Raw genomic sequence first — 57,671 nt, 5'->3', positions numbered from 1 at the left:
ACAAAAAAGAAAATTGTAACTGTGAATATTGCAAAAAAAATAGTTGCAATTGTGATTATTGTAAAAAAAATCATTCGTCAAAAGACAAGAAAAAGCATTCTTCAAAAGAAGGATATATCGCATCCATTTCAATTAACGTAAACGGAGATGATTTAGATATTGATAATGGCTTCTTTGAGAAATCAAGACCTATTGGACTATCGGCTACTACAATCCTTCAGTTACAAGCAGGAGATCGGGTACAAGTAATATTTAGCGCAGGTGCAAACGGAGAAATTTTAGCAGAGGCACCTTTAACTAACTTTCAAGCTGCTAGATTCCCATCTCCCATGTAAAGATCTTTTTTTGCTTTTCTTTGCTTAAGTCTTAGATTGAGCGCCTAGACATCATATTTGTTATTTGAAGTTGCGTAAAACTTATGGGTAGGACCTAGGATTCTCCTCATAAAAGGTTAGTTGGATTCTATTCTGAGAAATTTTGGGGTCAGATCCTGCTGGTTTCTTTTTTCTTTGACTTTATTCAAAAAAACGGTTATCGAGAAAAAAGAGTAAACTCTCTTGAACAAGTTCTCAAAAACAATGACCTTACTCAGTGTCATCCTCTCAGTAGAATGACAAAAATAAAGACAACAACAGTATCTGACTATAAAGAAAAGATACGTCCTCAATTTGGCTCATGTTGTTTTTTTAAGAAGATGTATAGGGAACTCATGAAGATGTAATCGTTTAATTTACTGAACTGGTTCTTACAAGCCTGCAACTTTCAAGGATTAACTTCTCAGACCACTTTACGACAAAAACTTTTTTAGCAAAACTACTTGTTTTATTTTGAATACCACTATATAATAAATCTTGTTCAGAAAAGAATTCGGCAACTAAATAAGGTTTAAAAGCAAGCTCTAAAGGGCTTGGCTTACATACGACTTGTTAGCTCAGTGGGAGAGCACTTCCTTGACAGGGAAGGGGTCGTGGGTTCGAATCCCTCACAGGTCATCAACTAACAAAGGCTCAAATCCTTGATATAACAAGGATTTGGGTCTTTTTTGTTTTCGCTTCCATTTATTTTTTCCTGTGTTGTGTATGCATTGCACAAAGTTGTACGGAAACTGCACGTGACGGTGAATCGTTCATTGCATGACGTTAGCCACTTTGGTACACTATGCAGAAGTGCATTTCACTTTGATAGCTGGGATTTACTATCGAATGGCATAAATAAGATATGATCTTTACATAAATCATGGTCCTTTTAAGCGGTGGGGTGCTCCCAAACGAAACATGAAAATGGAACTCCTTTTACTGCATTCACTGTAGACTTGTGGAAGTAAAGGAATAAAGGGACAAAAACTCATTACACTATGATACAAAACCCATTAACACATCTTAACATTTTAAATATGTTTCTAAGGAAAGACCATCCGTTCCCTCATACAGCAGGAGTTGTATGGGGGGCTTGTATTTTACCCAAGAATTTTCTGTTTAGATGACTATACAGTAATAAAATAAGGAGGAAGCAATGAACAATTATAAATTGACCATTCAATATGATGGCGGGCGCTATAAAGGCTGGCAACGACTCGGTAATAGTGAGGATACGATTCAAGGAAAAATAGAAAATGTATTAACGGAAATGGTAGGGGAAAAAATCGAGATCATTGGATGCAGCAGAACGGATGCCGGTGTACATGCCTTTGCTCAAATCGCCAATTTTAAGATCGGTGGAAATCTGACTGAGGCTGAAATCATGAATTATTTGAATAGATATTTACCAAGAGATATCAGCATTGTCGAGGTTAGGCTAGTTCCTGAACGTTTTCATGCCCGTTATAATGCTAAGGATAAAACCTATTTGTATAAGATCTGGAACGAGCAATATACAAATCCTTTCATGCGAAAGTACAGTATGCATGTTGAGAAAAAGCTGGATATCACAAAAATGAAAAAAGCATGTCAACATTTTATAGGTGAACATGATTTCACTGCTTTTTCAAATGCAAAGTCCAAGAAAAAATCCATGGTGCGTGAAATATATTCCATTGAAATAGAAGAAAATGCCGGCTTCATCCAAATTACAGTGCGAGGCGATGGATTTCTTTATAATATGGTTAGAAAGATTGTCGGGACGTTAATAGAAGTTGGGTTGGATGAAATCGATGCTGAAAATATACCAAGTATTTTAGAGTCAAAAGAAAGAATCCAGACGGGTCGTATGGCGGAGGCAGCTGGGTTATACTTGGTAAAGGTTGATTTTTAGACCAAATAATGATGCATCGGTTAATGCATGTAAAGTGTACAGGCAGTAGAAAAAGGGAAGTAATAGGTAAGAATGGTACAGGGGAATAGGACAAAAGAAGGAGAGATTTTCATGAGATTAGCAGGAAAGAAAATAATCAGTCTTGTGCACCATGATTTTGAAGATTTAGAGCTCTGGTATCCGATTTTACGACTAAAAGAAGAAGGAGCGATTGTTCACCTCGCTGGAGAAAAGGCGAATGAAACATACATTGGAAAATATGGTGTACCAGCTTTATCTGATTATGAGTATGGCAGTATTAAAGCTGAAGAATATGATGCCATTCTTGTACCGGGCGGATGGGCACCTGACAAAATTCGCCGGTTTCCCGAAGTGATATCACTTATCCAAAGCATGGAAGAAAATAAAAAAACCATTGGACAAATTTGTCACGCTGGTTGGGTGTTGATCTCCGCTAAAATTTTACATGGGAAGAATGTAACGAGTACACCGGGCATTAAAGATGATATGGAAAATGCAGGGGCAACTTGGATAGATAAGCCCGTCGTCGTAGATGGAAACCTTGTATCAAGCAGGCGTCCGCCTGATCTGCCGGATTATTTAAGGGAATTGATAAACGTGATTGAAAAGAGTTAAATCATCATAGGCTGAAAAAGTGGTTTTTTCTTTCTGGAAAAACCACTTTTATTATTCCTGCTATCCAATTATGGAATATCTGAAGCTGTATATTGGTCAAACCATGATATAGGCCGGATCATTGTTAAGATATTTATTTTTAATTTTGACTATGATACTCACTAAATGCAAAAGATTATTCCCTCGAATGATCCTTAATCAAATCTATATACAAATTTCCTTTCGTCCCTACGACAGCATACGAGATATCAAAAACAACAAGGTTTCTTTTTTTGAGTTCAGCCATTAACCATTCGTCGTCGTAGGTATGTTTGTATAAGTTATCATATAAGATCTTCCCGTCATAGACCAGTTCAATCGGTACAGTTCCTGAGGAGGGCAGTAAAGGTAAATCCTGCTTGGTGGTATTTTGGTATTGTTCTTTTTTTAATACAGAGAGGGAGCCATTTATCTCTAAAATGGCACATTCGACTTCTTCTATGTTGAAGATATCTTTTCCACGCAAAGCCTGTTTAAGAGAATCCAGTGAATACCCCATTCGTTCCATTGACTCTTCGAGAATTTTTCCTTTTTGAATTAAAGTAGCAGGTTCTCCAGCAATCCATTTCCCGAAGCGCGGATTTCGAACCGCTAGAAGATTCAGCATAAAAACGACGGTACCCATAATAATAATTGCAATGATAAAATACAGGAATTTAATTTTAATATTGAATGCTAGATTTCCTGCAATTGTCCCCATCGTAATTGAAGCAATATAAAGGTGATAGGTCCTCTGGGCAATCGTCTGTTTACCGAGGAGATGGACAAATACCCATAATAAAATAAAAGATGTAAAGGTTCGAAAGATGATTTCAACAGCTTCTGACATGACTATTTCTCCCTTACAAAACTCCCAACAGTTCGTTTGTGATAGTATGTTCTTGCACCTTTGCGTTTATTATGTAAAATAAAAAAGGAAAAGAACCCATCTTACATAAATTTAGGTTTATTCAATGGGTGCGATAGATCAAGAAGAATTAATCATAATTATGTAACAACTTCCTTTTAAACCAGGCATTCAAGATAAGTGAAATCTCTGGAAGCAAGTAGCTCATTACTTGCTTCTTTTCATTTGGTTTAAATTAATCCATGGATATGTTTACTTGGTATCGATTAAGAAATTCATTCGAATAATAGTATCAAAATACTTTGCGCGGGGGTATGTTTTGAGAAATATTCAGGAAATTTTCATTGACGATTTAAAAAGCATTTATAAGAATTTCTTTGTTTGTATCGTAGTTGTTTTTCTCATGTTCATCCCTTCCATTTATGCGTGGTTTAATATTGTCGCATCTTGGGACCCGTATGCAAATACGGAAGGAATTCTTGTCGGTGTTGCCAATAATGATAAAGGTGCGGAGTTAAATGGCGAAGCCGTGAACATAGGCAAGGAAGTCATGGAGGGGGTGAAGGGGAATAAGGATTTAGGCTGGAGATTCACATCGGAAAAAGAGGCGATAGCAAAGGTGGAAAAGGGAGATTATTATGCTTCCATCATCATTCCGGAGAACTTTTCCGAACATATTGCGACAATCATGACCGATGACCCTAAGAAAGCGGAGATTGATTACTATGTTAATGAAAAAATCAATTCCATTGCTCCTAAAATTACGGCAGCGGGTGCCAACAGCATAGTAGATAATGTGAGCAAAACCTTTATCAAATCGGCCAGTGGGAGTATCCTTGCAATCTTTAATGAACTGGGGATCACCTTGCAAAACGAGTTGCCGACGATTCAAAAAATGAAGAATATGGTGTATTTATTAGAGGGTGAACTGCCTGAGCTTGAACAAAATATCAAAACCGTTCAAACACATGTTAAAAAAGCTGAAGATATCATTAAGAGGGTTAATGATGGTCTGGATTCAATAGAAGGAATAACGTCGCAGAAGGATAAACTGGTATCGGACGTTTCTAGTTATGTAGATTCAACAAGGCAGGCATTCGAAGGAATCAATCCCCTCTTGAAAAATGATCTTGCGAACATCAGGAGCGATAATGAATCGGTTCTAGTGCTGGCGAACCGGTTAACGGGTCAGGATTCGCCTGGCAATGAGTCGGATCAGCTAGTTGAACAAGGGGTAACGAGGATAAATAAAGAGTTATCCCTTTTGGACAGTATGTATAATTTATTGGTGAGAGTCAATCAATTTAATGAGAAAAACTTGCTTTACCCAGAAATACAGCTAGTTGATGAACTAAGGGATAATACTTCGAACCAACTTCAAGCGCTGAATAACCGGGCCATCGGAAATCTTATCGAACTTAGCGGGGATAATGATCTAGTCTTGGCAAGCTTCCAGGAGAGCTATTCAAAGGAAACAGTGCCAAAATTCAATGAAATCTGGAATGAAACGGAATCAATATTGAATAATGTCCAGCTTACGATGGAGGAGGGCACCAAGGTTCTTCCTGAGGTGAGGACACTCTTGAATGAGACCAATCGAACATTGGAAACACGTACAGGGGATATTGATAAGTTACAGAATAAGTTTCCGGAAATCGAAACGAAAATAAAGGCTCTAGCTACTAAAATGAGGGAAATCGATAAGGCTTATAATATGGAAGAAGTGATCGATTTCCTAAGGAATGATATCGAACAAGAAAGTGAATTTTTTTCAGAACCAGTGCTGCTCAATAAACACAGTCTTTTTCCGATTCCGAACTATGGGTCCGCCATGTCACCTTTCTTTACGGCACTTTCCCTTTGGGTCGGCGGTACAATATTGATTTCCATGCTTAGTGTGGGAGTTCCTCAAAAAGTCTACAGCCCGTATCAAATTTATATCGGGCGGTATCTTATATTTTTCATCATTGGGGTAATGCAGGCTCTTAGTGTTTCCATTGGGAATATCATCCTTATCGGTGTTTATGTAGCGGATAAATTTGAGTACATCCTGTTTTCTGTTCTGATAAGTACAGTATTTACACTCATTGTCTACACCTTCGTTTCCGTTCTTGGAAATGTTGGAAAAGGGATAAGCGTCGTCTTGATGGTCCTTCAAATATCAAGTTCAGGCGGCACCTTCCCCATTCAAGTCACACCGCCCTTTTTTCAACATATTAACCCTTTCTTGCCTTTCACCTATGCTGTGGGTTTACTTCGTGAATCCGTTGGGGGAATAACTTGGAGCGTAGCTGGCAAGGACATTTTTATCTTGATTCTCTTTTTAATAATCACGCTAATCTTAGGTATCATATTGAAAAAGCCTCTGCATGCAAGGACACAAAAGATGAAGGATAAATTGTATGGAAGCAGGATTTTTTAAGGAGAGTGCGGGTAACCTGGGTAACTAAATTTAAAAAAGATAATCAAAATTAGCCTGAACCCTAGAATGGGCTCAGGTTTTTTTGTTGAATGGAATTTGTTCATATGTATCTTTATGTAAAATTGGAATATTTATCAATGCATTGACAGTTATAGAAAGATACCGATATATTAGAATTTTTGCATTTTTATAGTTGACAAAAACCATTGGATTAATCATTATTAAGAAATAATGTTTAGTAAATCGATGCGATATAAAAGTGGGGTGACTTTATGTATTTAACAATAGATGGCATTGAAAAAAGTTTTAAGAATGAAAAGAAAGAAAGCATAAAGGTGCTCGATAAGATAAACATAGAGGTCGAGAAAGGAAGCTTCGTTTCGATCGTCGGCCCTTCAGGATGTGGTAAATCCACACTTCTTTATCTAATTGCCGGCCTTGATAAGGCAGATGTAGGTGAAATACGTGTAGCTGGGAAAAAAGTGATGAAGCCAGGTCCGGAACGGGTCGTAGTGTTTCAAGAGGCGGGGTTATTTCCATGGTTGACGGTACTTGAAAATGTTACATACGGATTGAAGTTAAAGAAAATTCCCAATGAAGAGGCTAAAGCCAAGGCATTGGACATTTTAAAGATGGTTCACCTCAGCCGATATGTTGACTCCTATCCACATCAACTCTCAGGGGGCATGAAACAGAGGGTGGCCATCGCAAGGGCGTTGGTGATGGAGCCGGATATCCTGTTGATGGATGAGCCATTCTCTGCACTTGATGAGCAAACGAGGATGGTCTTGCATAAAGAGCTGCTCGAAATCTGGAGAAAAACTAAAGTGACAATCTTTTTCGTGACCCATAATATTCGTGAGGCTGTTCAGCTTTCCGAAAAAATCATCGTCTTTGCAACCCGTCCAGGGAAAATTAAAGAGACGATTTCCGTCCCTTCCATGAAAGATGGAGTTATGCCGGATAGTGTAACTTTGCATACAGAACAAAGGGTTCTATCGATTTTACAGGAGGAAATTGAAAAAGTGCTGAAGGAGGAAATGGGGAATGATTACAGCTTTAAGACGAATCATATTCATCGCGATGATAGCGGGGATATGGGAAGTCACATCTAGACTTTCCAGTCTTCCGGAGTTCATGTTCCCAAGCCTGACTCAGGTTTTGGAAACTCTTTTTAATGGACTGATGAGCGGACAAATAACCGAAGCGATTGGAAAAAGCCTTGGCCGTATCCTGATCGGCTTTACGATTGCCATTATAGTAGGTCTAATATTAGGATATTTCATTTGGCGCTTTAAATTGGTTGAAGACACTTTAGGATTCGTCGTGACGGCATTACAGTCCATCCCGAGTATCGTCTGGTTCCCTTTAGCGATCATTTGGTTTGGATTGAATGATTTTTCGATTCTCTTTATCGTCACCATCGGCGCAACTTGGACGATGACGGTTAATGCAACCAGTGGATTCCGGAATGTACCCCAGTTGTATCAGCGGGTTGCCAAAACATATGGATCGACAGGATTTCATTTTCTTCGCACCGTGATTTTACCAGCATCCGTCCCGCAAATAATATCAGGTCTGCGAATTGCATGGGCCTTTTCCTGGCGCGCATTGATGGCCGGTGAATTACTTGGCGGGGGAGGCGGCCTAGGACAATTGCTGGAAATGGGCAGATCACTGGGACAAATGGATTTGGTCATCTCCGTGATGATCATAATCGCAATCATCGGAACAATCGTGGATAATGTCGTCTTCTCCCGCCTTGAACGAAATGTTCAATTGAAATGGGGAGTGAATCAACGGTAGTTTAATAAAATACTAGTTCAAAAGGAGAGAAAAATATGCTAAAAAAATCATTTTTTGCCCTTATTCTGTCTGTATTGTTAATTGGAATAGTAAGCGGATGCACTCAAACCAGCAGTAATGATGAAGAAGGAGAAGGTTCGGGGAAAAAATCCGTGAAAATCGGATATTTTCCTAACTTAACTCACAGTGCAACGATCATTGCACTTGAAAAAGGCTTTTTCGAAGAAGAGTTCGGCAAAGATGTTAAGATTGAAACCAAAACAGTGGCCAATGGCGGATTATTCATGGAAGCAATGGCCACAAACGCCATTGATGTCGGGACGGTCGGACCTGGTCCATTGCTAAACTTTTACGTGAAAAACCCTGAATACCACCTGATCTCCGGGGCTGTTAATGGAGGAGCCGTACTAGTGGCTAGCGAGGGCAGCAAGGTTACGGATTTAAAAGATTTGGACGGTAAAAAGGTAGCGATTCCCGTTATTGGGAGCACACAGGATGTCATGCTAAGGAAGGCCCTTCAAGATGTTGACTTAAAACCGACTACAAATGGGGGGACAGTTGAGCTTTATGCGGCAGCACCTGCTGACACAACCGCCCTTTTTGTCCAAAAATCCGTCGATGCAGCAGCTACCCAGGAACCATGGGGTTATGTATTGGAAAACCAGGCAAAAGGAAAGTTAGTGCTTGACTGGGATCAATTTGCATGGGGAAAAGATTCACCTAACACGGTAGTGGCTGCAAGCCAGAAGTTCTTGGATAAAAAGGGGCTCGCTGCTTCCTATTTGAAAGCGCATGAAAAAGCGGTGAAATTTATTCAGGACAACCCTGAAGAAAGCCAAGAACTGGTTATTAAGCATCTAAAGGAACTGACTGGTAAAGAATTAAGTAAAGAAGAAGTGGCTTCAGCATTTTCCCGTCTTGAAGTGACAACTGAAGTTAATGAGCAAGTCATTCAGGAAATGGCCGACATAAGCAAAGAAGCTGGTTATATCCCTAACAGTGATATAAAAGGCATGATCGATTTATCAATCCTTGAAGGAGTGTCCAAATAAATTGAAATAAGCAAGCGCCACAGCCATCCTGGCTTTGGCGCTTTTTTTGTAATCCGTTAAACGCTGAATTAATCTAGTAAAGGCCGGAATAATTCCGGAAAAGATCGAATTAATCCAGTAAAGGTCGATTATTTCGTTGTATTGGACCTGGGAATATAATCATACATATAACCTCTGCAGGGTAATGATTGCTGTCATGATAAAGAAATCATGCACATCCTGTTATGGACAGACTTGATCCAGTGCTTGGATAACATGATCAACCTCTTCCCAGGAATGGATGGTGGCGCCTGAGGCCAGTGAATGTCCTCCTCCGTTGAATTGACGTGCGACTGAAGCGATGGGAATATTCCGTGAACGTATCCTGACACGGATTTCAGAAGGATATTCGATGAAGAAAGCCCAGATTTTATTGCCCCTGACACTTGATAGCGTATTAACTAAATTCGAAGCTTCGAGTCGATCCACGCCATACATATTTAACAGATCCTCCGTAATAATGAAGTAAGCCACCCCTTTATCGGTTACCTTGAAGCTCATGAGAATGTCTTTTTGAAGTCGGGAAGCGTTTTTCGCCTTTACATTAAGGCTGTTGTGGATTCTTTCTGGCTGAATATTATAAGTTTTTAAGTGCGAAACCATTTTTAATGTCCTGGGAGTGGTATTCCCATTCATGAAATTGCCTGTATCACTAAGTATTCCTGCATAAAAGGATTTAGCCGCTTCTTTATTCATGATAAAGCCTTCTGGAAATTCCAAGAATAAATCAACAAGCATTTCACTTGCAGAGCTATAAGAGGGGGCTACCCAAGAAAGATCACCAAATTGCTCATAATCGGGGTGGTGGTCAATTTTGATCAGCATGTCCCCGTGATCATATCGGGAATCACTGATCCGTGAAATGTTGGCAGTATCACAAACAATCACTAAGGCACCATTGTATTTGTTATCGGAAATGACATCCATATCACCAATGAATAAAAGCTTATCCACTTCTTCGCCTACCGCATAGACTTCTTTAGAAGGATAGGAATGCTTCAATAGCTTCTTTAAACCGATTTGTGATCCCAATGCATCCGGGTCCGGATTAACATGGCGATGAATGATGATTGTGTGGTATTTCTTAATCGCTTCGATTATTTCCGCTTTTTTATTGTCCATATCGCCATCTCCTTTTAATCTCTCCTTGTCTGTCGAGCGATAATTGATAGTATGAAAAATTCATATATTGACAATTATGCATATTCAATCATCACATGCCTCACGAATAAAGGCAATTTCCGATTACTCTGGATTGAGGGGTGTATTTTTTATACGGGAAGTATGCTAAAGAGTATTTTAGTGGATGTAATGATAACACCTGAACAAAATTATTGCAAAATTCAAAAAAAGGGACTATACTTAATTTACCAAACCGATGACAGCAAGTTACCTTGCTGCATGGCCGGCTTGCCATAAAACTGGAATCCATAAAAAATTGACTTGTTTCACTTGATCTTCCTTTGCAGGAAGGCAGTTCGTGGATAAGGGTCAGTGAAACATCAATGTATGACATTGTTGATTTTACTGGCTCTTTTTTGTGTATCCCGAAAGTATGAAAGGGGTGATGATATGAATGGAGCTTTGGATGGAGTCAGGATTATCGATGTATCCCGTGTTTTGGCGGGTCCGTTTTGTTCAATGATCCTCGGTGATTTGGGTGCGGAAGTAATTAAAATCGAGCATCATGAATCAGGGGATGAAACGAGAGGATGGGGTCCGCCATTCGCCCAAGGAGAAAGCGCTTACTATTTATGTGCCAATCGAAATAAGCAAAGCATGACCTTGAATTTAAAGTCGGAACAAGGGAAAGAGATCTTCCGGAAGTTGGTGTCTTCAGGGGATATAGTGATTCAAAATTTCAAGACGGGTACATTGGAAAAAATGGGGTTAGGTTATGAAAATTTAAAGGAATGCAACCCAAAACTGATCATGGCCTCGATTACGGGATTTGGTTTAACCGGACCTTATAAAGATTTGCCTGGTTATGATTATATCATTCAAGCGATGAGTGGGTTGATGAGCATAACAGGAGAAAAAGATGGAAGCCCCGTGAAAGTCGGGGTGGCCATAGCTGACATATTGACTGGCTTGTATACATGCATTGGCATTTTATCCGCTTTGCATCATAGGGATAAAGCGGGGGAAGGACAGGAAATTGATATTTCGTTAATGGATTGCCAGGTTTCTTCATTGGTGAATGTCGCCAGCAACTATTTATTCAGTGGCCTGACCCCTGAACGGATGGGAAACCAACATCCCAATATCGTTCCATATCAAACGTTCCGGACAAGTGATGGGGAGCTTGTTGTGGCTGTAGGAAATGATGATCAGTTCAGGAGATTTTCAGCCGTTATAGGCAGACCTGATTTAGCCGAGCAGGAACAGTTTAAGCATAATGAAAAACGTTTGCAAAACAAGGAAGGATTAATACCGATAATAGAGGATTCGTTGTGCGGAAAGACAAAGAAAGAATGGAAAAGGCTGTTTGATGATGCAGGGATACCCAATGGTCCGATTAATGATATCGCAGAGATGTTCGAGGACCCGCAAATCATCGCAAGAGGCATGTTGGTGAACATGGAACATCCCACAATCGAAGATCTTAGAGTGACGGGATCGCCACTGAACCTTTCAAAAACGCCGGTTACGATAAGAAAGCATCCGCCACTGTATGGTGAGCATACCGGTTCCATTTTGGCTGAAATTGGATATAGTCCAGACCAAATAAGCAAATTCAAGGAAAATAAAATTATTTAGGAGGAATTTTAATGATGAATTTCGAATTAACAGAAGAGCAGCAAAGTGTGAAGAAAGTGGTAAGGAAATTTGTGGATAAGGAAATTATCCCATACATTCAAGAGTGGGATAGGAAAGGTCAATTCCAGCCGCATATTTTAAAAAGGTTAGCGGAATTGCAGTTGATGGGCGTTTGTATACCCGAAGAGTATGGTGGAGTCGGAATGGATTATAATACCCTTGCCATCGTTTGTGAAGAGCTGGAGCGAGGCGATACGGCTTACCGAACTGCAGTTTCTGTACATACAGGGTTGAATAGCATGACCCTGCTGCAATGGGGGACGGAAGAACAAAAACAGAAATATTTAGTACCGCAGGCAAAAGGGATCAAGATTGGCGCTTTTGGGCTGACTGAACCGAATGCAGGGTCTGATGTTGCCGCAATGAAATCAACGGCAAAACGTGTTGGGGACCATTATATCTTGAACGGGTCAAAAACATGGATTTCGCTCTGTGATTATGCAGATCATTTCCTCATTTTCGCCAAGACGGATCATGATGCCGGTTCAAGGGGAATCACTGCTTTTATTGTGGAACGGACTTTCGAGGGAGTGGAGTCGAAAGCCATTAAAGGGAAATTAGGAATTCGTGCCGGGAATACAGGCGAAATCTTTTTAACGGATGTAAAAGTTCCGGTCGAGAATAGGCTTGGTGAAGAAGGTGAGGGCTTTAAAATTTCCATGTCGGCATTGGACAGCGGCCGGTTTACAGTGGCTGCAGGTGCTGTAGGGTTAATAGAAGCAAGCCTGGAAGCAAGCTTGAAATATTGCCATGAACGAAGTACTTTCGGAAAAGAGATTGGCAGGCATCAGCTCGTTCAACAGATGATTGCCAAGATGACCGCAAATTTAGAGATTTCCAGATTGCTGGTCTTTAAAGCGGGTACCTTAAAAAATCAAGGAAAAAGGAATACGAAGGAAACATCACTTGCCAAGTGGATATCATGTAATGCTGCTAACGAAGCGGCCAATGATGCTGTTCAAATTCATGGTGCCTACGGCTACTCGGATGAATATCCAGTGGAACGTTTTCTCCGGAATTCAAAAGCCCCGGTCATTTACGAAGGAACCCGTGAGATTCATACTGTAATGCAGGGCGAATACGCACTTGGCTACAGACAAGATAAAGAGCTTCGTAAGCAATTGCCTGCATGGCCCTTCGAGCAAGTTTCCGTCCATTAACTATAGATAGAGGAGATCAGATGATGAACACATACTTTATTGCAGGGCATGCAAAACTTCCACAAGGGATGGCAGCGAGAAATATATATGATTCCATCACGATCACGGTAGAGCTTGACTTTAAATATGGTGTAATAGTCGAGGCTTCCTGTACACTTGCTACAGAACATGGCAGGGAATTCATTCGTCAACTGCTGCGCGGTTATTGCCTGAAAGATGGTATCGAAGAATTGATTGATCGTGTACAAATGCATTATCGTGGGAAGGCTGGTCAAGCCATTCAAGCAGGGCTGAAGGATGTGTATGCACAGTTCGAATTGGTCTCCGTTAAATAAGCGAAACTGGAAGGATCCTACCGTATGTAAAAAGGGTAGGATCCTTTATTATAGGTTCAGGTACATGGCAAATAAGTCCACTGTCATTATAAATGGCAGTGTTTTTTATTGTTTAAGGAACGGGACATTTGAATGGATATAACGATCGTGATAATTTTAAAAACACAAAACTCGCCCCTTTACGACGAGTTTGTGTTTTTTTATAGAAATTGGACTTTAAAGTAAAGCTTAAGATCCAGTAAAAAAATATTAGTTGTACATTAAAACGGAACCATGAAACTAGAAGCACCATTTCCGTTTATTGCGAAAGTTATTGCAGCAAAGCCAACTGCAGTGGTTGGAGGAACAACGGTTTCTGTTGGAGCGCCTTTGTCTGCTGCATATGGAACACCGGTTTCTGCTGGTGCGTCTTTGTGTGCTGCAAGTGGACCTCCTCCTGCTAGTACGCCTTTGCGTGCTGCAAGTGGACCTCCTCCTGCTAGTGTTCCTTTGTGTGTTGCATGTAGATCTCCGTTTCCAGCAGGAGCGCCTTTGCGTGCCGGAAGTGGACCGATTCCTGCTCGTGCAACGTTTAGTGCTTCTGCGGGAAGTTCGCCTGTTATTGTTGTTTTTACGTGAAGAACGGCTTTTTGAACATGGGTCATTATACATGAAATCGCTTAACCCGAAGGAATTGGCTCTATCCACCGCATTTTGTATATTTCGATTGATGTCAGACATATTTATATATCCCCCTTTCTATACGTTAAACTATGCGCTTGTACGTAATATGCCAGAGATAATAGCACATTTTTATTGAAAATTTGTTTTTGGTGACACCCTTCGCTTTTTTTCCATAATTTAATAGGAAAGTGAAAGGGAAGGGTTAGGTTATATGAATGCTGACAAGAGGCTGCCCGTGTACCAGCTTTTTATTCCACCAGTTAATTTAATGGAACTTCGCAGAGATATATGGTGCAATGATCCTTTACCTGCAAAGTTAACGATCAACAAAAAAAAACTTGATATTGATATTGTTTACCGTGGCTCACATATCCGCGGTTTTCGCAAAAAATCCTATAATGTAGTCTTTTATAAACCTAATACTTTTAAGAATGCCAAGGAAGTTCATTTAAATGCCGAATTTAAAGATAAATCTTTACTAAGAAATAAATTATCTTTAGACTTTTTTGCGGATATAGGCACCTTATCACCGAATTCCCGGTTCGTTTTCCTGAATCTGAACGGGAAGGATGAAGGGCTATACCTGGAATTGGAATCGGTGGATGAATATTATTTGAAGACTAGGGGGCTGCCCAAGGGTGCCATTTTCTATGCAGTGGATGGTGATGCCAATTTCTCATTGATGAGCGATTTGGATAAAGGAATCAAAAAATCATTGGAGATGGGCTATCAGAAAAAATGCGGGACAGCAAAGGATGATTTATATTTACAAGAGTTGATCCTCCAAATCAATACAATTTCAAGAGTGGACTTTGAAAAGGAAATCGTAAAATATGTCGATGTGGAAAAGTACCTGCGCTGGCTGGCCGGTGTCATATTTACGCAAAACTATGATGGGTTCGTTCATAACTATGCCTTGTATCGAAATGGAGATACTGGACTCTTTGAAATGATTCCATGGGATTATGATGCGACATGGGGCAGGGATGTTAACGGGAAAGTGATGGAGGAGGATTATGTGGGAATCGAGGGATTCAATACATTGACTGCTAGAATCCTTGATGTAAGGGGATTTCGTGTACGATACCAAGAACTTCTTAAGGAGATTTTGAACAATCGTTTTAACGTGGGCTATATGAAACCTATCATTCAGGAAATGCATGATCAAATAAGACCTTATGTTTCAAAAGATCCATATATCAAGGGGGATATTGTAAAATTTGATAATGAGCCCGAATTCATCCTGAAATTCATTGAGGCCCGTGCAAAGTATATAAATAGCCGGCTGCATAAATTGGATTAATAATTCCTTTCCTATAGTAATGGAACAATGAAAAATTTAACAGCATGAGTGTTGAAAGAAAAGCATTCCTGCTTTTTTCATGCGATTCCATTTGCTTTTCTATACTATTACAGCTATGTTTGATAGAAAGATATAATCTAAAGTAATGAAGGATGGGAATGGATTGACTAATCATAGCCGCATACCGGCATATATATATACGTTTACATGCAGCCCTGACGAACGCTCATTATCTAAAATGGAGATGCGCTCGTTCTTTGGCTTTGAGACTTCAGGGAATATTTTGAAAAGTGATATAGCAATTGAACCGAGCAGGAGCCCTTTTATAAAAGGGCGGGTCGACGTCATGTTTGAAGGGGAAAGCATATCCGAAATCGTTGAGCAAGTGAAGGGCATTCATTTGCCTGATTCGACGTTCAAAGTATTATTCGTGAAAATTAACGATCTGAATAAAGACGCAAAAATAGATTATGATGGACAGCGTGAAATTGAACGGGAGATTGGCTGGCACATTCAGGGGAATGCCGATGTACGTAATCCTGATCAGGTCTTTGGAATCGTGACCCTTGGCGGACGTTGGTATTTTGGGAAGTATGTCAAACCTGAAGCGGTTTGGTTAAAACATATGAAGAAGCCCCGTGAATATTCAACAGCGCTTAGCACAAGAGTGGCGAGGGCCATTGCCAACATAGCCGTTCCGCATCCGGATGGAGTGAAGGCAATTGATCCATGCTGCGGAATTGGGACGGTATTGGTAGAAGCCCTGTCGATGGGGATCAATATTGTCGGCCGGGATATCAACCCGCTTGTTACCGACGGTTCCAGGGAGAACATTGCCTATTTCGGACTCGAAGGTGATGTAACTACAGGTCCGATTTCGGAGGTCACCTGTAAATATGATGTAGCGATTATCGATATGCCTTACAATTTATATACACATGCGACGCCGGAAGATCAGCTATCGATCCTTAAACATGCCAGGGGCTTTGCTGACAAGGTCGTCGTCGTAACGATCGACACGATGGATCATATGATTGAAGAAGCAGGATTTGAAATTGCTGATCGCTGTGTGGCCAGGAAAGGCATTTTTTCCAGAGAAGTTGTAGTGTGTGTGTGAGTTTCGTCAGCAAGGAAAGGCTGAAATCTTTAATGATTTCAGCCCTTTTTGATTTCATTTAGCTTGATAATGAACTGCATTTTCAACGAGTTGTTTCGTGACCTTCCCCTGATATTCTAAATAATCCAAATGGCCGATGATTTCTGACATGACGAGCGGGAATTCTGCTATATACTTTTGTTTGTAAAATTCCTTTGCCAGTTCATTGCCTGTAGAAATTCCAGATTGTATCAAGGCCAGGATTTTTTGAGATTTTCTCTCTATGCTTTTGAGTCTTTTTTCAATCAGATGACCAGGTTGTTCAATGATGTTACCATGACCAGGAAAGAGGAGGTTCACCTGTAATGCTAAACATCGTTTTAAGGAATCGATATGATCTACAAGAGTCAGCATCCTATTACCGTTTTCATCAGGTTCGATCAAGGCATTGCTTGATATATGTTCAATCAATAAATCACCGGCAAGAAGCCGTTTCCCTTCTTGGTCAAGGAAAGCAATTTGATCGGGTGCGTGCCCGGGAAATTCGATCACTTCAAAATTCAGCCATTGTTTTTCCGTGATTGCGATGATGTCACCATTCAATTTTTGATCTTTATTATTATCGACCGCGTTGAATAGGTAAGCCACTTGTTTATCTCCAAGTTCACCACAGCCCATCTCAAGGTAAACCTGCTTATAAAATTCAATTCTCATACTTAAGAAGTCAGGGTCCCTTTTTAAACGGGGAATGGATTTAGAATGGGCATAAACGGGAATCGGATGGAGTTTGGTAATCCGGTTGACCAAACCAACATGGTCTCCATGGTGATGGGTTAACAAAATTTCCGTTATATCTCCAACCGTAAATCCATTTTCCTTTAATGTTTGCTGCAGTGCATTCCAGCAGACGTCATCATTCATGCCTGCATCGACTAATGTTAAAGATTCATCCTGTTTAACTAAATAAAAGTTTATACTTTTTAAAGATAAAGCGCTTGGAGCTATAATTGGATAAATTTTAAATGTTGTATTCGTTTTCATGAACGTCCCATATCCTCCTAAATCGAGATAAACTTCATCTGGAAAATTGCGATATTACTAATGACCGAATAGATTTAAAGGGTTATTATTCTATGATTAGTTGAATGAACTGAAACTGTCAAGCGGAAGCTTCCAGTCAATCGAGAAATTTAATAGTAAGATTGATTGGAAATGGATGGTCTATGTATCTAGTTTATTTTAAAATTAAATGAACAAGCCATTAATTTAGCCAATATTCTTATAATTTAATTATTGTGTAATGAAATATGAAGGCCACGAATTGTGCAAGAATGCGTTCCAGGGAACGAAACGGTATAGGAGGTTATTGTTTGAAGCCAAAAATTTATATTACAAGGAAATTGCCAGAACAAATCATCGAAGGTCTTAGCCGGAAATATGAAGTCAGGATGTGGGATCAAGAGGATATACCGGTCCCTAGAGAAGTCCTTGAAGAAGAAATGAAACAAGTCGAGGGGCTGCTTTGCTTATTGACGGAACAAATCGATGGGTCACTGATTGAACAGGCTCCTAATCTGAAAATCATCGCGAATATGGCAGTGGGCCATAATAATATTGATGTTCGAAGTGCAGCAAAACGGGGCATCATGGTAACGAACACACCGGGGGTTTTAACGGAAACGACAGCTGATTTAACCTTCGGCTTACTGCTTGCAACGGCAAGAAGGATGATGGAGGCAGAAGATTATTTAAGGAGTGGAAGGTGGGAAACATGGTCGCCGATGCAGCTGACCGGACAAGATGTACACGGTGCAACGCTGGGTATCATCGGATTAGGCAGGATTGGGGAAGCCCTTGCAAAAAGAGCTAAGGGATTTGATATGAACTTAGTTTATTTTAATCGAAGCCGTAAATATGAACAGGAAAAAGAATTGGGAATCGAATATCAGCCTCTTGAAAAATTGCTCCAAATCTCGGATTTCGTTTGTGTCATGCTGCCGCTCACACCGGAAACCGCTTATATGATTGGCAAGGAGCAACTGGAATTAATGAAAGGGACGGCTGTGCTCATAAATACCGCAAGAGGCGGGATTATCGATGAAAAGGCGTTGTACCAGGCGCTGGAAAACCGAGAGATTTGGGCGGCTGGATTGGATGTATTCGAAGAAGAGCCCGTCCCTGTGGATCACCCGCTGCTAAAATTGCCCAATGTCGTTACACTGCCGCATATCGGGAGTGCCAGCATTGCCACAAGATTGAAGATGGCAGCTCTTGCGGCACAAAACTTGATGGATGGATTATCTGGTGATACTCCGCGTAATTTAGTATTGTTGAATAAATCAAAATGACCCCGAAATGGGGTCATTTCAGTTTGTAGACAAAAGGGGTTCAGAATTAAAAAATTCTGAACCCCTTTTGAAATTCCCTTTGAATTTTCGCCTGAAGTTAAGAGATTGGGGCTCTACGAGCCCACTATGTTAGGCCATTTTTGGACCTCGCCATGTCCAATTGGCCATCTTCTTTAAATTAATGGCAGCGAAAGTAAGCATCGCCTGCATCGACAATTTTTTAAGTCCCCTTAAAGTAGTCCAACGCATACCATGCTTTTCTTTTGCATCTGCGAATACACGCTCAATCGTTTCTTTACGTTTTGCATATATAGGTTTTACATCTTGATGATGACGCAGATGATCTGCTTCTTCCACATGTGTTTGCCAGATATGCCGTGTCACCACTTTTTGACAGTCTTTGCTTTCTGTACACCGAGATAAAAATGAGCATGTTGTACAAATTTGTTTTGGCGATTTGTACTCGCGATAGCCCTCTTTATTTGTTGTTGAGTACTTTAAAGTTTCGCCCGAAGGGCAAAGGTAACAATCAAAATGTTCATCGTATACATAGTCCTGTTTGCGGAAAAATCCTTCTTTGGTGCGAGGACGTGTATAAGGTAAAGCCGGTATGATTTCTTTGTTAAATAGGTAGCTTGTAATCGCTGGTGTTTTATAAGCTGCATCTGCGGCAACGGCTTCCGGTTTTCCAACTTTCTCAATCACTTGTTCAACTAGTGGCTCTAAGATCTGACTGTCATGTGTATTTCCAGGTGTTACAATCGTTCCCAATACAAAACCGTTGCGGTCTGCGGCCGCGTGGAATGAATAGGCAAACTGTTTTGTTCGTTCATCTTTCACATAGTAGCCACTCTCAGAATCCGTTGTACTTTCTTTAATCTCTTTGGTCTCTTCTTTATCAAATTTATCTGGTGGAAAAGGCTTTTTTCCATGGTTTTCACGATCTTGATTGATTTCTTCTTGAAGACGTCCTTGATACGCTCGTGTTTCTTTACGAACGATTTTCTTTTCAAATTTCCGTTTATTCGCACTGGCTTTCACATGTGTGGAATCCACGAAAACGTGTTCAGCACTTATTAACTTTTTATTAGCAGCTGTCATTAAAATGCGATAGAAAATCTGTTCAAACAGGTCTGTATCTTTAAAGCGTCGCTCATAATTTTTCCCGAACGTAGAGAAATGAGGTACTTTATCATGGAAACCATAGCCTAAGAACCAACGGTAAGCCATATTGGTTTCAACTTCTTCAATCGTTTTACGCATGGAACGAATACCGAAGGTATATTGAATGAAAGTCAGTTTAACTAAAATAACTGGATCAATACTTGGGCGTCCTACCTCTGAATACATATCTTTCACCAAGTCATAAATGAAAGTGAAGTCAATGGCAGCCTCCATTTTACGAACCAAATGGTTCGGTGGCACCAGTTATCTAAAGTAATCATTTCAAGTTGATCTCGCTGAATAGAATCATGTTTAGAAAGCATCCTCATCACCTCAAGTTTTAATACTTCTATTTTAAAACAAAAATGACTCCAGGCAAAAGTGTTCTATCTAAAAGGTAAGACAAAGTTGATTGGAACGGAAGGTACGAGACTCCTGCGGGAAAAGCGCGTCTAGGGGAGACCCCGCAGGCGAAAGCCGAGGAGGCTTCCCGACCGCCCGCGGAAAGCGAGTGCCTGGAGTGGAAATCAACGTCCAAATTGTACAAGCCATAAAAATAGACAAACTCGATTTTCATCGAGTTTGTCTACAGTCTGAAATGACCCCGAAATGGGGTCATTTTTTATGGGGAATTGATTGGAACTTTAATAGTTTTTCCCTTTGGTTCGCAGTATCCTCAAATATATTTCCTGATTTAAGATTTTCCCTTTTTAGAAGATTTCCGAGGTTTGAAACATTACTTAATGAGTGCTGGAGGGAAGAATCCAATTCAAGGGAAGCATACTTATCGTAAATTGTTCGGATCTTTTGTAAAATAAAGAAAGTCGAGTTTTATTCAGGAAAAACAATTAGTTGAAAGGGATAGGGGTAATAATGATTGAAATGAAGGAAACGATACCATCAGGCAAAGAAATGACTAAATCCCAAAGGCTGTTGATGGCCCTTATGCTGGGATCTTTTGCAGCTATTGGACCACTGTCACTTGATATGTATTTACCGGGTCTCCCTATACTGGCGGAGGATCTGAAAAGCAGTACGTCTTTAGCGCAGCTGAGCTTGACTGCCTGCTTGTTAGGATTGGCTTTAGGCCAAATTTATTTAGGGCCGCTAAGTGATGCAAAAGGAAGGCGGACACCGTTAATCATATCTTTATCCATTTATTGCATTTCATCTTTGTTATGCGCTTTTGCTCCAACCATTGATTTGCTTTTATTATTACGTTTTATCCAAGGTATTGCGGGAGCGGGAGGCATTGTCATTTCAAGGGCCATAGTTCGTGACCTTTTTTCAGGATCGGATTTGACCAAGTTCTTCTCCATGTTAATGCTGGTGAATGGGGCGGCACCGATATTGGCTCCGGTTTTTGGCGGTCAACTTTTGCAGTTCACGTCTTGGCGGGGAGTCTTCATTGTCATTTCATTATTAAGTATCATTATGGTTGCGTCTGCATTTTTTGGGATAAAGGAAACTTTAACGTCTAATCTCAGAAGTGCAGGTGGGGTAAATGATACTATCAGGACATTTGGGAACTTATTGAGGGATCGTGTATTTATGGGCTATGCTTTTTCACAAGGATTCATAAGTGCCGCCATGTTCGCTTATATTTCCGGATCGCCTTTTGTTCTCCAGAACATTTACGGGGTTTCCCCACAGACCTTCAGCCTGATTTTTGCAATAAACGGAATTGGGATCATCATCGCTTCACAAGTTGCCGGGAAGCTGGCAGGGAAAGTTAAAGAAGAAAAACTGCTTCAAATGGGATTAATTCTAGCTTTGTTTGGGGGAATATTACTTCTTGCCTCAGTCCTTCTCGATATTGGGTTGGCAGGAATCTTGGTCGCTTTATTCCTCTCTGTCTCCAGCGTCGGTATTGTCGGTACAACGAGTTTTGCTTTAGCGATGCAAAATCAGAAAAAAACAGCAGGCAGTGCTTCGGCTTTAATTGGCCTGCTTCCCTTCATATTGGGATCACTAATGGCTCCCTTGGTGGGTTTAGGTTCTGGTAAGTCACCCTTGCCGATGGGAATTGTGATGGTAAGTTGTCATGTCATCGCCATGTTCGCTTATTTACTCCTTGCCCGTCGTGGGTTAAGGCGAGTTGCTTAATAAAGAAAAGCTGAAATCCTGATGTGGATTTCAGCTTTTTCCTTTTAGGGGGTAAGTATGAATCATAATAGTGATTCTGCCCCATCAATATAAACTTCCGTGCCCGTAACATGGGAAGACATGTCTGATGCTAGAAACAATACGAGATCACCAGCTTGTTCGGTAGTCCCAGCTTTCTTCGCGAGGGGCTGGGAGCCTTGCGGATATTCAATAGGTATCCTGATTTTTTTTAAGTTTTCATCTTCCGGGAATGTGTTATCGTGAATGTTCGTATCGATGGAGCCTGGACAAATGGTATTTACCCTTATTTTATATCTTGCCAATTCGAGTGCAGCCATTTTCCCGAAAGCGACTTGACCAGCTTTGGATGAACTATAAGCGGAAAAACCAAAATTCTTGAAATATCGATTTCCATTGATGGAGCTGTTGATTACGATGCTGCCACCCGTTTCCTTCATGTAGGGAATGGCGTATTTGATGGTGAGAAAGGTGCCTTTGAGGTTGATGGTATGTGTCTGATCCCAATCTTCTGGTTTTATATCTTCTATAGGGGCAATCACTCCGTTGATGCCTGCGTTTGCAAATACAAAATCAAATTTCCCAAAATGTTCATAGGCCAACTTGTAGGCATGTTCAACTTGTTCAGCCTTGGAAACATCCGTTTTAATGATTAAAGCCTCTCGACCAATGTTTTCAACTTCTTCCTTCACTTTTTCGGCATTTTCGACTGTTCGGTCAAAAAAGATGATGTTCGCGCCGTTTTCAGCTAATTTCAGTGCCGCGCCCCTGCCAATTCCCGATCCTCCACCGGTAATGATGGCAACTTTGTTTTTCATTAATTCCGTCATAAACTTCACACGCTCCTTTTAAGTTTTCTTTTCCCATTTAGGGAGTATGTAGAAACATCATGGCAGTGGTAATATAAAAAAATTATATACGAAGATTGCCTAAAAAATCCAATTTAAACAGTTGCGAGTGTTCATTATACTTTGTTTTTCAGTGAAATGGCTGTATATTGGGACATAATTAAGTTCGCTTGAAAGGGGATAGGATGTTGATAAGACTAGGAGTAATAGGTACAAATTGGATCACGGAACGATTTTTGGAGGCTGCAAAGCATGTAGAGGATTTATCATTAACCGCTGTGTATTCACGTACAGAAGAGAAAGCAAAAGAATTTGCCAATAAATACGAAGTACATACGACTTTTACGAATATAGAAGCTATGGCCGCCAGTGATGAAATCGACGCTGTGTATATAGCAAGCCCTAACTCTCATCATTGCAGGCAAGCCGTGTTGTTTTTACAAAATAAAAAACATGTATTATGTGAAAAACCAATGGCCTCAAATGCGGCAGAAGTAATGGAAATGATTGAGGCAGCAAAACAAAATGATGTGCTATTGATGGAAGCGATGAAATCGACCATCATGCCGAATTTCGAAAGTATAAAGGGGAATCTGGATAAGATCGGGAAGATACGACGTTTCTCAGGAAGCTTTTGTCAATATTCATCACGATATGATTCGTATAAACAAGGCACTGTGCTGAATGCATTCAATCCTGAATTCTCCAGTGGCTCTTTAATGGATCTAGGTATTTACGTCCTCTATCCACTTGTGGTTCTGTTCGGTAAACCAAATAAGGTGCAGGCATCAGGAACGATGCTTGAATCAGGAGTTGATGGGCAGGGTACGATTCTGCTTTCCTATGCTGAAATGGAGGCAGTCGTCATGTTTTCCAAGATTACTGAATCCAATTTGCCATCGGAAATTCAAGGTGAACTTGGAAGCATCATCATTCAGAAAATTTCAGGACCGCAAGCGGTGGATATTCAGTATCGGGATGGAACCACTGAAAATATTTCAGTTAATCAGGATATGCCTACCATGTATTATGAAGCGAAAGAATTTGTTGAATTGATACAGCAGGGGAAAATGGAATCCGATATAAATTCATATTCGAATTCACTGTTGACTATGGAAATCATGGATGAGGCAAGAAAGCAAATCGGCATCATCTTTCCTTCAGACCGAGGTCATGGCCAATCATGAAGGGTGAAAATGGTGTTACTGATACCCCTTAATTGGGTAGAATTCAGTACAGGGATAATTTTATTGTTGGGGGAATGGACATGAATTGCAAAATAAATCGTAATGCAGCAAAGGTCTTACAAAAAATGCTGAGCACTGAAGAAGCCGAAGGGAAAATGATTCGTGTATATATCACCCATATGCATGGCGATCATGCCCATTATGACATGAAACTAGATACACCGGCAGAGCATGATGAAATCGTCAAAACAGATAAAGATATCGATATTTTGCTTGATTCACGTGAAGAATTTCTGGATGGTGTTTGGATTAAATATTTTTATGTACCTGAAGAAGGCTTTGAAATCACGAACCCTTCTAAAGAACCGCACGGACATCATCACCACTAAGAGTAGAGGGGGAGGATTGGCATGAATCAAAAATACGAAAAGATCTTTCAACCATATATATTTCCATCAGGGGTAGAAGTGAAAAATCGTATCATGATGGCTCCTATGACCACTTATTCTTCGAATGATCAAGGCGTTGTAACCGATGATGAACTGGCCTATTACGCTGAACGCTCGGCTGGTGTAGGTGCGGTGGTCACGGCATGTGCCTATGTATTTGCTGGAGGCAAGGGATTCCCAGGCCAACTTAGTGCAGATGACGATTTCTATATCCCATCCTTGAGAAAACTAGCTGAAACGATTCAGTCCAACGGGTCAAAAGCGATTCTGCAAATATATCATGGAGGCCGGCAAAGTCCGCCGGAATTATTGCCTGATGACCAACCTGTATCTGCAAGTGCCATTGCGTCCAGCAAGGAAGCACCTGTACCGCGGGAAATGAGTGAAAATGAAATACAAGACGTTATTAAGGCATTTGGCGAAGCAACAAGAAGGGCCGTCGAAGCAGGATTCGATGGTGTGGAAATCCATGGTGCCAATACTTACTTGCTTCAACAATTCTTCTCGCCACACTCGAACCGCCGTACGGATAACTGGGGTGGAACACTGGGAAAACGATTGATTTTCCCGCTTACCATTGTGAATGAAGTCGAGAAAACGGTTGCTGAGCATGCGAAAAAGCCGTTTATCATCGGCTACCGCCTTTCTCCTGAAGAAGGCAGCAATCCTGGAATCACTTTAGATGATACGATCCAATTCGTTGATAGATTAGCGAATCAAAATCTGGATTATCTACATATATCGGTAGGTCACTTCTAGAATGGCTCATTCCGTGAGAGTGATAGGACAAAGTCGCGCATCGTTAAAATTTACGATAAAGTAGGTAATCGTATCCCGGTAGTCGGGGTAGGATCACTGCATACACCCGATGAAGTTGCAGAAGCTATGGAAACGGGTGTCCCTTTTATCGCCCTTGGCCGTGAACTTCTTATGGAACCGCATTGGATTGAAAAAATCAGGTCTGGAAAAGAAGCGGAAATACGGACTACCCTCTCAAAAAAAGATCAGGATGAATTGGTCATTCCAGATCCGCTTTGGGAAAAGTTGATTCAGATAAAAGGTTGGCTCCCGGTTGTGGAGTGATTAGCAACATCTTGAATATGTGTAACCCGTCCTCCAAAGGTGGACGGGTTTTGTATGTGTTCATATGAAACTATACGAAATGTAAGTTATTCTTCTTTTGCTAAAAAGAGAGATTGATTCAGCAGAATTAACGTCTTTTATTTTAGTATAGTATTGATTCTGGATTTAATCATTCCATGATAGTAAATACTATCTTTAATGCTTATGTTTTAAAAATAGTAAAATATGAACTTAAGTAATATAATCAAAAATATTTGTACCAATGAATAAAATATATTATTATCAATTTAATAAGCGGGTATGAAAGGGGAGGGTTATAATGAAGTTTCCACACGATTTTTTATTCGGAGCTGCTTCTGCTTCTTTTCAAATAGAAGGAGCATGGGATGAAGATGGAAAAGGTATAACGAATTGGGATGTCTTTTCAAAGATTCCAGGGAAAACATATGAAGGTACAAACGGGGATATAGCGATAGACCATTATCATCGTTACAAAGAAGATATTAAATTAATGGCAGAGATGGGACTTGAATCATACCGGTTTTCGATTTCATGGGCACGTATTTTGCCAACAGGTGACGGGGAAGTAAATGAAAAAGGCTTGGAATTTTATAATAATGTTATTAATGAATGCTTAAAATATGGGATTGTTCCATTTGTTACGCTGTATCATTGGGATTTGCCTTTGACGCTTGAACAGGATGGGGGATGGACGAATAAGCGAACAGCTGAAGCATTCGTCAAGTATGCCGAAATTTGTTTTCGCGCATTCGGAGACCGCATCAAACATTGGATCACGTTTAATGAAACGGTTATGTTTTGCGGTTTGGGCTATTTAAAAGGAGCGCACCCCCCTGGAATCCAAAACGATGAAAATAAATACTTTCAAGCGACACATTATGTTTTTTATGCACATGCAAAAGCGATAGAGGTATACAAGGCACTGAATCATTACGGAGAAATTGGAATTACCCATGTTTTCCTGCCAGCTTACAGTATAGATGACAAACATGAGAATGTATTAGCTGCTCGGCATGCCAATGAATATGAAACTTTTTGGTATTATGACCCAATTTTAAAAGGTGAATATCCATCTTACGTGGTTGAGCAATTAATGGAGAGAGGCTGGACACCAAGTTGGACCGAAGAAGAACTGGATACGCTAAAAAGAAATGCGGAGAAAAATGATTTTATTGGACTCAATTATTACCAGCCCATTCGCGTGGGAAAAAATTGGGAAGCCGTTTCAAACATGGAGCATTCAAGAGAAACATCTACTCTAGCTCCAGGAAACCCGTCTTTTGATGGCTTTTATCGGACCGTAAAAATGGAAGATAAAACATATACAAAATGGGGCTGGGAAATCTCACCTCAAGGGTTTTTAGATGGGCTGCATATGTTAAAAGAACGTTATGGTGATATTAAAATGTATGTTACAGAAAACGGACTTGGTGATGAGGATCCGATTATCGATGGTGAAATAGTGGATGTTCCCCGTATTAAATATATTGAGGAACACTTAAAAGTGATTAAGCGTGCAATAAAAGAAGGCATCCATTTAAAAGGGTATTACGCATGGTCTGTCATTGATCTATTAAGTTGGTTAAACGGGTATAAAAAGCAATACGGATTTATTTACGTGGATCATCATGATCAGTTAAACCGAAAAAAGAAGCTCTCGTTTCATTGGTATAAGCATACTATCGAGACGAGAGGAGAAGAGCTGTAAACTGAAAGAAATTTTAATCAAGTGGTTTTGTGTATATAGAGCCTTGAGTTTTTGTCAGAGCATGTTTTGAGCAATCTTTCTCAAAACATGCTTTTTTTATTGGTCATTAATCAAGGTTTCCGGAATGGGGAATTAGTCCAAAGTTCAAACCTCCTGATTCGTAGTCTGAAACTCCGACTTCAATTTAACTAGACTGGAAGTATGGTCCCGGATTGTAATGTAAATGTAAAAAGATTCAAAAAGTTGTAAACAAATGTTAACGTTACTAACAATGTACAGTTTTACGTTTTACTGTATAATGTTGAAGCGTGGTCGAGACCATGTCAAATAACTTAACATAAGGAGATTGCATATGACGATTATTTCTTAGTTTTGAAAGGTCCCCCGTAAGGTTTGTCCCGTTGGAAAAATATCCTCAACAATAGTTAGATTAATTTCGATCAAGCAACTCCCTCTAAAATGAAAGAATGTCATTTTTCCTGATGATGGTAGATCCCAATTTAAAAAACGACTAAGGATGTGAGTTTGAAAAAAATGATAAAAGATTCTAGATTTCAAGGATATAACATGAAGGGTTTTCAAAAAGACGTAACGGCAGGATTGGTTGTAGGTATTGTAGCGATTCCTTTAGGGTTGGCATTTGCAATTGCTTCGGGCGTCGAACCGATTTACGGATTATATACGACCATCATCGCTGGAATCCTCATATCGATTTTAGGTGGCTCCAAGTATCAAATTGGAGGACCGACCGGAGCGTTTGTTCCTTTATTATTTGGAATCGTTATGCAATATGGGTATGAAAGTCTGCTTATTGCGGGGTTTTTAGCAGGCATGATGTTAGTCTTGATGGGTCTTCTTAAGTTAGGTAATTTGATGAAGTTCATTCCCCGTCCAGTCATCATCGGATTTACAACAGGAATTGCGATAATAATCTTTTCAGGGCAAATTGCCAACTTCTTTGGTATGAAAGTGGAAAAACATGAAGCGTTCATGGATAACATGAAGGAACTGGTGATTAAAGCAGACACGATCAATATATATAGTGTGATTGTTGCGATTATATGTTTTGTCGTCATACTGCTGGCACCTAGACTTCTGCCACGAGTTCCAGGACCGCTTCTGGGCCTGCTAATATCAACAATGGCAGCTTACTTTTTATTTCCCGATAAGGTGGCTACGATTGGTTCCACGTATGGAGCGATTCCGAAGGGTTTTCCGGAATTCCTTGTGCCGGAGCTTTCAGTGGAAGTCGTTATCACACTTCTTCCCGTTGCTTTTACAATTGCCTTGTTAGGCGGTGTCGAGTCATTGTTATCCGCTACCGTGGCCGATAACATGGGGGGAACCAAGCATGATAGTAATAAGGAATTGGTTGGGCAGGGAATCGCGAACATCGCGACCCCATTTTTCGGCGGTATACCTGCAACAGGTGCTATTGCCAGGACAGCTACCAATATAAAAAGCGAGGCAGTCTCCCCGATGTCCGGAGTCATTCACGGAATTGTCGTTTTACTGGTTTTGCTAGTACTTTCTCCATATGCAGAGCATATACCTTTGGCTAGCATGGCCCCCATATTGATGTTTGTTGCCTGGAATATGAGTGAAAGAAAGGAATTCGCTCATGTATTGAAAACGAAGACGGCGGATTCTGCGGTTTTGCTAGTCACCTTCCTCGTCACTGTCTTCACTGATTTAATCATGGGAGTGGGAATCGGCTTATTGATTGCATTCATCACCTTCATTGCAAAAATGAGCCACACGTTAAAGGTTAGGGAAAGAAGTCATGAGATTACTGAGATTGTTCCAATTGATAATTCGGATTCAAAGATCAATGTGTATAACTTGGAAGGTCCCCTCTTCTTTGGTTCGATAGACGTCCTGGAGTCATCGATATTGGCAAACTTGGATAATAAGACGAAAGTGTTGGTATTAAGCATGCGCCGGGTAACATATATGGACACTTCAGCAGAGGCCGCACTATTGGCGATTGTTAATCGCATCGGAAACTATAAGGGGAAATTAATCATTTCCGGAATCCAGCAGCAACCAAAGGAATTGTTACTCAGCACTGGTTTGTATCATAAGATAGAAAAACAGCACTTTTTTAAATCAAAGGAAGATGCCCTGTATTTTGCCAAGAAGCAGTTGAAGGGCAATTCGGATAAAGTAGTCTAGTAGATTCATCCTCGAGGTCACCTTATAGGATAGTTATGTTATAGTATCGTTAACAGTAGATTTTAAAAGAAGGTGACTATCTGGGTGAATATATATCGGATTGGCCAGCTTGCTGAACTTGCGAATGTTTCGAAAAGAACCATTGACTATTACACACAATTAGGAATGCTGAGCTATGAAAAAACTGGGTCAAGATATCGATATTACACAGAAGATGCTTTAAATCGTCTTCAAATGATTAATCGGTATAAAGAACAGAATATGCCGCTGACTGAAATCAAGGAACGGTTACAAGTCTTCTCTGAAACCACTGTTGATTCTGAGCAAGTGCTCTTGATGGTGGACAAGATATCTACAGACCTTAAAGGACTGGAGAATGAATTGCTTGAATTAAAGCCTTTACTGGAACAGCTCAATGAACAGCAATTAACATATGCTGCACAACAGCTTTCCGTTCGGGGCAGCTCTTTATTGAGCATCATTGCCATGCTCACCTAAGCTTTTTGCCGAGTTCAACAAAAGAGACCTGATCGGGTCTTTTTTTGTTGAACTGGTCATTTGAAAACCATTATTTAAAATAACAATTCAAACTCATGAGGATAACCTGAGCTTATTTTCGATAGCGGTACTTTATTTTGGATGAACTGACTCTATAGATCTTTTTTCGATAAAGGTGAAGGATATAAAGGAATGGAAAAAGAAGAACTTAAGTATCTACTACTATATGAAGAGGTGAAAAGGAATGATTGGATCAATAGTAACGACGGTAAAAGGACATCTTCAAGGTACCATGGAAAACGATATATGCGTTTGGCGTGGAGTCAGGTATGCGAAAGCGCCGATTGATGGTCTACGTTTCCGCTCACCGGAGCCAGTTGATAAGTGGAGCGGTGTCATGGATGCGGTGGATTTTGGTCCCATTCCTCCGCAGCCGATGGATCGGGCGGTAAGAATAGGAATGGCCGGAAATGAAAAAATGGATGAGGATTGCTTGTTCCTGAATATTTGGTCGCCTAGAACTGATGATAAAAAACGCCCGGTCATGGTCATGATTCCTGGAGGAGCATATATAACGGGAGCTGGATCCCTTGATATGTACAATGGACATTTACTGGCTAAGAATGGAGATGTAGTCGTAGTAAGCATCAACTATAGGCTGGGGGCACTGGGATATCTGGATTTTACCGAGTTGGCAGGTGATGGGGAAATATTTGAAACCAATTTAGGTTTGCGTGATCAAGTTGCGTCTCTGAAATGGGTTAAAGAGAATATTGAAGCGTTTGGCGGCGACCCTGAAAATGTTACGATATTTGGTGAATCAGCTGGAGGCAATGCGGTGACGACTTTACTTACTGTTCCTTCAGCGAGAGGTCTTTTTAAACAGGCCATTGCTGAAAGTCCTGCTCCGACATCTGTTTACGGAAAAGGATTTGCGCGCCAATTCAGTGAAAGGTTCCTTGAGATATTGGGCATTGGAAAGAATGAAATCCAACGGTTAAAAACACTTCCAGTTCAAGAGATTGTCGCGGCCTCCTACCGACTCTTACGGGAAAACTCACAAAACATGCCGGGCTCACTATCATTTGGACCTGTCGTAGATGGTGACTTCCTGCCAGATTATCCACTAGATTCGATTCGATCCGGAAAAGCAAAGGGAATATCCTTGCTTATAGGAACAAATAGGGACGAAGCGACATTATTCGACCAGATGGATCCCCCGTTAATCCCAACTAATGCGGCGATGATTCATAAAATGTTCGAAAATACTGATCCAGAGGTGAAAGAGAGAATTACGAAAGCTTATACAAACTACCCAGAAAAGGAAGCTGTGCTTGGCATTGGCCGTGATGCGACTTTCCATATTCCCTCTGTTTGGTATGCGGAGGCATACAGCCGCTTTGAAAAAACATGGATGTACCATTTTGATTATAAAACGGCAGCAATGCGCATAAGTAAATTAGGGGCGACGCATGGTATGGAAATCCCTTTTGCCTTCCAGACTTTCGACTCGGCTTTTGGGAAACGGATTACTTCATATGGTTCAAGGTCAGCTGCCTTAAAGGTATCCCATAGAATGCAGGGTCATTGGGTCAACTTTGCGAAACGTGGAAACCCCAATCCCCCGGAAGGTGAAATTTGGCCGAAATATGATGAAACCAACCACTACACAATGATTTTTGATAAAAAGGATTATATTGAAAAAGATCCTGACAGAATGATAAGGTTGGCATGGGAAGGGGTAGGGATTTACAAGTGAAAAATAGTGGATTGGAAGAGAGCGGGGAGAGCATGGATATCAATAATTTCATGTTAACGAAAGAGTATGCGAAAACTTTGGATCAGGAAGATCCATTAGTTTCTTACAGAGAGGAGTTCTACTTAAACCCCGGGATGATTTATATGGATGGAAACTCATGGGACTTTTATCGAAGCGGGCTGAGAAAAGTTTAATGAACTCATTGGAAGATTGGAAAAAGTATGGAATAGACGGCTGGACGGAGGGTGCCGAGCCCTGGTTTTACTTTTCTGAGAGATTGGGTGAATTGAGCGCCGCATTGGTAGGCGCTGTTGGGGATGAAGTGATAATGGGAGGGTCAACTACAGCTAATCTGCATCAGCTTGCGTCCACTTTTTTTGAACCGAGAGCTGGTAGGAATAAGATTTTGGCGGATGAACTAACCTTCCCGAGTGATATCTATGCACTTCAAAGCCAGCTCCGATTGCATGGGCTTGATCCTTCGGCAAACTTGGTTCAGGTGAAAAGCCGAGATGGTAAATTCCTTGAAGAAGATGACATCATTGCAGAGATGAACGAGGAAATAGCGTTGATTGTACTTCCGACGGTTTTATATCGAAGCGGTCAGATCCTTGATATGGAGCGGTTAACAAAGGAAGCGCATGCGCGTGGAATCATGATAGGATTCGATGCCTGTCATTCCGTGGGTGCCGTTCCGCATTGGTTTGACAACTGGGAAGTGGATTTCGCGTTTTGGTGTAATTATAAGCATTTGAATGGCGGACCGGGTTGTGTAGCGGGGTTATATGTGAACCGTAAGCATTTTGCAAGGCTGCCCGGGTTGGCTGGGTGGTTTGGCTCAAGGAAAGATAAGCAGTTCGATATGGAACATTCCTTTACCCAGGCAAATTCGGCAGGAGCCTTCCAGATTGGAACTCCCCATATATTAAGCATGGCTCCCCTTTTAGGCTCGCTTGAAATGTTTGCGGAAGTGGGGATAGAACAAGTTCGGAAGAAATCCTTGAGGCTGACTCAATATCTTATGGACTTATTAGAATCGGAATTAACGGGATATGGATTTGAAATTGGGAGCCCAAGGCACGAATCAAAAAGGGGCGGTCATATCATCCTTGAACATCCAGAAGCTGCGAGAATATGTAAAGCATTGAAACAAGAGGCCATCATACCCGATTATCGTGAACCGAATATGATTCGTTTAGCACCTGTTGCTCTTTATACCTCTTTTCAGGAAGTCTATGAAACTGTACAGGTACTCAAAAAGATCATGGACGGCAGATTATATGAAAACTATGAAAATAAAAGGGGAATCATTGCCTAGAATGGGAGCAACATATGGAGAAAAATAAGCTGCATCGTGAATTATCATCGAATCAAATCACTATGATAGCCATGGGATGTGCAATTGGCACCGGATTATTTTTGGGCAGCGGCCTTGCGATTTCAACGGCAGGTCCAAGTGTACTTATCAGCTATGCAATAGGTGCATTCATTGTCCTTCTACTGATGGGCTGTTTGGCGGAAATGACTGTAGCCTATCCCACATCGGGATCCTTTGGAACCATTGCTGAAAAATATATAAGTCCATTTGCGGGTTTTGTTGTGAGGTATTCATATTGGATAGCGAATGTCCTTGCCATTGGTGTCGAAGTGAGTGCCATCGCTGTTTATATGAAATATTGGTTCCCTGCTGTACCTGGAAGCGTTTGGATTTTCCTTTTTGCTGCACTGCTAATCTATGTAAATGCGACGAGTGTCAATACATTCGGGAATTTTGAGTATGTATTTTCAATGATTAAAATCAGCGCCATTGTCATATTCATTCTGCTGGGCGCCTACGTGGTGATTGGCGCCGAACCTTCAAGCGGGATCGGTGTGGAAAACTATGCCCATGATGGAGGTTTTATGCCTTTCGGGTTTTGGGGGCTGTGGGTCGCCATATTCATTTCGCTCTTCAGCTTTTTAGGAACTGAGTTGATTGCGGTGACGGCGGGAGAAGCAAAGGATCCGGATATTGCCGTTCCGAAAGCTTTGAAGGCAACTGTCTTCAGGCTTGCCACTTTTTATGTACTGACAATCGGGATCATGTTAATGATTGTTCCCTGGCAATCGGCTGGTATTGATAAAAGCCCATTTGTTAGGGTAATGGAAATCCTGAATATTCCTGGGGCATCGGGGATAATGAATTTCATTATTTTAACCGCTGCTTTATCTGCAATGAATAGTCAATTATATGCCTCCACCAGAATGATATTTTCATTATCCGAGCAAAAGCAGGCTCCAGCCCTATTTCAAAAAGTGAGCAGGAAAGGAGTTCCGGTAAGAGCCCTTCTCATATCCACTTTGGGCATATTTCTTGCTGCGGGAGTAAAGGTCCTGCTTCCAGATACTTCATATGCATTCATGATGGGGATATCGATGTTCGGTGCCATTTTAACCTGGTTCATGGTGTTCATTTCCCATTTATATTTCAGGAAGAGGTGGGAGAGATCAGGGGGCCGCAAATTACCGGTTAAAATGTATGGATTTCCATATCTAACGATCCTTGGTGCATTTCTTTTGTTAGCTTTGACGGTATCTACCTGGTTCACTGGCCCGTTTAAAATCGTGCTCCAGTTCGGTGTTCCTTGGCTGATCTTTCTTTGCTTCGTTTATTTATTGATGTCGAAAATCAAAAGAATGTAAAGGGAAAGAGGGATCGTATGGATAAGGGACCAAGTGATGAACATCGTTTGGAAGAAAGTATGGTAACTGATTTTGAAAAAGATATGTCCTATGGGGAATACCTGCATTTAAATCAAATATTATCAAGTCAGCATCGGCTTTCCGGCCATCACGATGAAATGCTGTTCATCATCATTCACCAAACTAGTGAATTGTGGATGAAATTGATCCTCCATGAATTGACTGCGGCAACAGACCACATTCAGGCAGGACGTTTGGAGCCTTCCTTTAAGATGCTATCCAGAGTGGTAAGGATCCAACAGCAACTTGTTCAATCCTGGAATGTGCTTTCGACCTTGACGCCATCCGATTATATGGAATTCCGGGAGAAACTAGGAAACTCTTCAGGGTTTCAATCATTTCAGAACAGGTTGATAGAATTTGCAATGGGTCAAAAGAATTCGCAAATATTGGCCGTTTTCCGTCATCAGCCCGAGCTTTATGAGTCGATGATGGCAGCCTTGAATAAACCTAGTATTTATGATGCGGCTATAGGGGCTTTGGCTGAAAGAGGGCTTCCCATTGATCAATCGGTCTTGAACAGGGAGTGGTCTGTAATTTATCAGGAAAATGCAAGTGTTGAAAACGCGTGGCTGACAGTTTACCGTGATGTGCATAAATACTGGGATTTGTATGAGTTGGCCGAAAAACTCGTTGATATTGGAAGTCAACAACAATTCTGGAGATTCAATCATATGAGCACCGTAGAACGGATCATCGGTAATAAAAAGGGAACTGGCGGATCGTCCGGTGTTAGTTATCTGAAGAAAGTGGTCGAACAGCCTTTTTTTCCTGAGCTTTGGACATTAAGGACCAAACTTTAAGCTTTGACTGGATGGGTGAATACCATGAATCAATGGTTAGATATTTCTTAGCGCCTGAATGAAAATACGCCATATTGGCCAGGAGATGCGCAATCGTCGAATTCATCAATGGCTGAAGGGTCATAAGTCAATGTAGGGAAATCCGGATGAGTACCCATTTAGGGACTCATTTCGATGCTCCCTATCATTTTGATGGAAATGGAAAAAAATCATCGAACTTGATCTTGATATATATATCGGCACTGCTACTGTAGTAAAGGTGGACGAAGCTGAAAGCAAGGGCATTAAGGCTTTTGAAGGGATCGAATTGACAGGGGACCGGTGGTTGTTGCTGGCAACAGATCAATGGAAGGACTTCAGCCGTTTTCCTGAATGGATTCCACCGGTTGAACCAATTTAGCTCCCTTCCTTGCAAATAAAGGGGTGGTTGGGCTCGATTTACCTTCCGTTGATTATCTCGGCAGCAAAGAATTGCCTGCCCGCCATGCACTGTCAGGCTGTGTGATTCATCTCGAAGGGCTTGGTCCTTGATGGATTGGGGTCTCGGCTGTACGTTTGGCTGGATTGCCGCTTGCATTAGAAGCTGGGGACGGAAGTCCGGTAAGGGCCGTGTTGAAAAAGAAAGGCTGATGAGGGGGACAAAAGGTGGGCAAAATTGGAGTTTATGGATCTTCCTTCGACCCGGTCACGAATGTGCATTTATGGACAGCATCCACCATTGCGCATCGTGCTAAGCTAGACAAGGTGATTTTTTTGCCTTGCGCAAATGGCCGTATCGATAAACAGATGAAAACGAGCAATGAACACCGTTGGGAAATGCTCAAGCTGGCAATAGGGGGCAACCCATTATTCGAAGTTAGTGATTATGAAATTAATGAACGTGCCGGAACGAGTAAACAATATACTTGGTATACGATGGAATATTTTAAATCACGATTTCCAAAGGACGAAGTTTATTTCATAATGGGTGCAGACTTACTTGAAGATATTGATAATCAGGAGTTACCGGTACACTTACGATGGAAATTCAGGGAAAAATTGATTGCGAATCACAAATTCATCGTCATGGCACGTGATGGGATCGATATGCTGAAAATCATATCCAAAAGTCCATTGCTAAGGAATTATGATGATGGCAATACATTTCACCTTATTGATAAAGGCCTTTCCATGGAAATCAGTTCTACATATATAAGGGATGAATTCGCGATGGGCGGGGAACCAAGATATTTACTGCCTGATCAGTGTTATCAGTATATCGTGGACAATAAGCTGTATCAAAAAGCATCCAATTCATAAGTGTTGGCTAGGTATTAAAAAGGGTTCGATCTCCCCGTTGGATCGAGCCCTTTTCGTTTGGAAATTGTTAAAGATGTAAAACGTGAATGAATTTAAATAAAAGGACATATTCATTAATAAAACATAGTTGACAACTTGGTATACTTTGCTTTATGTTAATGATACATAAATTCATAATATTTGCTGATCAGAGAACTGAAGGCATACTATCTCCTTTAATAAAATAAAAAGGGAAGTAGTGTGCTTTTTTTTGTCGCAAAAAAACAGGGGGGATTCCATGAAAAAGTTGATGATATTGACAAGTTTGATATTAGCATTCGGTGTACTTGCAGGATGCAACTCGGAAAAAACGGAAGGGGATGTTTCATCAAAGTCAGTCGAGCTATTGAATGTGTCATATGATCCGACACGAGAATTGTACCAGGAATTCAATGAAGCGTTCGTGAAGCACTGGAAAGAAGAATCGGGTCAGGATATAACGATTCAACAATCCCATGGCGGATCTGGTAAACAGGGCAGGGCAGTCATTGATGGATTGGAGGCGGATGTCGTTACATTGGCATTGGCTTATGATATTGATGCCATATATGAAGCTAGTAACCTGTTAGCGGAGGATTGGCAGAAACGGTTACCGGAAAACTCGACACCATACACATCAACCATTGTGTTTTTGGTGAAAAAAGATAACCCTAAAGGCATTAAAGATTGGGATGATCTTATTAAAAAGGATGTATCCGTCATTACACCGAATCCAAAGACAAGCGGAGGGGCAAGGTGGAATTACCTGGCTGCCTGGGCTTATGCGGAGAAGAATTTCGATAATGATGAAACAAAGGTGAAGGATTTCATGAAAAAACTTTATCAGAATGTTGAAGTCCTGGATTCAGGGGCACGCGGTGCAACCACCACTTTTGTAGAAAGGGGAATTGGTGACGTACTTATCGCATGGGAGAATGAAGCCTATTTAACTCTGGAAGAATTCGGTGCTGACAAATATGAAATCGTCAATCCTTCAATCAGTATATTAGCAGAGCCACCGGTAGCTGTTGTCGATGAAGTGGTCGAGAAAAAAGGAACAAAGGAAGTGGCTGAAGCCTACCTGGAATACCTATATACGGATGCCGGTCAGGAAATTGCCGCGAAAAACTTCTATCGTCCAAGGGATGAAAAGGTACTCGCTGAATATAAGGACCAATTTGCCAATATAGATATGGTGACGGTTGATGATACGTTTGGCGGGTGGAAAAAAGCCCAAGAAACGCATTTTAATGATGGTGGTACGTTTGACGAAATTTATCAACCGCAATAAGCATGAAGGAGAAGATGGCTTACCATCTTCTCCTTCATAAATCAGAAAAAGGGCTGAGGCGAAGCGATGAATATAGTGACAGAAGGTAAACAGACGAAAAAGAGGACCATTCCCGGTTTTGGATTGACGATGGGTTTTACGCTGCTGTATCTCTCCATCATCGTTTTGATCCCGTTATCCATGGTTTTTCTAAACACATTTTCAATGGGGTTCCAGGATTTTTGGGCGACCATAACTGAACCAAGGGTTCTCGCTTCTTATAAATTGAGTTTTATGACAGCGTTAACTGCGGCCTTCGTGAACGCAGTTTTTGGTGTGTTAATTGCCTGGGTGCTTACTCGTTATGAGTTTCCCGGCAAACGGATCATCGATGGATTGGTTGATTTGCCTTTTGCCCTCCCGACTGCTGTGGCAGGGATTACTTTGACCACTTTGTACTCACCGAACGGATGGATCGGGCAATTTTTCAGCTTTAAAGTCGCTTTCACTCCTGCGGGGATCATCATCGCCCTAATATTTATCGGTCTTCCATTCGTGGTGCGTATGGTTCAACCGGTGCTTGAAAATATCGAAAAAGGGATGGAAGAAGCATCTGCCTCTTTAGGGGCGAATCGAATGCAGACATTCATTAAAATTATTTTCCCGGAATTGATTCCAGCGATATTGACTGGTTTTGCACTTTCTTTTGCGAGGGCACTTGGAGAGTATGGATCCGTTGTCTTCATTGCCGGAAATATGCCGTTTAAAACGGAGATTTCCCCGCTGATCATCATGACAAAGCTCGAACAGTATGATTATGAGGGTGCAACAGCTGTTGCAGCCGTCATGCTCATTATTACATTTATAATTTTGTTCACCATCAATATCTTACAATGGTGGACCGGCAAAAGATATTCAGGGAAGTAGGAGGGATATGATGGAACATGATAATTCAGTGGTTGCAAAAGCGAATCACCCAGTCATTATTACGAAAAACGCAACTAAAGAGCCTAAATCCATACAGTGGGCCCTTATTTCCATTGTATTGCTATTTCTTACATTGTTTTTAGTCGTCCCATTAATCGCGATCTTTGTAAAGGCATTTGAAAAAGGTGCCGAAGCTTATTTTGCGGCCATTGCCCATCCTGATGCCTTGGCTGCGATTAAGTTAACATTGATCGTTGTCCTCATCACCTTGCCACTCAATGCCATATTTGGAGTAGTTGCTGCGTGGACCATAACAAAATATGATTTTAAAGGAAAAAACTTCTTAATAACATTGATAGATTTGCCTTTTTCCGTTTCACCCGTCATTGCTGGGTTGATTTTTGTCCTTCTGTTTGGCTTACATGGAACACTTGGTCCACTGCTGCAATCCTTTGACATTAAAGTGATTTTTTCAATACCGGGGATTGTCATCGCCTCCATTTTCATTACCTTCCCATTCATTGCACGCGAATTGATCCCGCTCATGCAAAGCCAGGGGACGTCTGAAGAAGAGGCTTCACTCACGCTGGGTGCGGGAGGGTTTAAGACATTTTGGTATGTGACGCTTCCCAATATAAAATGGGGACTTCTATATGGAGTCATCCTTTGCAATGCAAGGACAATTGGGGAGTTTGGAGCTGTATCGGTCGTATCGGGCCATATACGGGGCATGACCAATACGATGCCGCTTCATATTGAAATCTTATACAATGAATATCAATTTTCAGCTGCTTTTGCCGTTGCATCCCTGATGTCCATTTTTGCAATCATAACGCTGATCATTAAAAGTTTCATAGAATGGAAAACGGACTTTAAATCAACCAAAGCGAGTTAGGAGGAATGAAATGAGTATCATCATTGAAAATGTTACAAAATACTACGGGTCCTATCAAGCACTCCAAAACATCAATTTGGAAATAAAGAGCGGTGAACTCGTAGCCCTTCTTGGCCCTTCAGGATCGGGCAAAACGTCATTACTGCGCATCATCGCGGGCCTTGAACAAGCAGAGAACGGAAAGATCCTCTTCAATGAAGAGAATTACACGCATAAGCATGTAAAAGATCGAAATGTGGGTTTCGTCTTTCAGCATTATGCCCTTTTTCGTAATATGACCATTTTTGATAATATTGCCTATGGATTAAAGGTCCGCCCTAGAAAAATAAGGCCCAGTAAAGAAGTTATTGAACAAAAGGTTACCGAATTGCTTCAACTCGTCAAGTTGGAAGGCTATAAAGAGCGTTATCCATCCCAATTATCTGGCGGCCAGCGCCAGCGTGTCGCATTGGCAAGGGCACTTGCGGTTGAACCGAATATCCTTTTGCTTGATGAACCATTCGGGGCATTGGATGCCAAGGTTCGCAAAGAACTTCGGCGTTGGCTAAGAAGGCTTCATGATGAATTCAATGTTACAAGTGTGTTCGTGACGCATGATCAGGAAGAGGCGATGGATGTTGCTGATCGGGTCGTAATCATGAATGAAGGGAAAATTGAACAGATTGGAACTCCTGAAGAAGTATATGATCACCCGGAAAATCCCTTTGTTTATGATTTTCTCGGCAGTGTCAATCTTTTCAAAGGAAATGTTCATCAAGGTAAATTGGTAACTGGGAATGTGGAAATGAATGCCCCGGGCAGCGAAGATGGTATGGGCACTGGTTATGTAAGGGCTCATAACTTTATCATAGAAAGAGAACCATCCGAAAAGGATTCGATTGCATCCATGATTGACCACATCCATACAATTGGCCCCATCGTCCGGATAGAAGTCATTCGTCAGGATACAAACGAGCCGCTGGAAATCGAACTGACGAAAGAACAATATTTGAATCTGGAAATAAGCAAAGGCGAAAGTGTATTCGTCCGACCAAAAGAAATGAAGGTTTTTGTCGACTATATGGCTGGAATTTAAGAATGGGTCGAATATTGACGGAAAAACCGCTGATGAGCGGTTTTTTTTGTTTTTTAATGGGGATGCCAGCGGACCTTCCTGTATGTAAGGGAAATAAGCTGCAATATGGTTCAAAAGGGCATCCATGTATTCGTAAATGGTAAGTTTTAATCTGCCAATAGTCTATGGTCCCTTGGTGCTAAACGCTAGATAGAAAGTCTTGCATCAAAATACGAAGGTCGTTATGTAAAATATTGGTTGTTATATCACGCGAAAAAGTCGAATTTTTATGTTTTATGTTAAAATTGAAATATAATTGTAATATTGTTATTACGCATTTGACAAAATCTGATGATATACTACGACTTAGGTGAAAACATAGTAGAGTATCAGAAATGTATTTAATATAATTACAGCCTTAGAAGATTACATAAAGAGTAAAAAAATAGAGAAGAGTTCCCAGCAATTTATTTTGACTAATCATTTTTCATAGAGAAAAAGAAGTGGGTCGATGGAAATGCACGGGGAGGAAAGCAGGGGAAATGAGTTTGAAGAAAAAACTTATCGTATTGAACACGACAATTATGCTAGGATTGGGAAGCGCTTTTGCCATACCATCAGTGAAAGCTGAAGAAAATATCTCGGATATTCAATCGCAACGCACTGGAATACAAGCAGATATTTCAGAGGCAGAACAAGTTATTCAGGAATTGAAAAAAGAACAAACGAAAATGAATTCCCAAATTGCCCAGATTGAAACGGCAATGAAAGAAAATGACGAAAAAATCAAAGATACTAAACAAGAAATTAAAGACACGGAAGAAGATATAGTTTCTTTAAAGAAAGAAATTAAAGCCTTGGAAGAAAGAATCGCAAAACGCGAGGAAGTCTTGAAAGAGCGCGCCCTTTCATTCCAAGAGAGCGGCGGGGACGTTGAGTACCTAGAAGTTGTTTTGGGTTCTAAAAGCTTTGGTGAATTCGTTAATCGTGTTGGAGCGGTAGCCACTATCGTGGAAGCTGACCAACAGATTCTTAGCGAGCAGGAAGCGGATAAAGCTGACTTAGAAAAAAAACAAGCGACCGTTGAGAAAAAATTGCAACGCCTTAAGGATATGGAAGTAGAGCTTAAAGGCATGCAATCTCAAATTGAAGATCAAAAAGCTGAAACGGTCAATATGAAGTCTAAGATTGAAAAGAAAGAATCGGAAACAGAGGCCCTAAAACAATCTTTAGAGAATAAAGATGCCGGTTTAGAAGCACAAATAGCATCCATTCGTGAAAATATCAAAAAAGAGGAAGAACGTAAAGCATCAGAGAAAGCAGATCTTGACCGTGCTGCTGAAGAAGTGAATTCTTCCAGTGAAGGATCAACAAGTTCTTCTAGCGAAGAATCGTCAAGTTCTTCTAAAGGCGAAGCGTCGGCATCAGGTTCGTCTAAAGTTGAATCATCTTCAAATTCATCTAAAAACAGTTCTGCTGCTAAACCTGCAGCCAGTAAAACTGAAACATCAAGTAAGCCAAGCAGTGCAAATACAGGCTCTGCCATTACAGCAGGTTTATAAATATATCGGTAACTCCTCTTATAAATTTGGTGGCGGAAGAACGGCATCCGATATCGCTAACGGTCTATTCGATTGTTCAGCGTTCGTTGCATGGGCTTATAAACAAGCTGGTGTGAACCTTCCACCGAGTACGGATGCATTGAAAAATGCAGGACGTCAAGTATCTGATAGTCAAAAACAACCTGGAGATTTAGTATTTTTCAATACCTATAAAACGGATGGGCATGTCGGAATCTATGTCGGCGGCGGCAAATTTATCGGTTCCCAAAGTTCAACAGGTGTTGCAATTGCCAATATGGAAAGTGGATATTGGGCAGGTGTATACAACGGGCGTGTCGTTCGTGTAAATTAATCGATCTTTAATAAGCAGGGGAGAAAAAGCCCCTGCTTATTTTTTTTGAAAAAATATCGAAAAAAGTGAAACTTATTTTGATATTCACCGTAAATACTATAAGATAAAACAAGGATAGGTGATGTGGACTTTCAGTTAATCTGGGAAAAGATATAATGAAACAACATTCCATACTATTAAACGGAGGCAAAAAAACATGATGAAAAAATTTATGGCTGCATTACTTACAATTACACTAGCATTCTCGCCAGTCGGCACTTATGTATTCCAGGATCATTCGGAGTCTGTCGATGCAAGGGGCTACAAGTCCGGAAAAAGAAGCTTTAACAACAACACCAATAATAATTCGAATTTCCAAAATAAAGAAACGAAGAAATCCGATGCTACTACTGCTAATAAAGCTAAGAGTGGAAACACATTCACAAAAGGCGGCTTAATGAAAGGACTTATGCTAGGTGGACTGGCAGGTTTACTTTTTGGCAGCCTATTCGCCAATATGGGAATGCTTGGTTCTATACTTGGTCTATTAATCAACGTATTGGCGGTTGTGGTATTAATCGTTGTAATCCGTAAAATATTCACATATTTCAAAGATAAGAAGAAGAAAGAGGATCCAAACCCATGGAGAGGCTAAAGATTTCCGAACAAGATATCATCAACGCGGTTTGTGTTTACATTGGCCGTAAAAAGCAGGTACAACCCAATGAGGTAGAAGTGGAGTTAATGTATGATGATGATTATGGCTTTTCGGCGGAAGCGTTTGTCGATGGCAGGAAACAAGTGTTAATTACCATCAACTTGATAGAAGCGCTTCGCTTATGGCTGGATGAATATATGAATAAAGATCCATACTCGGGCATTGAACTTGTTTTGGATGATGAAGAAGGCATAGTGGCTTTAGTAAGTGAAAGTAATAGATAAGTAAAAAAGGATGCCGTTTAGGCATCCTTTTCCTATTTTATAAGGCTTAATGATAGCCGATTGGTGTGAAGGAAAAGGATAAAAGAAAAATAGAAAAAAAGTAAAGCAAGCTAAGCAAAATCCTAGATTACCGACACTTATTTCAAACAAATAAATAACTAAGAATGAAATGTATTTCCATTTGTTGCAAAAAATGGTCGGTGGAAGTAGGATGGATATATGTTCATGGCAAAGGAGGAGAATAAGTGGCAGGTTATATAGAAGATATCACTTTTTTAAATGAAAAGGCCATAAAGTTCGGCAATGAAAAAGTGGAAGCGATACTCGCACCAACTTTAGGAAGCAATCTGCTTTCGTTTAGGTACAAGCATAAGGATATGGAGGTGCTGCGAACTCCGGATAGTGTGGAAGATTATAAAAAAGCTCCCATTTTATACGGAATGCCGATCCTGTTTCCTCCCAATCGAATTGAAGATGGTCAATTTACTTATAAGGGGACTGCGTATAAGTTTCCAATCAATGAAATGGAAAAATCCAATCATATTCATGGTTTTTTGTATGATAAGCCGTGGCAAGTCTGCAAAAAGGAAGTGAACGGGAAAGAAATCGTCATTAATACTGAATTTTCAAGCAGTGATTTTGATCTGAAAGGTAGCTTTCCACAAGATATCACTGTGAATATGTCTTTGTCTTTAAGAGGTGAAACATTGGATATCCAATTGGAAATCACCAACAAGGGCATTGAACCCTTTCCATGGGGAGCAGGTTATCATACTGTATTCAATTTTCCATTTGCACCAGGGAGTAAATTGGATGATTGCAGAATATCCCTTCCCGTCAATAAACAATGGGAGTTGAATGAAAGGTCATTGCCCACTGGTGCAATTCATGAGACGGCCAATACATTGGAATTCCAAAACGGTTTTAGCTTGGCCGGCCGGCTGTTTGATGACCTATTTGGCTATGATGAGGAAAGAGCTCTGGAAAACGAGTGCATTCTCACTGACCAAAAGGCTGGCATACAGGTCATCTATCAGGGCGATCAACATTTTAAGTTTTGGGTATTGTTCAACCAGGAGGGGTTCGTATGTCCTGAACCATATACATGGGTAACGAATGCTCCTAATTTGGATTTGTCTGCAAAATTGACTGGATTGAGTGAGTTAAGCTCAGGGGAAGCGATTCAGCTTAGAACTAGATTGGCAATAATGGAAATATAAAAAACACCTTGGCGAATGCCAAGGTGTTTAAGGTTATGCTTTTTTTCTCATCCAGAGCGGGTATAGGACGATTCCGAATACATATAAGGCAATGCCAAGTATGAATGTACTCATATCAGCTGTACCTGTCTTGATGACCCAGATCGAGTAGATTAACGCCAGGATGGTGATAATGCCATCACGTACCCTTGAGCCTTTCATGATGTCATAGGTTTCCCCAGTCATGACTAGTTTCAATTGATACAGAACGGATGCTAGATACGGGATCAAGTAGGCGAGTGTAGCGACGATCATTGAGAATTTATATGCTTCCAATATCGTACCCGAAATAGTGGAGAATAAGAATATCTGTGTCATGATATTTGTTATTGTCATAGAACGGACGGGTGTGCCATTTTTGTTCGATTTCGCAAAATAGGCCGGAAACAGATCCGATTTCGCTGCCTGGTAAGGAACCTCAGATGCAACGACAATCCATCCGATTGTAGACCCCAATAAGGAAATGACGGCAAGAGCAGCCATTATATATGTGCCGCTTGAACCAACAACAGCTTGTAGTGCGTCAACAAGTGGTTTTTGTGATATTTTCAAATCTTCTTGTGATATGGCACCCATCGTCAATAAAGTAATGCCGATATAGATGGCAACAGCGATAAGTAAGCCAAGAATCGTCGCTTTCTTTACATCATTTTGTGACTTGGCACGGTTTGAAAGCATGACGGCAGCTTCAATACCGATGAAGGCCCATAATGTTGAAATTGCAGCAGCATTCACTTGATCACCTAAAGAGATTGCAGATCCCGTCTTATCATAAAATTCAGCTCCGTTCCCTAGATTGGATGTATCGAAGATGAAAATCGTGATAATGATGAAAAATAAGAACCCAAGCACTTTGGTAACCGTAGCAAAAAGATTCATTTTCCCGGCACTGTTAAAACTTCTTACCAAGATTGCCTGAATCCCCCAAAGGGCAATGGAACATACCGCAAACGTTAATGCTTTACCTAACTCAAGTTGAAACGAACCCGCTGTATAAATCACTTTCGTACTATGCATCACCGGGAAAAACGTTGATAGGTAACCTGCAAAAGAAATGATGACGGAAGCTGTCGCTGCCCAATTCGCAGCCCAATAGCCCCAAGCCATGCTATACCCTGAAACCCTTCCTTTAGCAGGGGATTTAAATAATGATTGAGCATAACTTTGCGGTCCAGCCTTCAAATCCGGTTTCCGGACTGCCAGGTTACCAAACACCAAAGCTATTAGAAAAACTCCCAGTCCAGTAACAATCCATGCCAATGTGGCCCCTAATGGACTGGATACTTGTGCTAATTGAGCAGGGAGCATGAAAATTCCGCCACCGACCATATTTCCAATTACGAATGTGGTCAAAATCAATAAACCCCATTTTTTATTTACCATTTATATCGAACCTTTCTTAAATACAAAGTGTGTGCTTATACCGACAACTTATACTAAAATAGTATATCTCAAATAGTTTAGTTTGGTAAAGTGGTAAATAAGTAAAATATAAAACGCGTACTAATCAGAAAATTCAAATTATATTTATGTAAATTTTTTAATGAAGTTGTACATGCAGATTGTTATTATTTTGCATTTAATAAATATATGAAGAATAGCTCATGGAAGATCCTCTTTGACAGTATTGTAGTTGAAAATAAGGGAAGGAGGCATCAAAATGGGATACATTGAGGAATTACGAGCTGTCGTCGGAACATGGCGATTGATCCTTACGGGTGGTCGCCGTTTTTGTTATCGATAATCATGCCCGCATTCTGTTCGTCCAAAATAATGGAAAATGGAAACTGCCGGGCGACTTCATAGAATTGGGGGAATCCACTGAAGATACAGCCAGACATGAAATATGGGAAGAAACAGGGCTGCACAGCGGCAACCAGCAATTAATTGAAGTATTTTCAGGGTAAGACCTTTTTACCAAGCTGCCAAATGGTGATGAATACTTTCATATTACCAATGCTTACTCAACAAAAGAAATACGTAGCGGAATTTTAAGACCTGATGGTATAGAAACAGAAAAGGTGGATAATTTTTAAACCGTCGTTCTTCCGCACGGACTAAGTGCAAGAGATCAAGGGCTATTGAAAATTTTTATGCAAAGAAAATGAATTGGAAAATTTGATTTAACGGAAGGTAATACGGCTTAGTACAAAATATAAACGGAGGTCAATGACTATGGAACAAGGCATAAACTCCTTGAAACAGAGTAAAAATCCGGTTGCATTTATACAAACATTAGATGGAGGAAGCGCACACGTCATTCTTTTCAGCGACGGTAACAAATATGTAATTAAGTGGAACGGTACTAGAAAAAAAAGGGCAAGAGAAGTAGTTAATGAATATGTGGTCGGTAAATTAGCGGAGCTCCTTTCTCTTCCAGTTGTTCCCTTGGAGCTTGTTAATATGCCGAAAGAATTTATAAAGAAAACTCCTGAATTAAAATCCAAAAAATACAAATTTAGTTCTGGGTGCCATTTCTGCTGTTTATTTATCGAAAACAGTATTGTATTTGGCGATGTATCTGAAAATCCTCCATCCAAGGGCGAAGTTAAAAATCGCGAAATGCTTGCCGGGATGTCGGTATTCGACCAATGGGTGCATAATTTCGACCGGACTATGAGCAATTTACTTCTGGAGCATCTTAGTGAGGGCGGCTTTTATGTCCGTATGATTGATCATGGCAGGTGTTTTCCGGGGGAATACACATGGTCTTCTCAAACACTTAGCGTGATTCGGGAATATAAACCTGATTATCAAGAAGCTTACCGATGGGTAATCTCACTTCTCGATGATCAGAAAGATCTTCTAGCTTTTGTGGAAACCATAATTTCTTTGCCTAACAAATCGATCTATGAAGTTATCCGATCCATCCCGAAAGAGTGGCAGGTATCTGCTGAGGATAGGGAAGCCCTCTATCAATTTCTTGTAGAACAGAAAAATCACTTGCCTAATGTTATAGCCGGAATGATCGATTACTATGACCATAACGAGAAAACTCATGAAAAAAAATAGGAAAAAGAGGACTCCCTTAAGCAAGAATTTATTTCTGCTTAAGGGAGTCCTCTTTATTCCCATAAACGGCATCAGCTCTTGTTTCCATAAGAACTAAACGGAGTCAAGCGAAGGAGCTCCTCTCGTCTTTTCGGCAATTCCGACAGCGGGATCCGATATGCCGTTTCAATAATTTTACTTGCTACTTCAGCTCCATTGGTAGGAATTTTACTAAAATTTTCTTGAAATACATTTTTTTTTGCTAAAGCTTGTTCGATCTTAGTTACTATTTCTTCCGGTTCTTTAATCGTTCCCATGTCACTATTTAATATTTTTCTAAGCATACCTATTTTTTGCTCGCGTTCCGCATCATCAGCTGGGAGGAAAAGCAATGGGGTTCCCGTAGATATACAGTCTCCTAAAATACCCATGCCCGGTTTGCTAATGACCAAACTGGCGGCATTTACAAGATTTTTACCGTTCGGAAAAAGGGGGGCTTTTATGATCCTTTTATCAAATTGGAAATCTTCTTCCTGCAATTGCCCTGCAACAACAATTCGATAGCAGCCTGCAAGAGCATTTATTTGTTCATACCACTTCACTATCTGTTGATAACGGTGTGGACCAATTCCGCCTCCCATTTGAACTAAAATAAACGACTCGTCAGCCTGAAGCTTTAGTTTGTTCTTAACTTCCTCAGGTGACATGCTAATATCTCTGGTGATTAAAGGAACAGGGATATAGAGGCAGTTCAATCTCGTGTTGGACTGCTTAGACGGGAAAAGATTCATGTGCAAAAAGATATCGGAATGATTGGCGGTATTCTGGATCTTTTGTTTATATTCCCGCATCTCAGTTGAATCATTTCTATGCAAGGAAAAGTCACTGTGATAGATCGTAACGATCTTTGTGTTTAAATCGACTTTCCCCTCAATGCGAAATGTGGTCACTTCGGAGCGCCAATCATGTATTAATAATTCTGTTTGTTTTCCATCCTCGAATTTTCGGGATTTATAGGGGTTCAAAGGGATATGGTTCTGCAGATTGTCCAATAAATAACCATGTGATTCCTGAAAGGCAAACACTTGTATCGGCAGATTCAGTTGATGTAATTTTTCCGAAATGCTAATGCATCTGCCTAGATGCCCCATATTTCTACCAACTACAAATGAGATCATATTTTATCATCCTTACGTGAGTTATCGATAAGATTTGTAAATAGCTGTTCCAACTTTTGGATTTGTTTGTGGATGTCATGTTCCTGTTCAACCTTCCTGTGTCCATTCTCGACCAGTAGGCTCCATTCACTCTGATGTTCAATAGCATGGATAAGCATATCGGACAGCGCGACGACATCTTTTTCCGGAACCAAATATCCCGTTTCGCCGTGGATAACCAACTCTGGGATACCCGCGTGTTCGGTGCTTACAACAACCCTGCCCATAGCCATGGCTTCCATAATCACGTTTGGTATCCCTTCTACATTTCCATCCGACCCCATAAGGGAAGCGATGCAGAACAAATCGCAGTCCATTAAATGTTCCCGTACTTCTTGATGGCTCCTTTTTCCTATTAACTCTACCCTATCATTTAAATGAAGTTTTTTGATTAATTTCTCAAGGTTTTTCCTTTCTTTGCCTTCCCCAATAATAGTCAGCTTTGAATTCGGATATTTTTCCGCAATTTGGGCAAACGATTGAATGAGGATGTCTATTCCCTTCTTTTCAATTAAACGGCCGACACTTAAGAGGCGAATCTCATCTTTATTAGCGGATACTTTTGGCTGGAAGGGGAATTTGCCCAGATCGATTCCCGATTTGAGTACCGTAATTTTATGGGCGGGGCAGCCGAGGGTGATTAACCTGGTTCTCATGTGCTCACAAACTACTGTAAACATATCGCCTTTCAGGAAGAGTTCCGGCAAACTGGCGGCGTAATCGTTCTTTTTTACTATCTGTTTTGACACATCGGCACCGTGGAACGAGGTAACCATCGGCAGATTCGTCACTCGTTTCAATGGGAGCATTTGTACCCCGCCGGTGCCGAATCGCGCATAAATCAATCTGATGTTATGATTATGGAAATGCTCAATCGTTGTTTTAAGATCCTGATATGGATAGAGATTTGAAGACGGAAACAAATTAGACTCATCAAGGAGTTCACGATAAAAAACATGCGGGCAATATTGGGCCATATTACGAATTTGCTCATAAATAAACGTTTCGCTTATGGGCAAATAACGTTCGCGGTACATAAATATATTTTTAATAGGTGTTAACATAAAAAATCCTTCCATTCCAGATAAGATTGCGGATCAATCTTTTTTACCTGTTCCAAAAACGACGATAATAAGCCCAACTTTTTTAGATTCCCCAAGAGCAACTGAGGTATTTCGTACTTTTTTGTAAAATGGCTCACAAGGTCTACCATTTTAAGGTCACCTTGCTTTGTTACGATAATCTCCTTTAACCTTGAATCCAACCGGGTAAATTTTATCCGCTTCATTTCTTTTATCAAGAATAGTATTTTTTTTGTAATATCTTCTGTAATATTTCCTTTTGATTTAAGATATTCCTGTAAAGATGGACCCTCAATATACTCCATAATGATATAGTTTTCTCCAACCCCATAAAGTTTTGCAACAATGGGCGATCCCTGTGCTACTTTTAAAGCTTCGCTTTCGCTCTGAGCGTGCATGGGTTTGTGGAAAATTTTTATGCATTGATCCGAGGAAATTTTAAATACGGCGCCTTGATTCCCCCTGCCTATTAGCGGATACGAGGTCGGATTATGAATAACTTCAACTTTATCCCCTTTCCGAAGAGAAGCAACTTTAATAGATTTAAAATCCTCCACTTTTCTTCAACTCCTTAAATGTAAGTTTATTGCCTTTTGGGATTGTGTTCATTACTTTATATATTTTATGAAGAAGAATAGAAAATGCTCTAGTCGTATAACCGATTTCCTATCGGTCTCGGAAAAATGTAGACACATACATATACCTCAAGGGACTTTTATTCATATCATATTAATATCTGATAAACAAAGGAGAATTGCTATGTCTAAAGCGCCCTTATATGTCGTTACAGGTGCGAAAGGTACGGGAAAAACAACCGTTATTGAGGAACTGCGGAAACTAATGCCGGAATATGTAATTTTTGATTATGATAATGTTATTGAGTTTATAAAAGACGACTTTGGCAAATTCGACAAACACCAATTGCTGAATATTTGGCTTCGCGTCGCACGAAATATCGCTGAAAGCGGCCGAAAAACCATCATTTGCGGAATCATTAGGCCGCACGATATCGAAAGATGTATCGACTTCAATGATTTTAAGCACGTTTACTACCTAGCTTTACATTGTGATGACAAAACCCGAGAGATACGATTGCAAAAAAGGAGAAAGATGACAGAAAAAAAGCTTCTAAAGAATAATGACTTTGCAAAATGGCTTATTAAGATTGCTGATAAATATAACCCGCCAATTCCGATTATTGATACTTCCAAAACCAATGCAACGAAGGTAGCTCAACAAATAAGTGAATGGATACATGGACACGAAAAAAACAAAAACTCCCTGTGAGCAGGGGGTTTATTTTCTTTTCGAATCTCTCCATTCCAGATAGGATTGATGATCGATTTTTTTTACCTGTTCCAAAAACTGTGATAATAAACCTAATTTTCCCAAGCATTTCAAGAGCTTCACGGGCCGGCTTGACTGTTTTTCCAATGAAAATGAGTTCACATGATCTATTACTTTAAGTTCCCCTTGCTTGGTTACGATGAGGTGGTCAAACCTCATGTCTAACCGAGTAAATTTTAATCGCTTCATTTCTTGTAGTAAGGATAAGATTTTTCGGGTGAAATCTTCTGTTAAATTGCCTTTTGATTCAAGATATTCCTTTATAGAAGAACCCTCAATGTACTCCATAATAATATAGTTTTCTCCAACCTCATAAAGTTTTGGGACAATCCCCGATTCCTGTGCTGCCTTTAAAACTTCGCTCTCTTTCAAGACGTGCAATTGATTTGCGTAAACTTTTACGCATTGATCCGAAGATAGTTTAAAAACGGCACCTTGCTTCCCTTTTCCAATTAGCGGTAATGATGTTGGATTATGAACAATTTCTACTTCATTATCCCCTTTCCTGAGAACACGAATAGATTTAAAATCGATCACTTTTCTTCAACTCCTTGAACTATGGTTGTTTGACTCTATGAACTGTGGTTAACAGCTTTATTTATTTTATGTAAAGTATTTGAACTTGCTCTAGTCACACGCCGTTTCCTAATAACCACTTGTCCTCATATAATGAATTATCTTGAATAGCAGGCAACACTTTATTGAAAAGGAGAAGAACAGTATGAATGATTTCGACTCCATTACCGTCACCCGCAATGAACAAAAAGAACTGGTTATCCATAATCCGACTTCGTACCCTTTTATAGGAAAAGGGCTTCAGGGGGCAGTATTCAAGCTGTCGGAAGTCAGCTGCGTAAAAATTTTTTTAAAACCGGAGGTTGCAAAACAGGAAAAAGAAGCGATGTTAAAAGGGCAAGGATTACCTTTCATGCCGAAGCTTTTCGAATCCGGCCACAACTATATCATCATGGAATACATCGGTGGTCCTTCATTACGGGATTATCTTCAGGAACATGGTACGATAACAGAATCGATTACCCGGCAGATTGTTTTTATGAAAAGGGAAATGAAACGATTGGGTTTTACCAATTTGGATATCTGCGTCATTCGCCACATTTTTGTTGATAAACAGCAGATTTTGAAAACCGTCGATCATGCAAATGCATATAAACGGAAACCCATACCGGTACGGTTGTTAAATACATTATCCGAACTTGGACTAATTGACCTCTTTTTGCAGCAGGTCAAAGACATGGACCAGGAATTCTATTCCGAATGGAAAAACTACATGTACATGCCCGACGGAGCCAAAATGAAAGATAAACGGAGCAAATAAGGCTACTCAATTTTACGTTGTTTATTTTTCATAGAGTGTAAGCAAAGTTATTCCCATTTCTCCTCTGTAAAGCTTCTGTTTCCGTTTCCGTCCGTTTCACCTTATGAGTTACGAACATAAAAATAAAAGAGAGATTTTCCGCATCTGTCTCCAAACAAAATTCGACCTATAATTATGATATTTCTTCATCTGTTTTTCCAAAGTATTCTACTAGAGCATGGAAGATGATCAATGGAATAATTGAACCTAGACCAACGTAAACGATGGAAAACCATAAGCCGACAAGGCAATAGCTCGAATAACCCCGGAAACTCCTTGGTAGGTGTGTGCCACCAGCCCAAATAGCAGCGAGGAGAGTAGAAGAACGAACCAGATGGACATGGTCTGGAAACAGGTAACTGAAAGCATAAATCAAAAAGCCAATAGATTGTTTTGGGTAAATACCGTTTTTTGCAAAAATAGGTTGTCCCTTTACAATTATGACTTTTACAAAAAAACGGTAAAATATAAGTTTTTATCCCTTTCAAATCCATACCATTGTGAAATTAATATAAAAGGGGAATTTCCATTTAAGAGTTTCTTATAAAGATAAAGAATAATTATAAAAGGAGAAATGAAATGGGATACATTGAAGATTTACGTGCTCTCGTTGGAACAAGACCTTTGATACTTACTGGGGTCACCGTTTTGGTTATCGACCAGCACTTCCGCTTTCTAATGGTACAGTCTGATAAAAAGTGGAAATTGCCAGGCGGCTTCATTGAAATAGGAGAAACGGCTGAAGATGCCTGCAGACGCGAATTGTTGGAAGAAACGGGAATTACTATCGATAACCTTCAACTAATTGGAGTTTTTTCAGGTAAGGACTATTATACCAAGTTGCCAAATGGTGATGAATATTATCCTATTACCTTAGCCTTCGTTACCGAAGACATACGCAGCGGAGATTTAAAACCTGATGATATAGAAATACAAAAGGTTCAATTTTTTAAATGGTCCGCTTTTCCGAAAGATTTAAGTCTCAGAGATCGACAAATATTCCAAAGTTTTATTGAAAATTTAATATCAGAAGGAAGGAAGAGATAAAGAAGAGAAGGCGATTGCCTTTATATCAGAGAACCGATAAAAATAAATCAAGGATTCAAGTACAATCAGGTCGTAATGCTGGATCAATATCGACCAATAGTCATTGGTCCTTTTCCAAACAGTAACATTGTTCTGTTTCAGTTTGAACAATATTATAATATGAATGATATTGTAGACCTTGGAGCCTGTTTTTAGGAGCAAAATGCCGTAGCGATCCATGCTTCATCAAGGGAAACATTCGATCGATATTTTACCAATAGCTGTCAAGTATGATATTCCTTTGATTGTTCATTTTCGCGGCCGCGATTCTTCTACTCAAATCTATAAAAGATTTCGCGAAAATGTCATCCGCTATCAACATGGTGAGGAAGGGGAAGTAAAGAAGCTTTTAAAAAGTTATATGGTGGAAGCAGACAAGATGCCTGTTTTTTAAGGCAATTATTGCAATTAAAATTAGCACGAGGTGATATATTGTGAGATTAGAAGAAGAATTTGTTGGCAGAAGATTGCAGTATAGGTTCCCGTGAAATAACGAACCGGATTGCTTTCAGCTTAGAAAAAAAGCCAACCCCTTGGTGTTCAAGGGATTAGCTTTTTTCCATTTTTATCGTTTATGTAGCATTTTTATACATGGTTGATGAATCACTGTTTTCGACTTCTGAAGAAGCCTGACTGTTGCATTTAAAAAGGGATTAATTCTATGTACTGTTCCCGGTATTGGCCCCACCTACGCCAGATACTATGACGGCCACGCATGCCATCCAACCTATTATCCTTATAAAGGAAAGCGCTTACATTATAAAAGGTTAATAGAAAACAAGTTTCGAAAATTCGATGTAAAAAGATAAATATTGCTCCTTTTCAGTTTGTTTGTAACTGTGATTTAAAATACCGTAAGCTGTTCGTACTTTTCGGTAGAACTTTATAAGGTATGATTGACAAAAGGATGAAATTGGATTATATTTATAAATACCAAGTTAATTGGTAAGAATAATGCGGTTTGTCGCTTGAGTCGTATTTTTCTATAACATTAGCAACTCCGAATATTGCCGATTAGTCAACTAAAGGCACCCTTACATCTAATCTATTGGATGGCGGGTGCCTTTTATTTTTTATAGTGAGGGGAGGGGAATATGGAGTTCCTATTAACTGGTTATTCTTATGCGGAAAGTAAAGTGATGAGGATATGATAGGTAAACCAAGTTCCTCAAGAAAACATTGAAAGTGGGAAGCGAACATGTGCTTTTCGTTCGATCCTTTTTAACATTAGGAATGAAACGAAGCTTTATTACCAGTAGTGAAGGGGAGATATTATGGAAAAGAAAGAAGAATTGAAAATCAGGCATATCATTTCAAGCTTGGAAGATCTGCAATATGGATCCGTGATAATAACCGTACATGATGGTGAAATAACACAGGTTGACACAACCGAGAAGAAACGATTCCCATTAGCGAAGAGCCGGGCCGTTAAAGCCAGATGAATAATAGTTATTTATTAAGGGAGCTTTCGATATGAAGGCTTTTTTTTATACAAAAATTTATTCAATTTGGAGTTTCGAAGAAGATTGTACTGCTTTTAACATGGTAGAATAAGTTAGGATATAGGGGAGTTTTTTATAGGGGAATAAATGATATCTAAGGGAGGAACAGGGAATAGATGACCTTACAAACTATAGAACATGATATCTTGGCATTAGTTGAAACATTTAATGGGAAAATTGCATATAAAATTGAAAATGGTCTTGGGGACACGATTGGATATCACGAGAATGAATCCTTTCAATCAGCGAGTTTGATCAAAATACCGATGATCATCGAAGGTTATCGTCAAAGTGAACAAAAGAAAATCTATTTGAATCAACCAGTGACCATCCCGCCAAATGAAGTGACTGGGGGGTCTGGGGTCCTGCATGTCTTATCGAATAAGGTATTTTTAACCGTAGAGGATTTATTGACATTGATGATAACCGTTTCCGACAATACATCTACGAATATGATGATGAACCTGTTGGGCTTTGAAGAAATCAATCAATGCATCATGGAACTTGGTTTGAAAAATACAATCCTTGAACGAAAAATGCAGGATTTTAAGGCATTAAAAGAAGGGCGCGACAATACCATATCGGCGGAAGATACGATTACCTGTTTAAAAGCCATACATACAGGCAACTTTTTGACGAAAGAAAGCCAGGAAAGAATATTGCGTGTATTTGACAATCAGCAATTAAGGGATAAACTTCCATCACTGATGGGCAGAGGGGTCAAGGTCGCAAGTAAAACGGGCGGAATTCGGGGAGTTGCCCATGATTGTGCAATCATTCGTTCAGAAACACAAACTGTTTATGCTGCAGTTCTTACTGAAGATATCAAATCAGAGGAAGAAAGCCGTCAAGTAATCAGTAAAATTGGAAAATTGATATATGATGATATGGTCGCGGAATAAACTGTCGGATTGAATATTTTTGGAAAAAGCGGGAAGTCTTTCATGACTTCCCGCTCTTCGACTTAGTTATTAGGTTAAGTGAAAAAAATGTTAAATGATGAAAAGAAAATGAAACGGGGAAAAACTTTGAAAAGGGCGATGAAATTTTGTGTAATATGCAGTACTCGGATATTTTGGATTTTACACATGAAAATTCAAGAAAGCATTCACCAGCAAATTCCGGAAAATGCCGATTACCTCATTATTCTTGGAGCAAGGGTCAAAGGTTCGGCTCCATCATTATCCTTACAATACCGGATTGATAAAGCTGCAGAATATTTAACGGCGAATAAACAAACAGTGGTCATTGTATCTGGCGGCAAAAGAACGGGAGAAGATATAATTCCTTTCATGTCCAAGCCTTCGTTTTTTGCTACTTCAACTGCCCGGTAAATAGTAATTACTTACGATTAATCCTGAAGCTGCTGTATCAGGAATGAGTTCTTACCGGCAAAGACACCAAAAGTGTCACTGTTGAAATCATATACCCGTGAATATTTTGCAATTACCAAATACTATTTGACAGAGTTGATTGGGAGGTAACATCCAGTGGCTTAATTCGATTTCTCCAAAAGATGGGGAGGGTACTTTCATTATTCGACTTCCACGACAACATTAGGAACCTCCCAAAAATCTTTCTCTTGATATAGCTCGTTAAGTGTCTTATAAACGGATAACCGGTATAGGAAATCTCGACTTGTTCATCAGCATCCACTTCTTCCACATTTATATCATCAACAAAACCAAGTTGATCATCGATTTCCATTAAATATAATCCGAGTGCCTCATACCCGCTTTATAGGCTACAATGACCTTACTGTCAAGACCGCTATTAGAAACTTTGTAATATTTCATTGATTGACCTCCTTGTTGTAATTTCTTTAAGTGAATATGGTTACTTTTTCTTATACTCTGATATACCCGTTAATCGATATCTGAATCATTCAATTGGATAAATAAAGAAAATAAAGGAAATAGGAAGCCGAACCCGTATTTTTTAAAATATTTCTAGAAATTTGCAATCTTTATCATTTCATGTTAATCTAATAAAGAATTGTTTTTGATTGTGGAAGAGGATACTGATTATTTTCCAAATGATTGAAAATAGTAATACAATGTGTGTTATGCACTAGGAGGCAACAACAATGGAACAAGGTACAGTTAAATGGTTTAATGCAGAAAAAGGTTTTGGATTT

The 57,671-nt window shown here is 40.2% G+C and carries 54 protein-coding genes, 1 tRNA gene and 4 pseudogenes (2 of these 59 cut by a window edge); 46 read left to right on the top strand and 13 right to left on the bottom strand.

Annotation, left to right across the window (positions count from 1 at the left end; genetic code table 11):
- The 4 genes from QFZ73_RS04660 to QFZ73_RS04645 form a co-directional block, all read left to right on the top strand.
- A protein-coding gene (locus QFZ73_RS04660; protein ID WP_251431278.1) for a hypothetical protein crosses the window boundary here: on the top strand, positions 1-335 show its 3' portion. Its footprint begins 223 nt before the window's first position; 335 of the gene's 558 nt are visible here — the last part of the coding sequence; the start codon falls outside the window, past its left edge; it ends in the stop codon at positions 333-335.
- A 585-nt stretch (positions 336-920) separates the two neighbouring features.
- Positions 921-992, top strand: a tRNA-Val gene (locus QFZ73_RS04655).
- 520 nt (positions 993-1,512) lie between these two features.
- Positions 1,513-2,250, top strand: a complete 738-nt coding sequence (gene truA / locus QFZ73_RS04650) for a tRNA pseudouridine(38-40) synthase TruA (protein WP_307263532.1) — start codon at positions 1,513-1,515, stop codon at positions 2,248-2,250.
- Positions 2,251-2,361: 111 nt separating this feature from the next.
- A complete protein-coding gene (locus QFZ73_RS04645) occupies positions 2,362-2,886 on the top strand; it encodes a type 1 glutamine amidotransferase domain-containing protein (protein WP_307263529.1) in 525 nt (174 codons plus the stop codon).
- A gap of 175 nt (positions 2,887-3,061) precedes the next feature.
- Here the strand turns inward: QFZ73_RS04645 and QFZ73_RS04640 are convergent, their stop codons facing one another.
- Positions 3,062-3,754, bottom strand: a complete 693-nt coding sequence (locus QFZ73_RS04640; RefSeq protein WP_307263526.1) for a DUF421 domain-containing protein — start codon at positions 3,752-3,754, stop codon at positions 3,062-3,064.
- A gap of 337 nt (positions 3,755-4,091) precedes the next feature.
- Here QFZ73_RS04640 and QFZ73_RS04635 point away from each other — a divergent pair, with 337 nt between their 5' ends.
- The 4 genes from QFZ73_RS04635 to QFZ73_RS04620 all read left to right on the top strand — a co-directional run bounded on the left by QFZ73_RS04635 (position 4,092) and on the right by QFZ73_RS04620 (position 9,052).
- The gene (locus QFZ73_RS04635) at positions 4,092-6,194 is read left to right on the top strand and encodes a YhgE/Pip domain-containing protein (protein ID WP_307263522.1); all 2,103 of its coding nucleotides are present in this window, start codon (positions 4,092-4,094) and stop codon (positions 6,192-6,194) included.
- 272 nt (positions 6,195-6,466) lie between these two features.
- Positions 6,467-7,309: an ABC transporter ATP-binding protein gene (locus QFZ73_RS04630; protein ID WP_063232114.1), complete on the top strand. Its 843-nt coding sequence runs from the start codon at positions 6,467-6,469 to the stop codon at positions 7,307-7,309.
- The gene (locus QFZ73_RS04625; RefSeq protein WP_063232113.1) at positions 7,242-8,000 is read left to right on the top strand and encodes an ABC transporter permease; all 759 of its coding nucleotides are present in this window, start codon (positions 7,242-7,244) and stop codon (positions 7,998-8,000) included. Before QFZ73_RS04630 ends, QFZ73_RS04625 begins: the two co-directional genes overlap by 68 nt.
- A gap of 35 nt (positions 8,001-8,035) precedes the next feature.
- Positions 8,036-9,052, top strand: coding sequence for an aliphatic sulfonate ABC transporter substrate-binding protein (locus QFZ73_RS04620; RefSeq protein ID WP_307263517.1), 1,017 nt, complete (start codon positions 8,036-8,038; stop codon positions 9,050-9,052).
- A gap of 222 nt (positions 9,053-9,274) precedes the next feature.
- Here the strand turns inward: QFZ73_RS04620 and QFZ73_RS04615 are convergent, their stop codons facing one another.
- Positions 9,275-10,213, bottom strand: coding sequence for a DHH family phosphoesterase (locus QFZ73_RS04615; protein WP_307263514.1), 939 nt, complete (start codon positions 10,211-10,213; stop codon positions 9,275-9,277).
- A gap of 450 nt (positions 10,214-10,663) precedes the next feature.
- Between QFZ73_RS04615 and QFZ73_RS04610 the strand changes: the two genes are divergently transcribed.
- The 3 genes from QFZ73_RS04610 to QFZ73_RS04600 are packed head-to-tail and all read left to right on the top strand — an operon-like array spanning position 10,664 to position 13,406.
- The gene (locus QFZ73_RS04610) at positions 10,664-11,851 is read left to right on the top strand and encodes a CaiB/BaiF CoA transferase family protein (protein WP_307263509.1); all 1,188 of its coding nucleotides are present in this window, start codon (positions 10,664-10,666) and stop codon (positions 11,849-11,851) included.
- A gap of 14 nt (positions 11,852-11,865) precedes the next feature.
- A complete protein-coding gene (locus tag QFZ73_RS04605; RefSeq protein WP_192208176.1) occupies positions 11,866-13,071 on the top strand; it encodes an acyl-CoA dehydrogenase family protein in 1,206 nt (401 codons plus the stop codon).
- A gap of 23 nt (positions 13,072-13,094) precedes the next feature.
- Positions 13,095-13,406, top strand: coding sequence for a DUF3870 domain-containing protein (locus QFZ73_RS04600; protein ID WP_048682993.1), 312 nt, complete (start codon positions 13,095-13,097; stop codon positions 13,404-13,406).
- 260 nt (positions 13,407-13,666) lie between these two features.
- Here QFZ73_RS04600 and QFZ73_RS04595 read toward each other — a convergent pair whose 3' ends face one another.
- Both QFZ73_RS04595 and QFZ73_RS28865 read right to left on the bottom strand, forming a co-directional pair.
- Complete coding sequence (locus QFZ73_RS04595; RefSeq protein ID WP_307263505.1) at positions 13,667-14,050, bottom strand: hypothetical protein; 384 nt, start codon at positions 14,048-14,050, stop codon at positions 13,667-13,669.
- A 22-nt stretch (positions 14,051-14,072) separates the two neighbouring features.
- Positions 14,073-14,126 (bottom strand): annotated as a pseudogene (locus QFZ73_RS28865) (hypothetical protein); the annotation flags it as partial.
- A 154-nt stretch (positions 14,127-14,280) separates the two neighbouring features.
- Between QFZ73_RS28865 and QFZ73_RS04590 the strand changes: the two are divergent.
- Both QFZ73_RS04590 and QFZ73_RS04585 read left to right on the top strand, forming a co-directional pair.
- A complete protein-coding gene (locus QFZ73_RS04590; protein ID WP_307263502.1) occupies positions 14,281-15,372 on the top strand; it encodes a CotH kinase family protein in 1,092 nt (363 codons plus the stop codon).
- A gap of 163 nt (positions 15,373-15,535) precedes the next feature.
- Positions 15,536-16,489: a TRM11 family SAM-dependent methyltransferase gene (locus QFZ73_RS04585; RefSeq protein ID WP_307263499.1), complete on the top strand. Its 954-nt coding sequence runs from the start codon at positions 15,536-15,538 to the stop codon at positions 16,487-16,489.
- Positions 16,490-16,543: 54 nt separating this feature from the next.
- Here the strand turns inward: QFZ73_RS04585 and QFZ73_RS04580 are convergent, their stop codons facing one another.
- The gene (locus QFZ73_RS04580; RefSeq protein WP_307263496.1) at positions 16,544-17,509 is read right to left on the bottom strand and encodes an MBL fold metallo-hydrolase; all 966 of its coding nucleotides are present in this window, start codon (positions 17,507-17,509) and stop codon (positions 16,544-16,546) included.
- Positions 17,510-17,838: 329 nt separating this feature from the next.
- On the opposite strand from QFZ73_RS04580, the gene QFZ73_RS04575 reads away from it, so the two are divergent.
- Positions 17,839-18,816, top strand: coding sequence for a 2-hydroxyacid dehydrogenase (locus QFZ73_RS04575; RefSeq protein WP_307263493.1), 978 nt, complete (start codon positions 17,839-17,841; stop codon positions 18,814-18,816).
- A 129-nt stretch (positions 18,817-18,945) separates the two neighbouring features.
- On the opposite strand, the pseudogene QFZ73_RS04570 reads toward QFZ73_RS04575, so the two are convergent.
- Positions 18,946-20,303 (bottom strand): annotated as a pseudogene (locus tag QFZ73_RS04570) (IS1182 family transposase).
- 559 nt (positions 20,304-20,862) lie between these two features.
- Between QFZ73_RS04570 and QFZ73_RS04565 the strand changes: the two are divergent.
- Positions 20,863-22,086: a multidrug effflux MFS transporter gene (locus QFZ73_RS04565; protein WP_307272584.1), complete on the top strand. Its 1,224-nt coding sequence runs from the start codon at positions 20,863-20,865 to the stop codon at positions 22,084-22,086.
- A 62-nt stretch (positions 22,087-22,148) separates the two neighbouring features.
- Here QFZ73_RS04565 and QFZ73_RS04560 read toward each other — a convergent pair whose 3' ends face one another.
- Positions 22,149-22,934, bottom strand: coding sequence for an SDR family oxidoreductase (locus QFZ73_RS04560; RefSeq protein WP_251431242.1), 786 nt, complete (start codon positions 22,932-22,934; stop codon positions 22,149-22,151).
- Between the two features lie 206 nt (positions 22,935-23,140).
- On the opposite strand from QFZ73_RS04560, the gene QFZ73_RS04555 reads away from it, so the two are divergent.
- From QFZ73_RS04555 to QFZ73_RS04460, 21 genes and pseudogenes are all read left to right on the top strand, one after another.
- A complete protein-coding gene (locus QFZ73_RS04555; RefSeq protein ID WP_251431239.1) occupies positions 23,141-24,139 on the top strand; it encodes a Gfo/Idh/MocA family protein in 999 nt (332 codons plus the stop codon).
- Positions 24,140-24,219: 80 nt separating this feature from the next.
- The gene (locus QFZ73_RS04550; RefSeq protein WP_137020368.1) at positions 24,220-24,528 is read left to right on the top strand and encodes an iron-sulfur cluster assembly accessory protein; all 309 of its coding nucleotides are present in this window, start codon (positions 24,220-24,222) and stop codon (positions 24,526-24,528) included.
- 21 nt (positions 24,529-24,549) lie between these two features.
- Positions 24,550-25,671 (top strand): annotated as a pseudogene (locus QFZ73_RS04545) (NADH-dependent flavin oxidoreductase).
- A gap of 319 nt (positions 25,672-25,990) precedes the next feature.
- Positions 25,991-27,400 carry a glycoside hydrolase family 1 protein gene (locus QFZ73_RS04540; RefSeq protein WP_307263481.1) on the top strand — a complete coding sequence of 470 codons (1,410 nt, stop codon included), beginning with the start codon at positions 25,991-25,993 and terminating at the stop codon, positions 27,398-27,400.
- Between the two features lie 534 nt (positions 27,401-27,934).
- The gene (locus QFZ73_RS04535; RefSeq protein ID WP_307272581.1) at positions 27,935-29,575 is read left to right on the top strand and encodes a SulP family inorganic anion transporter; all 1,641 of its coding nucleotides are present in this window, start codon (positions 27,935-27,937) and stop codon (positions 29,573-29,575) included.
- Between the two features lie 84 nt (positions 29,576-29,659).
- Positions 29,660-30,073, top strand: a complete 414-nt coding sequence (locus tag QFZ73_RS04530; RefSeq protein WP_307263478.1) for a MerR family transcriptional regulator — start codon at positions 29,660-29,662, stop codon at positions 30,071-30,073.
- Positions 30,074-30,317: 244 nt separating this feature from the next.
- The gene (locus QFZ73_RS04525) at positions 30,318-31,832 is read left to right on the top strand and encodes a carboxylesterase/lipase family protein (protein WP_307263474.1); all 1,515 of its coding nucleotides are present in this window, start codon (positions 30,318-30,320) and stop codon (positions 31,830-31,832) included.
- A gap of 32 nt (positions 31,833-31,864) precedes the next feature.
- Positions 31,865-33,150: pseudogene (gene kynU, locus QFZ73_RS04520) on the top strand (kynureninase).
- A gap of 14 nt (positions 33,151-33,164) precedes the next feature.
- Positions 33,165-34,514, top strand: a complete 1,350-nt coding sequence (locus QFZ73_RS04515; protein ID WP_251431227.1) for an amino acid permease — start codon at positions 33,165-33,167, stop codon at positions 34,512-34,514.
- Positions 34,515-34,531: 17 nt separating this feature from the next.
- Positions 34,532-35,377, top strand: a complete 846-nt coding sequence (gene kynA, locus QFZ73_RS04510; protein WP_251431224.1) for a tryptophan 2,3-dioxygenase — start codon at positions 34,532-34,534, stop codon at positions 35,375-35,377.
- A 146-nt stretch (positions 35,378-35,523) separates the two neighbouring features.
- Complete coding sequence (locus tag QFZ73_RS04505; protein ID WP_307263468.1) at positions 35,524-35,631, top strand: cyclase family protein; 108 nt, start codon at positions 35,524-35,526, stop codon at positions 35,629-35,631.
- Positions 35,632-36,022: 391 nt separating this feature from the next.
- Positions 36,023-36,676, top strand: a complete 654-nt coding sequence (nadD, locus tag QFZ73_RS04500) for a nicotinate (nicotinamide) nucleotide adenylyltransferase (RefSeq protein ID WP_251431222.1) — start codon at positions 36,023-36,025, stop codon at positions 36,674-36,676.
- Positions 36,677-36,953: 277 nt separating this feature from the next.
- A complete protein-coding gene (locus QFZ73_RS04495; protein WP_307263463.1) occupies positions 36,954-37,985 on the top strand; it encodes a sulfate ABC transporter substrate-binding protein in 1,032 nt (343 codons plus the stop codon).
- 66 nt (positions 37,986-38,051) lie between these two features.
- Positions 38,052-38,891 (top strand): sulfate ABC transporter permease subunit CysT, encoded by an 840-nt coding sequence (gene cysT, locus QFZ73_RS04490; RefSeq protein ID WP_063232096.1) that lies wholly within the window; start codon positions 38,052-38,054, stop codon positions 38,889-38,891.
- 10 nt (positions 38,892-38,901) lie between these two features.
- Positions 38,902-39,786 carry a sulfate ABC transporter permease subunit CysW gene (gene cysW / locus QFZ73_RS04485; RefSeq protein ID WP_251431214.1) on the top strand — a complete coding sequence of 295 codons (885 nt, stop codon included), beginning with the start codon at positions 38,902-38,904 and terminating at the stop codon, positions 39,784-39,786.
- 10 nt (positions 39,787-39,796) lie between these two features.
- Positions 39,797-40,861, top strand: a complete 1,065-nt coding sequence (locus QFZ73_RS04480) for a sulfate/molybdate ABC transporter ATP-binding protein (RefSeq protein WP_251431211.1) — start codon at positions 39,797-39,799, stop codon at positions 40,859-40,861.
- A gap of 527 nt (positions 40,862-41,388) precedes the next feature.
- Positions 41,389-42,402 carry a coiled-coil domain-containing protein gene (locus QFZ73_RS04475; RefSeq protein WP_373458910.1) on the top strand — a complete coding sequence of 338 codons (1,014 nt, stop codon included), beginning with the start codon at positions 41,389-41,391 and terminating at the stop codon, positions 42,400-42,402.
- A complete protein-coding gene (locus QFZ73_RS28860; protein ID WP_373458909.1) occupies positions 42,365-42,754 on the top strand; it encodes a C40 family peptidase in 390 nt (129 codons plus the stop codon). Before QFZ73_RS04475 ends, QFZ73_RS28860 begins: the two co-directional genes overlap by 38 nt.
- A 199-nt stretch (positions 42,755-42,953) precedes the next feature.
- Complete coding sequence (locus QFZ73_RS04470; RefSeq protein WP_307272577.1) at positions 42,954-43,388, top strand: hypothetical protein; 435 nt, start codon at positions 42,954-42,956, stop codon at positions 43,386-43,388.
- The gene (locus QFZ73_RS04465) at positions 43,376-43,675 is read left to right on the top strand and encodes a YxcD family protein (protein ID WP_251431205.1); all 300 of its coding nucleotides are present in this window, start codon (positions 43,376-43,378) and stop codon (positions 43,673-43,675) included. The genes QFZ73_RS04470 and QFZ73_RS04465 overlap by 13 nt, the downstream gene beginning before the upstream one ends.
- Positions 43,676-43,920: 245 nt before the next feature.
- Positions 43,921-44,895 carry an aldose 1-epimerase gene (locus QFZ73_RS04460; protein ID WP_307263456.1) on the top strand — a complete coding sequence of 325 codons (975 nt, stop codon included), beginning with the start codon at positions 43,921-43,923 and terminating at the stop codon, positions 44,893-44,895.
- Positions 44,896-44,928: 33 nt separating this feature from the next.
- Here the strand turns inward: QFZ73_RS04460 and QFZ73_RS04455 are convergent, their stop codons facing one another.
- Positions 44,929-46,317, bottom strand: a complete 1,389-nt coding sequence (locus QFZ73_RS04455; protein WP_307263453.1) for an amino acid permease — start codon at positions 46,315-46,317, stop codon at positions 44,929-44,931.
- 335 nt (positions 46,318-46,652) lie between these two features.
- Here QFZ73_RS04455 and QFZ73_RS04450 point away from each other — a divergent pair, with 335 nt between their 5' ends.
- Entirely contained in the window at positions 46,653-46,841 is a 189-nt protein-coding gene (locus QFZ73_RS04450) for an NUDIX domain-containing protein (RefSeq protein ID WP_307263450.1), read from the top strand.
- A 268-nt stretch (positions 46,842-47,109) separates the two neighbouring features.
- On the top strand, positions 47,110-47,946 hold the full coding sequence (locus tag QFZ73_RS04445; protein WP_307263447.1) for a HipA family kinase: 837 nt from the start codon (positions 47,110-47,112) through the stop codon (positions 47,944-47,946).
- A gap of 71 nt (positions 47,947-48,017) precedes the next feature.
- Here the strand turns inward: QFZ73_RS04445 and QFZ73_RS04440 are convergent, their stop codons facing one another.
- From QFZ73_RS04440 to QFZ73_RS04430, 3 genes are read right to left on the bottom strand one after another with little or no spacing between them, the layout of a single operon-like run.
- On the bottom strand, positions 48,018-49,103 hold the full coding sequence (locus QFZ73_RS04440; protein WP_307263444.1) for a hypothetical protein: 1,086 nt from the start codon (positions 49,101-49,103) through the stop codon (positions 48,018-48,020).
- Positions 49,100-50,206: a glycosyltransferase gene (locus QFZ73_RS04435; protein ID WP_307263441.1), complete on the bottom strand. Its 1,107-nt coding sequence runs from the start codon at positions 50,204-50,206 to the stop codon at positions 49,100-49,102. Before QFZ73_RS04435 ends, QFZ73_RS04440 begins: the two co-directional genes overlap by 4 nt.
- Positions 50,200-50,781 carry a kinase gene (locus QFZ73_RS04430; RefSeq protein WP_307263434.1) on the bottom strand — a complete coding sequence of 194 codons (582 nt, stop codon included), beginning with the start codon at positions 50,779-50,781 and terminating at the stop codon, positions 50,200-50,202. Before QFZ73_RS04430 ends, QFZ73_RS04435 begins: the two co-directional genes overlap by 7 nt.
- 202 nt (positions 50,782-50,983) lie before the next feature.
- Between QFZ73_RS04430 and QFZ73_RS04425 the strand changes: the two genes are divergently transcribed.
- A complete protein-coding gene (locus tag QFZ73_RS04425) occupies positions 50,984-51,511 on the top strand; it encodes an AAA family ATPase (RefSeq protein WP_307263432.1) in 528 nt (175 codons plus the stop codon).
- Between the two features lie 9 nt (positions 51,512-51,520).
- Here QFZ73_RS04425 and QFZ73_RS04420 read toward each other — a convergent pair whose 3' ends face one another.
- The gene (locus QFZ73_RS04420) at positions 51,521-52,108 is read right to left on the bottom strand and encodes an RIO1 family regulatory kinase/ATPase domain-containing protein (protein ID WP_307263429.1); all 588 of its coding nucleotides are present in this window, start codon (positions 52,106-52,108) and stop codon (positions 51,521-51,523) included.
- Between the two features lie 184 nt (positions 52,109-52,292).
- On the opposite strand from QFZ73_RS04420, the gene QFZ73_RS04415 reads away from it, so the two are divergent.
- From QFZ73_RS04415 to QFZ73_RS04390, 6 genes are all read left to right on the top strand, one after another.
- Positions 52,293-52,907 (top strand): protein kinase family protein, encoded by a 615-nt coding sequence (locus QFZ73_RS04415; protein WP_307263427.1) that lies wholly within the window; start codon positions 52,293-52,295, stop codon positions 52,905-52,907.
- Positions 52,908-53,525: 618 nt separating this feature from the next.
- A complete protein-coding gene (locus QFZ73_RS04410) occupies positions 53,526-53,993 on the top strand; it encodes an NUDIX hydrolase (RefSeq protein WP_307263424.1) in 468 nt (155 codons plus the stop codon).
- Between the two features lie 217 nt (positions 53,994-54,210).
- Positions 54,211-54,426, top strand: a complete 216-nt coding sequence (locus tag QFZ73_RS04405) for a hypothetical protein (protein WP_307263421.1) — start codon at positions 54,211-54,213, stop codon at positions 54,424-54,426.
- 880 nt (positions 54,427-55,306) lie between these two features.
- Positions 55,307-55,474 (top strand): YezD family protein, encoded by a 168-nt coding sequence (locus QFZ73_RS04400; RefSeq protein ID WP_251431171.1) that lies wholly within the window; start codon positions 55,307-55,309, stop codon positions 55,472-55,474.
- A 176-nt stretch (positions 55,475-55,650) separates the two neighbouring features.
- Positions 55,651-56,436 carry a serine hydrolase gene (locus tag QFZ73_RS04395; RefSeq protein WP_307263415.1) on the top strand — a complete coding sequence of 262 codons (786 nt, stop codon included), beginning with the start codon at positions 55,651-55,653 and terminating at the stop codon, positions 56,434-56,436.
- 186 nt (positions 56,437-56,622) lie between these two features.
- Positions 56,623-56,868, top strand: a complete 246-nt coding sequence (locus QFZ73_RS04390; protein ID WP_373458908.1) for a YdcF family protein — start codon at positions 56,623-56,625, stop codon at positions 56,866-56,868.
- Positions 56,869-56,980: 112 nt separating this feature from the next.
- Here the strand turns inward: QFZ73_RS04390 and QFZ73_RS04385 are convergent, their stop codons facing one another.
- Positions 56,981-57,241 (bottom strand): hypothetical protein, encoded by a 261-nt coding sequence (locus tag QFZ73_RS04385; RefSeq protein ID WP_307263412.1) that lies wholly within the window; start codon positions 57,239-57,241, stop codon positions 56,981-56,983.
- 379 nt (positions 57,242-57,620) lie between these two features.
- On the opposite strand from QFZ73_RS04385, the gene cspC reads away from it, so the two are divergent.
- On the top strand, positions 57,621-57,671 hold the 5' end (the start) of the coding sequence (cspC, locus tag QFZ73_RS04380) for a cold shock protein CspC (protein ID WP_010331195.1). 150 nt of this gene lie beyond the right edge of the window; the window shows 51 of its 201 coding nt (coding positions 1-51); it begins with the start codon at positions 57,621-57,623; the stop codon falls past the right edge of the window.

The sequence above is a fragment of the Peribacillus sp. V2I11 genome (assembly GCF_030817135.1).
GTDB classification, from domain to species: domain Bacteria; phylum Bacillota; class Bacilli; order Bacillales; family DSM-1321; genus Peribacillus; species Peribacillus simplex.
Note: the sequence above shows the minus strand (reverse complement) of the source record. Positions and strands in the feature narration are given on the sequence as shown.

Excerpts from the sequence above, each read along its gene's own strand:
- QFZ73_RS04385 (WP_307263412.1), bottom strand. The coding sequence starts at position 57,241 with ATGGAAATCGATGATCAACTTGGTTTTGTTGATGATATAAATGTGGAA.
- QFZ73_RS04495 (WP_307263463.1), top strand. The coding sequence starts at position 36,954 with ATGAAAAAGTTGATGATATTGACAAGTTTGATATTAGCATTCGGTGTA.
- truA (WP_307263532.1), top strand. The coding sequence starts at position 1,513 with ATGAACAATTATAAATTGACCATTCAATATGATGGCGGGCGCTATAAA.
- QFZ73_RS04560 (WP_251431242.1), bottom strand. The coding sequence starts at position 22,934 with ATGACGGAATTAATGAAAAACAAAGTTGCCATCATTACCGGTGGAGGA.
- QFZ73_RS04615 (WP_307263514.1), bottom strand. The coding sequence starts at position 10,213 with ATGGACAATAAAAAAGCGGAAATAATCGAAGCGATTAAGAAATACCAC.
- QFZ73_RS04605 (WP_192208176.1), top strand. The coding sequence starts at position 11,866 with ATGAATTTCGAATTAACAGAAGAGCAGCAAAGTGTGAAGAAAGTGGTA.
- QFZ73_RS04565 (WP_307272584.1), top strand. The coding sequence starts at position 20,863 with ATGAAGGAAACGATACCATCAGGCAAAGAAATGACTAAATCCCAAAGG.
- QFZ73_RS04620 (WP_307263517.1), top strand. The coding sequence starts at position 8,036 with ATGCTAAAAAAATCATTTTTTGCCCTTATTCTGTCTGTATTGTTAATT.
- QFZ73_RS04600 (WP_048682993.1), top strand. The coding sequence starts at position 13,095 with ATGAACACATACTTTATTGCAGGGCATGCAAAACTTCCACAAGGGATG.
- QFZ73_RS04405 (WP_307263421.1), top strand. The coding sequence starts at position 54,211 with ATGCTTCATCAAGGGAAACATTCGATCGATATTTTACCAATAGCTGTC.
- QFZ73_RS04505 (WP_307263468.1), top strand. The coding sequence starts at position 35,524 with ATGAGTACCCATTTAGGGACTCATTTCGATGCTCCCTATCATTTTGAT.
- QFZ73_RS04415 (WP_307263427.1), top strand. The coding sequence starts at position 52,293 with ATGAATGATTTCGACTCCATTACCGTCACCCGCAATGAACAAAAAGAA.
- QFZ73_RS04630 (WP_063232114.1), top strand. The coding sequence starts at position 6,467 with ATGTATTTAACAATAGATGGCATTGAAAAAAGTTTTAAGAATGAAAAG.
- QFZ73_RS04470 (WP_307272577.1), top strand. The coding sequence starts at position 42,954 with ATGAAAAAATTTATGGCTGCATTACTTACAATTACACTAGCATTCTCG.
- QFZ73_RS04595 (WP_307263505.1), bottom strand. The coding sequence starts at position 14,050 with ATGACCCATGTTCAAAAAGCCGTTCTTCACGTAAAAACAACAATAACA.
- kynA (WP_251431224.1), top strand. The coding sequence starts at position 34,532 with ATGGATAAGGGACCAAGTGATGAACATCGTTTGGAAGAAAGTATGGTA.
- QFZ73_RS04580 (WP_307263496.1), bottom strand. The coding sequence starts at position 17,509 with ATGAAAACGAATACAACATTTAAAATTTATCCAATTATAGCTCCAAGC.
- QFZ73_RS04625 (WP_063232113.1), top strand. The coding sequence starts at position 7,242 with ATGATTACAGCTTTAAGACGAATCATATTCATCGCGATGATAGCGGGG.
- cysT (WP_063232096.1), top strand. The coding sequence starts at position 38,052 with ATGAATATAGTGACAGAAGGTAAACAGACGAAAAAGAGGACCATTCCC.
- QFZ73_RS04435 (WP_307263441.1), bottom strand. The coding sequence starts at position 50,206 with ATGTTAACACCTATTAAAAATATATTTATGTACCGCGAACGTTATTTG.
- QFZ73_RS04400 (WP_251431171.1), top strand. The coding sequence starts at position 55,307 with ATGGAAAAGAAAGAAGAATTGAAAATCAGGCATATCATTTCAAGCTTG.
- QFZ73_RS04465 (WP_251431205.1), top strand. The coding sequence starts at position 43,376 with ATGGAGAGGCTAAAGATTTCCGAACAAGATATCATCAACGCGGTTTGT.
- QFZ73_RS04645 (WP_307263529.1), top strand. The coding sequence starts at position 2,362 with ATGAGATTAGCAGGAAAGAAAATAATCAGTCTTGTGCACCATGATTTT.
- QFZ73_RS04640 (WP_307263526.1), bottom strand. The coding sequence starts at position 3,754 with ATGTCAGAAGCTGTTGAAATCATCTTTCGAACCTTTACATCTTTTATT.
- QFZ73_RS04395 (WP_307263415.1), top strand. The coding sequence starts at position 55,651 with ATGACCTTACAAACTATAGAACATGATATCTTGGCATTAGTTGAAACA.
- QFZ73_RS04440 (WP_307263444.1), bottom strand. The coding sequence starts at position 49,103 with ATGATCTCATTTGTAGTTGGTAGAAATATGGGGCATCTAGGCAGATGC.
- QFZ73_RS04515 (WP_251431227.1), top strand. The coding sequence starts at position 33,165 with ATGGAGAAAAATAAGCTGCATCGTGAATTATCATCGAATCAAATCACT.
- QFZ73_RS04390 (WP_373458908.1), top strand. The coding sequence starts at position 56,623 with ATGAAAATTCAAGAAAGCATTCACCAGCAAATTCCGGAAAATGCCGAT.
- cysW (WP_251431214.1), top strand. The coding sequence starts at position 38,902 with ATGGAACATGATAATTCAGTGGTTGCAAAAGCGAATCACCCAGTCATT.
- QFZ73_RS04610 (WP_307263509.1), top strand. The coding sequence starts at position 10,664 with ATGAATGGAGCTTTGGATGGAGTCAGGATTATCGATGTATCCCGTGTT.
- QFZ73_RS04590 (WP_307263502.1), top strand. The coding sequence starts at position 14,281 with ATGAATGCTGACAAGAGGCTGCCCGTGTACCAGCTTTTTATTCCACCA.
- QFZ73_RS04525 (WP_307263474.1), top strand. The coding sequence starts at position 30,318 with ATGATTGGATCAATAGTAACGACGGTAAAAGGACATCTTCAAGGTACC.
- QFZ73_RS04410 (WP_307263424.1), top strand. The coding sequence starts at position 53,526 with ATGGGATACATTGAAGATTTACGTGCTCTCGTTGGAACAAGACCTTTG.
- QFZ73_RS04535 (WP_307272581.1), top strand. The coding sequence starts at position 27,935 with ATGATAAAAGATTCTAGATTTCAAGGATATAACATGAAGGGTTTTCAA.
- QFZ73_RS04540 (WP_307263481.1), top strand. The coding sequence starts at position 25,991 with ATGAAGTTTCCACACGATTTTTTATTCGGAGCTGCTTCTGCTTCTTTT.
- QFZ73_RS04445 (WP_307263447.1), top strand. The coding sequence starts at position 47,110 with ATGGAACAAGGCATAAACTCCTTGAAACAGAGTAAAAATCCGGTTGCA.
- QFZ73_RS04425 (WP_307263432.1), top strand. The coding sequence starts at position 50,984 with ATGTCTAAAGCGCCCTTATATGTCGTTACAGGTGCGAAAGGTACGGGA.
- QFZ73_RS04480 (WP_251431211.1), top strand. The coding sequence starts at position 39,797 with ATGAGTATCATCATTGAAAATGTTACAAAATACTACGGGTCCTATCAA.
- QFZ73_RS04455 (WP_307263453.1), bottom strand. The coding sequence starts at position 46,317 with ATGGTAAATAAAAAATGGGGTTTATTGATTTTGACCACATTCGTAATT.
- QFZ73_RS04550 (WP_137020368.1), top strand. The coding sequence starts at position 24,220 with ATGAATTGCAAAATAAATCGTAATGCAGCAAAGGTCTTACAAAAAATG.